The 57671-nt window shown below is 60.8% G+C and carries 46 protein-coding genes and 2 tRNA genes (2 of these 48 running past the window's edge); 37 read left to right on the forward strand and 11 right to left on the reverse strand.

From position 1 onward, the window contains the following. The 5 genes from parE to BT204_RS05295 all read left to right on the forward strand — a co-directional run. Positions 1-413, forward strand: partial view of a DNA topoisomerase IV subunit B gene (gene parE / locus BT204_RS05275; protein ID WP_003188026.1) — the final stretch only. The gene continues 1492 nt to the left of window position 1, outside the view; the window shows 413 of its 1905 coding nt (coding positions 1493-1905); its start codon lies beyond the left edge, outside the window; it ends in the stop codon at positions 411-413. Then, positions 413-1408, forward strand: coding sequence for an esterase-like activity of phytase family protein (locus BT204_RS05280; protein WP_072445880.1), 996 nt, complete (start codon positions 413-415; stop codon positions 1406-1408). Before parE ends, BT204_RS05280 begins: the two co-directional genes overlap by 1 nt. 70 nt (positions 1409-1478) lie before the next feature. Beyond that, positions 1479-3743 carry a DNA topoisomerase IV subunit A gene (parC, locus tag BT204_RS05285; protein WP_020301636.1) on the forward strand — a complete coding sequence of 755 codons (2265 nt, stop codon included), beginning with the start codon at positions 1479-1481 and terminating at the stop codon, positions 3741-3743. A gap of 173 nt (positions 3744-3916) precedes the next feature. Next, complete coding sequence (locus BT204_RS05290; RefSeq protein WP_032873461.1) at positions 3917-4630, forward strand: PqiC family protein; 714 nt, start codon at positions 3917-3919, stop codon at positions 4628-4630. 163 nt (positions 4631-4793) lie between these two features. Next, a complete protein-coding gene (locus tag BT204_RS05295; protein ID WP_072445882.1) occupies positions 4794-7364 on the forward strand; it encodes an Ig-like domain-containing protein in 2571 nt (856 codons plus the stop codon). Between the two features lie 53 nt (positions 7365-7417). On the opposite strand, the gene BT204_RS05300 is transcribed toward BT204_RS05295, so the two are convergent. Further along, positions 7418-8965 carry a HAMP domain-containing protein gene (locus BT204_RS05300; protein WP_054896258.1) on the reverse strand — a complete coding sequence of 516 codons (1548 nt, stop codon included), beginning with the start codon at positions 8963-8965 and terminating at the stop codon, positions 7418-7420. A gap of 133 nt (positions 8966-9098) precedes the next feature. Between BT204_RS05300 and serB the strand changes: the two genes are divergently transcribed. After that, a complete protein-coding gene (serB, locus tag BT204_RS05305) occupies positions 9099-10313 on the forward strand; it encodes a phosphoserine phosphatase SerB (RefSeq protein WP_003188034.1) in 1215 nt (404 codons plus the stop codon). Between the two features lie 134 nt (positions 10314-10447). On the opposite strand, the gene asd is transcribed toward serB, so the two are convergent. Genes asd through BT204_RS05320 form a run of 3 tightly spaced genes read right to left on the reverse strand, consistent with a single transcriptional unit; the run spans position 10448 to position 13732 of the window. Then, a complete protein-coding gene (gene asd / locus BT204_RS05310; RefSeq protein ID WP_054896259.1) occupies positions 10448-11308 on the reverse strand; it encodes an archaetidylserine decarboxylase in 861 nt (286 codons plus the stop codon). 15 nt (positions 11309-11323) lie between these two features. Further along, positions 11324-12139 carry a rhodanese-like domain-containing protein gene (locus BT204_RS05315; RefSeq protein WP_054918863.1) on the reverse strand — a complete coding sequence of 272 codons (816 nt, stop codon included), beginning with the start codon at positions 12137-12139 and terminating at the stop codon, positions 11324-11326. Between the two features lie 57 nt (positions 12140-12196). Then, positions 12197-13732, reverse strand: coding sequence for an HDOD domain-containing protein (locus BT204_RS05320; protein ID WP_072445884.1), 1536 nt, complete (start codon positions 13730-13732; stop codon positions 12197-12199). 166 nt (positions 13733-13898) lie between these two features. Between BT204_RS05320 and motA the strand changes: the two genes are divergently transcribed. Both motA and motB read left to right on the forward strand, forming a co-directional pair. Continuing rightward, on the forward strand, positions 13899-14750 hold the full coding sequence (motA, locus tag BT204_RS05325) for a flagellar motor stator protein MotA (RefSeq protein ID WP_003188041.1): 852 nt from the start codon (positions 13899-13901) through the stop codon (positions 14748-14750). Positions 14751-14753: 3 nt separating this feature from the next. Then, positions 14754-15773, forward strand: a complete 1020-nt coding sequence (gene motB, locus BT204_RS05330; RefSeq protein ID WP_072445886.1) for a flagellar motor protein MotB — start codon at positions 14754-14756, stop codon at positions 15771-15773. 360 nt (positions 15774-16133) lie between these two features. On the opposite strand, the gene rsgA is transcribed toward motB, so the two are convergent. Then, positions 16134-17165 carry a small ribosomal subunit biogenesis GTPase RsgA gene (rsgA, locus tag BT204_RS05335; RefSeq protein WP_003188044.1) on the reverse strand — a complete coding sequence of 344 codons (1032 nt, stop codon included), beginning with the start codon at positions 17163-17165 and terminating at the stop codon, positions 16134-16136. A gap of 108 nt (positions 17166-17273) precedes the next feature. On the opposite strand from rsgA, the gene orn reads away from it, so the two are divergent. Both orn and BT204_RS05345 read left to right on the forward strand, forming a co-directional pair. Beyond that, entirely contained in the window at positions 17274-17816 is a 543-nt protein-coding gene (gene orn, locus BT204_RS05340) for an oligoribonuclease (protein ID WP_003171343.1), read from the forward strand. Between the two features lie 182 nt (positions 17817-17998). Then, positions 17999-18616, forward strand: a complete 618-nt coding sequence (locus BT204_RS05345) for a trimeric intracellular cation channel family protein (protein WP_169918769.1) — start codon at positions 17999-18001, stop codon at positions 18614-18616. Here BT204_RS05345 and queG read toward each other — a convergent pair. Then, the gene (gene queG / locus BT204_RS05350; protein WP_034125645.1) at positions 18613-19677 is read right to left on the reverse strand and encodes a tRNA epoxyqueuosine(34) reductase QueG; all 1065 of its coding nucleotides are present in this window, start codon (positions 19675-19677) and stop codon (positions 18613-18615) included. The two genes, BT204_RS05345 and queG, sit on opposite strands and share 4 nt — an antisense overlap. Positions 19678-19740: 63 nt before the next feature. On the opposite strand from queG, the gene BT204_RS05355 reads away from it, so the two are divergent. From BT204_RS05355 to BT204_RS05410, 12 genes are all read left to right on the forward strand, one after another. Continuing rightward, the gene (locus BT204_RS05355) at positions 19741-20601 is read left to right on the forward strand and encodes an NAD(P)H-hydrate dehydratase (RefSeq protein ID WP_072445888.1); all 861 of its coding nucleotides are present in this window, start codon (positions 19741-19743) and stop codon (positions 20599-20601) included. Further along, positions 20589-21059 (forward strand): tRNA (adenosine(37)-N6)-threonylcarbamoyltransferase complex ATPase subunit type 1 TsaE, encoded by a 471-nt coding sequence (gene tsaE, locus BT204_RS05360; RefSeq protein ID WP_072445890.1) that lies wholly within the window; start codon positions 20589-20591, stop codon positions 21057-21059. Before BT204_RS05355 ends, tsaE begins: the two co-directional genes overlap by 13 nt. 15 nt (positions 21060-21074) lie before the next feature. Further along, entirely contained in the window at positions 21075-22496 is a 1422-nt protein-coding gene (locus tag BT204_RS05365) for an N-acetylmuramoyl-L-alanine amidase (RefSeq protein WP_003188054.1), read from the forward strand. A 14-nt stretch (positions 22497-22510) separates the two neighbouring features. Beyond that, on the forward strand, positions 22511-24412 hold the full coding sequence (mutL, locus tag BT204_RS05370) for a DNA mismatch repair endonuclease MutL (RefSeq protein WP_161975078.1): 1902 nt from the start codon (positions 22511-22513) through the stop codon (positions 24410-24412). Then, positions 24412-25383, forward strand: a complete 972-nt coding sequence (gene miaA, locus BT204_RS05375) for a tRNA (adenosine(37)-N6)-dimethylallyltransferase MiaA (RefSeq protein ID WP_072445892.1) — start codon at positions 24412-24414, stop codon at positions 25381-25383. Before mutL ends, miaA begins: the two co-directional genes overlap by 1 nt. 94 nt (positions 25384-25477) lie before the next feature. Next, the gene (gene hfq / locus BT204_RS05380) at positions 25478-25738 is read left to right on the forward strand and encodes an RNA chaperone Hfq (RefSeq protein WP_003188059.1); all 261 of its coding nucleotides are present in this window, start codon (positions 25478-25480) and stop codon (positions 25736-25738) included. Positions 25739-25750: 12 nt separating this feature from the next. Further along, positions 25751-27052 carry a ribosome rescue GTPase HflX gene (hflX, locus tag BT204_RS05385; RefSeq protein WP_003188061.1) on the forward strand — a complete coding sequence of 434 codons (1302 nt, stop codon included), beginning with the start codon at positions 25751-25753 and terminating at the stop codon, positions 27050-27052. A gap of 96 nt (positions 27053-27148) precedes the next feature. Continuing rightward, the gene (gene hflK / locus BT204_RS05390) at positions 27149-28324 is read left to right on the forward strand and encodes an FtsH protease activity modulator HflK (RefSeq protein WP_003188062.1); all 1176 of its coding nucleotides are present in this window, start codon (positions 27149-27151) and stop codon (positions 28322-28324) included. Further along, positions 28324-29190, forward strand: coding sequence for a protease modulator HflC (gene hflC / locus BT204_RS05395; RefSeq protein ID WP_003188064.1), 867 nt, complete (start codon positions 28324-28326; stop codon positions 29188-29190). Before hflK ends, hflC begins: the two co-directional genes overlap by 1 nt. Before the next feature lie 293 nt (positions 29191-29483). After that, on the forward strand, positions 29484-30671 hold the full coding sequence (locus tag BT204_RS05400; protein ID WP_034125649.1) for an ATP phosphoribosyltransferase regulatory subunit: 1188 nt from the start codon (positions 29484-29486) through the stop codon (positions 30669-30671). A gap of 54 nt (positions 30672-30725) precedes the next feature. Next, positions 30726-32015 carry an adenylosuccinate synthase gene (locus BT204_RS05405; protein WP_014716669.1) on the forward strand — a complete coding sequence of 430 codons (1290 nt, stop codon included), beginning with the start codon at positions 30726-30728 and terminating at the stop codon, positions 32013-32015. Positions 32016-32154: 139 nt separating this feature from the next. Next, positions 32155-34089, forward strand: a complete 1935-nt coding sequence (locus BT204_RS05410; protein WP_072445894.1) for a methyl-accepting chemotaxis protein — start codon at positions 32155-32157, stop codon at positions 34087-34089. Between the two features lie 108 nt (positions 34090-34197). Here BT204_RS05410 and BT204_RS05415 read toward each other — a convergent pair whose 3' ends face one another. The 4 genes from BT204_RS05415 to BT204_RS05430 form a co-directional block, all read right to left on the reverse strand. After that, positions 34198-35751, reverse strand: coding sequence for an ABC transporter permease (locus BT204_RS05415; RefSeq protein ID WP_054896268.1), 1554 nt, complete (start codon positions 35749-35751; stop codon positions 34198-34200). Beyond that, on the reverse strand, positions 35751-36776 hold the full coding sequence (locus BT204_RS05420; protein WP_034125652.1) for an extracellular solute-binding protein: 1026 nt from the start codon (positions 36774-36776) through the stop codon (positions 35751-35753). Before BT204_RS05420 ends, BT204_RS05415 begins: the two co-directional genes overlap by 1 nt. Before the next feature lie 144 nt (positions 36777-36920). Then, positions 36921-37007, reverse strand: a tRNA-Leu gene (locus BT204_RS05425). A 154-nt stretch (positions 37008-37161) separates the two neighbouring features. After that, a tRNA-Leu gene (locus BT204_RS05430) sits at positions 37162-37248 on the reverse strand. A gap of 224 nt (positions 37249-37472) precedes the next feature. Between BT204_RS05430 and rnr the strand changes: the two genes are divergently transcribed. The 15 genes from rnr (at position 37473) to BT204_RS05505 (ending at position 57358) form a co-directional block, all read left to right on the forward strand. Further along, positions 37473-40100: a ribonuclease R gene (rnr, locus tag BT204_RS05435; RefSeq protein ID WP_054896269.1), complete on the forward strand. Its 2628-nt coding sequence runs from the start codon at positions 37473-37475 to the stop codon at positions 40098-40100. Next, on the forward strand, positions 40097-40858 hold the full coding sequence (gene rlmB, locus BT204_RS05440; RefSeq protein WP_003188074.1) for a 23S rRNA (guanosine(2251)-2'-O)-methyltransferase RlmB: 762 nt from the start codon (positions 40097-40099) through the stop codon (positions 40856-40858). The genes rnr and rlmB overlap by 4 nt, the downstream gene beginning before the upstream one ends. Positions 40859-41182: 324 nt before the next feature. Further along, positions 41183-41605, forward strand: coding sequence for a 30S ribosomal protein S6 (rpsF, locus tag BT204_RS05445; RefSeq protein ID WP_003236224.1), 423 nt, complete (start codon positions 41183-41185; stop codon positions 41603-41605). 28 nt (positions 41606-41633) lie between these two features. Further along, positions 41634-41864 carry a 30S ribosomal protein S18 gene (gene rpsR, locus BT204_RS05450; RefSeq protein ID WP_002551829.1) on the forward strand — a complete coding sequence of 77 codons (231 nt, stop codon included), beginning with the start codon at positions 41634-41636 and terminating at the stop codon, positions 41862-41864. Between the two features lie 36 nt (positions 41865-41900). Then, entirely contained in the window at positions 41901-42794 is an 894-nt protein-coding gene (locus BT204_RS05455) for a YybS family protein (protein WP_014716675.1), read from the forward strand. An 18-nt stretch (positions 42795-42812) separates the two neighbouring features. Then, positions 42813-43259, forward strand: coding sequence for a 50S ribosomal protein L9 (gene rplI / locus BT204_RS05460; protein ID WP_003171376.1), 447 nt, complete (start codon positions 42813-42815; stop codon positions 43257-43259). Between the two features lie 110 nt (positions 43260-43369). Next, on the forward strand, positions 43370-44767 hold the full coding sequence (gene dnaB, locus BT204_RS05465) for a replicative DNA helicase (protein WP_003188079.1): 1398 nt from the start codon (positions 43370-43372) through the stop codon (positions 44765-44767). A gap of 124 nt (positions 44768-44891) precedes the next feature. Beyond that, positions 44892-47195: a YgiQ family radical SAM protein gene (locus BT204_RS05470; RefSeq protein ID WP_003188080.1), complete on the forward strand. Its 2304-nt coding sequence runs from the start codon at positions 44892-44894 to the stop codon at positions 47193-47195. Between the two features lie 202 nt (positions 47196-47397). Continuing rightward, the gene (locus BT204_RS05475; protein WP_014716676.1) at positions 47398-48330 is read left to right on the forward strand and encodes an Ssp4 family T6SS effector; all 933 of its coding nucleotides are present in this window, start codon (positions 47398-47400) and stop codon (positions 48328-48330) included. After that, positions 48327-48776 carry a hypothetical protein gene (locus tag BT204_RS05480; protein WP_072445896.1) on the forward strand — a complete coding sequence of 150 codons (450 nt, stop codon included), beginning with the start codon at positions 48327-48329 and terminating at the stop codon, positions 48774-48776. The genes BT204_RS05475 and BT204_RS05480 overlap by 4 nt, the downstream gene beginning before the upstream one ends. A gap of 167 nt (positions 48777-48943) precedes the next feature. Next, positions 48944-49864 carry an Ssp4 family T6SS effector gene (locus BT204_RS05485; protein WP_034125657.1) on the forward strand — a complete coding sequence of 307 codons (921 nt, stop codon included), beginning with the start codon at positions 48944-48946 and terminating at the stop codon, positions 49862-49864. Continuing rightward, entirely contained in the window at positions 49861-50310 is a 450-nt protein-coding gene (locus tag BT204_RS05490) for a hypothetical protein (RefSeq protein ID WP_034125658.1), read from the forward strand. Before BT204_RS05485 ends, BT204_RS05490 begins: the two co-directional genes overlap by 4 nt. 187 nt (positions 50311-50497) lie before the next feature. Then, the gene (locus BT204_RS05495; protein WP_072445898.1) at positions 50498-53788 is read left to right on the forward strand and encodes a transglutaminase family protein; all 3291 of its coding nucleotides are present in this window, start codon (positions 50498-50500) and stop codon (positions 53786-53788) included. Positions 53789-53981: 193 nt separating this feature from the next. Then, the gene (locus BT204_RS05500; protein WP_054896365.1) at positions 53982-56468 is read left to right on the forward strand and encodes a circularly permuted type 2 ATP-grasp protein; all 2487 of its coding nucleotides are present in this window, start codon (positions 53982-53984) and stop codon (positions 56466-56468) included. After that, positions 56468-57358: a transglutaminase family protein gene (locus BT204_RS05505; protein ID WP_072445900.1), complete on the forward strand. Its 891-nt coding sequence runs from the start codon at positions 56468-56470 to the stop codon at positions 57356-57358. Before BT204_RS05500 ends, BT204_RS05505 begins: the two co-directional genes overlap by 1 nt. 131 nt (positions 57359-57489) lie before the next feature. On the opposite strand, the gene BT204_RS05510 is transcribed toward BT204_RS05505, so the two are convergent. Further along, positions 57490-57671: the 3' portion of a hypothetical protein gene (locus BT204_RS05510; protein ID WP_034125662.1), read on the reverse strand. It continues 1 nt past the right edge of the window; only the last 182 of its 183 coding nucleotides appear in the window; only part of the start codon is in view: it crosses the right edge, with 2 bases visible at positions 57670-57671; its stop codon occupies positions 57490-57492.

Genomic DNA, 57671 nt, shown 5'->3' on the forward strand with positions numbered 1-57671 from the left:
ACGGCCTGCACATCGCTACCTTGCTGTGCGCGTTGTTTGTGCAGCACTTCCGCCCATTAGTGGATGCCGGTCACGTCTACGTCGCCATGCCGCCGCTGTACCGCATCGACCTGGGCAAGGAAATTTTCTACGCTCTGGACGAAGCCGAGCGCGATGGCATCCTCGACCGCCTGGTGGCCGAGAAGAAACGCGGCAAGCCACAGGTCACGCGATTCAAGGGCCTGGGTGAGATGAACCCGCCGCAACTGCGCGAAACCACCATGGACCCGAACACCCGGCGCCTGGTGCAGTTGACCCTGGAAGACTTCGCCGCCACCTCGGAAATGATGGACATGCTGCTGGCGAAGAAACGCGCTGGCGACCGCAAGACCTGGCTTGAATCCAAAGGCAACCTGGCCGAGGTTCTGGGCTGATGCGCACAGGCTTCGCCCTGGCGATCCTGATGTTGAGCGGGCTGGCGGTCACCCAGGTGGCCGCAGCCAGCGTGGCAGAGCTCAAGCTGGTCTCGGAACACCCGGTTGACGGCATGCGCGGCGGGAACCTGTCGGGCCTGGCGTTGTGTGGCAACGAGCTGTGGACGGTTTCGGACCGCGATGACGACCAGATCTACCGCCTGGACACCCGTGCGCCGACGTGGAGCGCGCAAGCGCTGAAGATCGACGTGCCGCCCGTGCCCGAGTCCGGCCTGCCTTGGGGCTTGCGTTCGCGCACCAAGGCCGCTTCGTTCATACGTGGTGGTGACCTGGACTTTGAAGGCATCAGCTGTGATGCCGCAGGCAACCGTTACATTGTCAGCGAAGCCCATGCCGCGGTGTTGCAGGTGCCCGCGACGGGCGCGCCGGAGTGGTTGAAAATCGCGCCGGGCATGGTGCGTGAAGCCAGGGCTAGTGGCATGTTGCTGCACTTTAATGCCTTGTTCGAAGGCCTGGCGGTAAACCCTGAAGGCAATCAGATCTGGCTGGCTGCCGAGCGTGAACGCCGTGGCCTGGTCTCGATCAAGCGTGGGCAGAGCGTATGGGATTGCGATGGTCGTTGTGTATTGTTGAGCGAGGCCGGCCAGGAAGTGCAGCCGGCGCAGTTCCCCAACGCCAAGGCCGTGTCCAAGGACTTTGCCGACTTGTCGCTGTTCAACGGCAAGCTGTTTACCCTGGAGCGTAATGCGTTTCAGATCTGCCGGCGCGACCCGCTCACGGCCAAGGTTGAGCTGTGCTGGTCGTTTGCCGACGAAACCCTGACGCCACAGCGACGTTACCCACAGTCGTATGGCCTGGCTGAGGCCCTGTTGGTGGATGCCGACGGTGCCTGGGTCGGGATCGATAACAATTTCGGCCCGCGTGACGATGGTGAAAAACGTCCGATGGTCTATCGTTTTGCCGCTCCGGATGGCGGCTGGAGTGCCCAGCCATGAGTCGAGATTTTTTTGAATTGAATCAGCGCAGCGGCAGTTCCGCTGCGCCTTACCCCATGATGAGGCCCGCATGAGTGACATCCTCGCAGACAGCTTAGATGGCGTAGAACGCCGGTCGCTGGCTGAATTCACCGAAAATGCCTACCTCAATTACTCCATGTACGTGATCATGGACCGTGCCTTGCCGCATATCGGCGACGGCCTGAAGCCCGTGCAACGGCGCATCATCTACGCCATGAGTGAGTTGGGCCTGGACGCCGATTCCAAGCACAAGAAGTCGGCGCGTACCGTCGGTGACGTGCTCGGTAAGTTCCACCCCCACGGCGATTCGGCGTGCTATGAAGCGATGGTGCTGATGGCCCAGCCGTTCAGCTACCGCTATACCCTGGTGGACGGCCAGGGTAACTGGGGGGCACCGGATGACCCCAAATCCTTCGCCGCCATGCGTTACACCGAGGCGCGGTTGTCGCGTTATTCCGAAGTGCTGCTCAGCGAGCTGGGCCAGGGCACTGCCGACTGGGGGCCGAACTTTGACGGCACCCTTGACGAACCCCTGGTGTTGCCGGCGCGTTTGCCGAATATCCTGCTCAATGGCACCACCGGTATCGCGGTCGGCATGGCCACCGACGTGCCGCCGCACAACCTGCGCGAAGTCGCCACCGCCTGCGTGCGCTTGCTCGATGAGCCCAAGGCTACGGTCGAGCAGCTCTGCGAGCATATCCAGGGCCCGGATTACCCGACCGAAGCAGAGATCATCACGCCGCGCGCCGACCTGCTGAAGATGTACGAAACGGGCAAGGGCTCGGTGCGTATGCGTGCCGTGTACCACATTGAGGACGGCGACATTATTGTGACGGCGCTTCCGCACCAGGTATCGGGTGCCAAGGTGCTGGAGCAGATCGCCGCGTTGATGCAGGCCAAGCCGTCGAAATTACCGCAAGTGGCCGACCTGCGTGACGAGTCCGACCATGAGAACCCGTGCCGTATCGTGATCATCCCGACCAACAGCCGGGTGGATCATGAAGTGTTGATGCAGCATTTGTTTGCCAGCACCGACCTGGAGTCCAGCTATCGGGTCAACGTCAATATCATCGGCCTGGACGGCAAGCCGCAGTTGAAGAACCTGCGCAATCTGCTGGTGGAATGGCTGGAGTTCCGTGTACAAACCGTGCGCCGCCGCCTGCAATTCCGCCTCGACAAGGTTGAGCGCCGCTTGCATCTGTTGGACGGTTTGCTGATCGCCTACCTCAACCTGGATGAAGTGATCCATATCATCCGTACCGCCGAGCATCCGAAGGCCGAGCTGATCGCGCGTTTCGAGCTGAGCGAAATCCAGGCGGACTACATCCTCGACACCCGCTTGCGCCAGTTGGCACGCCTGGAAGAAATGAAGCTGCGCGACGAGCAGGATGCACTGCTCAAGGAGCAAGCCAAGCTGCAAGCCCTGCTGGGCAGCGAAGCCAAGCTCAAGAAACTGGTGCGTAGCGAACTGATCAAAGACGCCGAAACCTATGGCGATGACCGTCGCTCGCCTATCGTCGAGCGCGCTGAAGCCAAGGCCCTGACCGAAACCGAACTGTTGCCCAACGAGAAAATTACCGTCGTTCTGTCGGAAAAGGGTTGGGTTCGCTCCGCCAAAGGGCATGATATTGACGCCACCGGCCTTTCGTACAAAGCCGGTGATGGCTTCAAGACCGCTGCCGCCGGGCGTTCCAATCAGTTTGCGGTGTTTATCGACTCGACCGGGCGCAGTTATTCGGTGCCGGCCCATACCCTGCCGTCTGCACGGGGGCAGGGCGAGCCGTTGACCGGGCGCCTCACGCCGCCGCCGGGGGCGAATTTCGAGTGCGTGCTGTTGCCGGACGATGATTCGCTGTATGTCATCGCCTCCGACGCCGGTTACGGTTTCGTGGTCAAGGGTGAAGACCTGCAGGCCAAGAACAAGGCGGGCAAGGCGCTGTTGAGCCTGCCGAACAATGCCAAGGTGATCCTGCCAAGGCCGGTGGAGGATCGTGAAAGCAACTGGCTGGCGTCGGTGACCACCGAAGGGCGCTTGCTGGTGTTCAAGATCAGCGACTTGCCGCAGTTGGGCAAGGGTAAAGGCAACAAGATCATCGGGATACCCGGTGACCGGGTGGCCAGTCGCGAGGAGTATGTGACTGACATCGCCGTGGTCCCGGAAGGCTCTACCCTGGTGCTCCAGGCCGGCAAGCGCACGTTGTCATTGCGCCCTGACGACCTTGAACACTACAAGGGTGAGCGTGGCCGGCGAGGTAACAAACTGCCACGAGGCTTCCAGCGAGTGGATGCCTTGCTGGTCGAAACGCCGGTTTAAGCGGTACTAGAGGCCTCGATCTACGATTTAACGCGTAGATCGATGCTTTCGCGCTGGAGTCATGGCGCATATTCACGGATGATATGGCCTTTCCAGCGCCGGCGTGGCCGAGCGTGTTCAGGTTATTTTTAGTATTACATTGTGGTTCGCCTTGTGGCAGCCACTTGGATGGGATGATGACTGCTCCACGCCTTCCTCTATTTTTGATGCTCGCTGGCCTTTTGGGGTTGGCGGGTTGCAGCACACATCAACCGGTGTCGCTGTACCAGCTGGACAGCGGAAGTCCGGCTCAGCCAGCCCAAACCGCTGGCATGGCAGTATTGCTGGGGCCGGTAGTCGTTGCCGATTACCTGCAACGCGAAACCCTGCTTCAACGTCAGAACGACGGCAGCCTGCAAGGTTCCACAGATGGTCGTTGGGCCGGTAGCCTGTCGTCGGATATCAACCAGTTGATGTTGCGTCAGGTCGCCGGCCAGTTAGACAGCCAGCGAGTAGTCCTGGCGCCGGGACCCTCCGGGTTCACCCCGGATGTACAGGTGTTGCTGACCATTACGCGGCTGGATTCCGGCAAGTCGCAACCGGCGATCCTGGATGCACAGTGGCGCCTGATCGACCGTCGCGGGCAGGTGCGGGACAACCGCATTGTGCACCTGCAGGAAGAACACGCCGGCACCACTGCGTCCCAGGTCCAGGCCCAGGGTGTGCTGTTGCAGCACTTGGCACAGCAGTTGTCGGTGGCGCTCAAACCACTGGCCAACCAGCCGCCGATTGCCGAAGCGCAGCCGCGTAAACAGGCCCCCGCCCAGGCCAAGCCTGCGGCCCCGGAAAAGCCGAAGATGCCGATGGCCACGCCGATTCGTACGGATCTGGAAGTGTTCAGGTTCTGATCTGAAATTTATTTTTGAAAAAGCCCGCCAAGCCCGCGGGCTTTTTCATGCCTGCTGTAAAACGCCAGCGCCTAATTCTGCGTACCTGTTAATTCTGACAGTATCCAGCTGCGCATAAGGTCTCTAGTGTGATTTCAGTCCTATCTCTTAAGGTACTGAACTCATGAAAAAAATATCGATCTTCCTCGCTTGGTTTTTTTGTAGTGCATTAAGTGTTGCTCTCATGGGCTGTAGCCATGAAGTTAATCGTGAATTTGGCGGCCTTGAAAATGATGAACTTCCGCCCGCCGAAGGTGAACTGTCAAGCTTGAGTCAGATAATCCGCCCTGTGACGGGCACCAAGAGGATGCTGGTCACGGTAACCCATTGGCAGGGAGAGCGAGTGTTGGACAGGGATCAGGTGGAGTTGCATACGCTGTCTACTGATCCTAATTCATTACGCTCTTATATTCTGGCTGCGTCCGGTGGAAAGCTGAAGTTGGAGGGGCGGGTAGTGGAGGCGACGTCTGGACCGAAGCCTGAGGGATGCTCTATGTCCACGTCTATCGCGGAGGGTCGCAAGACTGCCGAAAAGAATGGCCTTAATCCCGATGATTTCGACTATGAAATTAACATCGTTAATTGTGGCGGTGGCGCCTTGGCCTTTACCCCCGGTAGGCATGTTGGAGTGTTTGGCAAGGCAGGCTCACCGCATGTTTACAAGCACGAGCTTGGTCATAATTTAGGCTTTCGTCATGGGGGAAGCCTCATAGGCTGCCCCCGCAATGGCGCGTCTGTGAGTGCGCCTGTTGATTGCACTTACGTTGAGTATGGAGACACTGGTGACTCAGTGTCAGGTGGTGGCACGCTTTATCCTGCGGTCAGCCGCCGCTATGTCGGCTGGCTGGATGATGGCCAGGCGACGACTATCACGCGCACCGGCCTTTACAGTTTGAAGGTGTTGGGACGCGAAGGCCCGCAGCTGTACCTGATCAAGATCCCTGAAACCCATTCGCCCGGTGGGGCCTACTACCCGTTGTTGTCGCTCGAATACAGGAAACCTACGGTCTTTGATAACTTTCCGGAGAATGACAACCGGGTCAATGGCGTGTGGATGCGTTATGCGAGGGAGCAAGGCGTGCAGAATGTGCAGATTGATGCCACGCCAGAGACGCCAAGAACCAACGATCCTACCTTACTTACGGGGCAGACATTTGAGGACTCTTCCGGCAAGGTTAAAGTGCTTGTGTGCAGCGCCGGGCCGGACGAGGCGATAGTCGCGGTCGCGCTTGATGGGGCGGGTTTTCCTTACTGTACAACCACGGTCCCCGCTCCCGTCATTGCGGTCCCTCTCGAGGGGGCCAGCACCGGTAAACAGCCAGTATTTGCCGGCACTGCCTGGCCTGGCGCACGTATTGAAATAGTAAATGCTTCCAAGCCCGAGGAAGTCGTGGGCACAGCCATTGCTGATGGCAACGGCAACTGGTCGGTGTACTCGCTGTCAGTGCATGATGTTGGCAGTTATTCTTATACTGCCCGACAAACTTTTGGGGGAAGAACCTCGGTGTTATCTGGCAATCGCAGCTTCAAGGTGGCTGAACTGAGCGTGCCTGCGGCAATAATCGAGACCCCCGCCCAAAATGTCGAAGTTGGCCGCCTGCCGCAAGTGTCAGGTACCGGTGTTCCTGGTGCTACTGTGGTGTTGCTTAAATCCAACGATCCTTACAATCCGCTGGCCACTACTAGGGTCGATGGCTATGGCCGCTGGTCAGTGCGCATAGAGCGCCCTCTACCGATAAGTCCACCCGCCTTTACCATGACCGGCTATCAAACCCTTGATGGAAAACGTTCGGGTTGGCTGGCGAACAGGACACTCAAGGTTGTTGATGTACCTGACCCGGCGATTATCCAAACGCCGGCCCAAAGCGTCAGAACGGGCCGCCGGCCTTTTGTGACAGGTACGGGTGTAGCAGGTGCTACTGTTGTGTTGATGCAGTCGTACAAACCTGAAAATATTTTAGCCACTACTACCGTCGATGGTTATGGGCGATGGGCCACGCAGGTTGATAATCCGCTGCCGATAAGCCCACCAGCTTTTACCATGACTGGATATCAGTCGATTGAGGGGAAAAGATCCGGTTGGTTGGCCAATAGAACTATCCAGGTTGTCGATGCTCCCGATCTGGCGATTATCGAAACCCCTGCACAAGGTGTGAAAACAGGACGTCGGCCAGTTGTGTCAGGTAGTGGTATTGCGGGCGCGACCGTCGTGTTGCTCAAATCGGGTGACCCGTATAACGCCTTGGCGACCACCACTGTCGATGGCTATGGACGCTGGTCGGTGCAGGTTGATCAGCCTCTGCCGGTCACAAACTCCTTTGTCATGACGGGCTATCAGCAGCTTGACGGTAAAATCGCCCGCTGGTTGGCGAATAGGACCTTCCAGGTAGTGCAGGTTCCCGATGCTCCGGTTATCGAAACCCCTGCCGAAAACCAGACCGTTGGCCGCCAGCCTCTTGTAAAAGGCACTGGCGTTGTGGGGGCCGTGGTTGAGTTGAATCAGGAGAACAGGCCCGGAATTCCACTTGGGTACGCGGTTGTCGATGGTTTTGGACAATGGTCTGTCCAGATAGAAAGGCCGCTACCCGTCGGGTCCAACTTTAAAATGAGTGGGTATCAGCTTTTGGACCAGGTCAGGTCAGGCTGGATTCCACGCCGAACCATTAATGTCGTGGATAGCAAGAAAATCAAATAGTACTCGAAAGCCCGCAGGTGTTCGTTCTCTGCGGGCTTGTGATCATCAATGCATTAGTCTTGGAGTCGACCCTTGTTGCGGGTCTCATGCATCCGCGCCAATTGCCGCTCCAGCATCGATGGATACGGCTCCATCAAGCGCTCCACACAGCTGGCCCCTTCAGGGCTGGCAATCGGGCGGATACGTGCGCGTTGGCGGATCAACGTGTCCTCACTGATCTTGCGCTCCACCAACAGCAGGTTACGGCTGTGCTGGGACAAGGCCAGGGCATCCTGGGCGATTTCGGTGAGTAGCAGGTCGATCTGGCTAATGCCAAACAGATCGTCACCCACGGTTAGACCCAACTGCAGTTGCAGGGTAATGCCGCTGTCGGCCACTTCGATCTGCAGGGCATGGCCCAGGGCGCGCAACAGCTCGCCGCAGCAGATGGCATTGGTCAGGTAGTCCTCGCCGCTGTCTTCACTGTGGAACAGCATCAGCGTGCTGCCATCGTTCAGGGTGTGCAGTTCGCTCTGGTAGAGCGAAGCGGCCTGGTCGAGGCAGTCGCGGTAGCGTTCGAGCAGTTCGGTCAGGCGGGCACGGGGCAGGCGGCGCAGTTGCTCCTGGGCGCCCAGTTGCACGGCGAGTACGGCACTGTGCTGTGGCTCGGCGTTCTTGACCGCAACGGGTTTGGGCGCAGCGACTGGGGCGGCTGCCGAGGTGTCGCGCAGGTCGGCGAACGGGTCTTCGTCGTCCAGTTCGTCTTCCTCGGCCTTGATCACATGGCGCGGCGCAGGCTTGAGGCCGGCCACCGGGGCGCTTTCGTCGAAGCCTGGGTCGCGCAGGTCGCGCACTTCAAACTCAGGCTCGTCGGCGTAGTCCTCGGCGTCGTCGTACTCAGGCTCGGGCTCGACTTCAGGCGCTTTTGGCTCCGGGGCAAAGCTGGCGTGGAGCTGGCGCGCGAGGTCGCCGATTTCGTCCTGGCGATCAGTGGCCGGGGTGTGTTCGTCGATATCCCGCAGCCAGATGCGCAGTTGCATCAACGGCGTGGAGATATGCCGGCCCAGGCGCAGGCTCAAGGCCAGGGCCAAGGCCAGTAGGATCGCGCTCAGAATGCCCATGCTTTGCAGGCTGATGGTCATCGGCTGCTGGAACTGTTGCATATCAAGGCTGATACGCAGTTGGCCGGCCTTCACGTCCTGGAACGTAATATTACTCTGATACAGGCCTTCGGCCTCACCGAGCAGACCGTTTTTCGGGCGTTGCCCGGCCTCGGCCATGATCCGGTTGTCCACGCTATAGATAGCGGCGTGGGCCACGAGCGGGTTCTTGGTCAGGTTGTTGAGCAACACGTTGAGGCTGAGGATGTCGTTGGATACCAGCAACTCAGTCGCCGAAGTGGCAGTCTGGGTTGTCAGGCTCGCGCCCAGGGCGTCAGCTTGCTCGTGCATGGCCTGCTTGAACTGCAAACCCATCACGCAGGCGTAGATCACCAGGGCCAGAGCGACCAGGATCACGTTATGGCTGGCGATGCGCAATGCAATCGGTACACGGCGATGGCGCAGTGCCCGGAAGATCAGCAGGAAGAAGTTATCGGTTTTTACTGGCGTGGGCCGGTTCACTTGCGCTCGGCTCTTGGTCCGTGAAGTTGACGCGCAGTATAGCGACAGGCCCATGGCCGGCAAAGCGCTGGCTGTGCCCGATGGTCACTGAAAGTGGGTAGAATGCGGTTTTTTTCCAGCCTGGGGGTGCGCTTTGCGCGAAATTGTCCTGATCAACATCACGGGTGAAGACCGGCCGGGTCTCACCGCAGCCATTACCGGCGTCCTGGCCCAGGGTGGTGTGAACATTCTCGACATCGGCCAGGCGGTGATCCACGACACCTTGTCGTTCGGCATCCTGGTGGAGATCCCCAGCACCGAACAGGCCTCCTCGGTACTCAAGGACATCCTGTTTACGGCGTATAAGCTCGATCAACAGGTACGTTTCACCCCGGTGTCCGAAGCTGACTACCAGCACTGGGTCGAAGGCCAGGGTAAAAAGCGCCATATCGTCACCCTGTTGACCCGCAAGGTAACGGCTGAGCAGTTGCAGCGCGTCAGTTCGATCACCGCGCAATACGGATTGAATATCGACCATATCGACCGTCTGTCGGGTCGCATGCCCTTGGACACTCCGGCTGACAAAGGCAAGGGCTGCATCGAGTTCTCCGTGCGCGGTGAACCGGCTGATGCGCAAGCGCTACGCGCTGATTTCCTGAGCGTGGCCCAGGAACTGAATGTCGATATCGCCTTCCAGGAAGACTCCCTGTTCCGTCGCAACCGCCGCTTGGCGGTGTTCGACATGGACTCCACCTTGATCGAAGCCGAAGTCATCGACGAGCTGGCCAAGGCGGCCGGTGTGGGCGAGCAAGTCTCGGAGATTACCGAGCGCGCGATGGCCGGCGAGCTGGATTTTCGTGCCAGCTTCAAGGAGCGTCTGGCGCTGCTCAAAGGCTTGGACGTTGGCGTGCTGGATTCGATCGGCGCGTCGCTGCGCCTGACTGAAGGCGCCGAAACCCTGTTCGCCGAACTCAAGCGCCTGGGCTACAAGACCGCCATCCTGTCCGGCGGCTTCACTTACTTTGCCAAGCAGTTGCAGGCCAAGCTGGGCATTGACTATGTATTCGCCAACGAGCTGGAAGTGGTGGATGGCAAAGTGACTGGCGTCGCGGTGGAGCCGATTGTCGACGCCCAGCGCAAGGCCGACCTGCTCAAGGAATTGGCCCATAAGGAAGGCTTGCGCCTGGAGCAGACCATTGCGGTCGGCGACGGCGCCAATGACTTGCCGATGCTGGCGATTGCCGGGTTGGGCGTGGCCTTTCGCGCCAAACCGTTGGTCAAGCAGTCAGCCAAGCAGGCGATTTCGACCTTGGGGTTGGATGGCGTGTTGTATCTGCTGGGCTTGCGTGACCGCGACGGTCAGCTATAAGCCGATCTCACTGTCACTGATCGTTCCCACGCTCCGCGTGGGAGCGCCTCCAGTGACGCTCTGCGTCACGCTTTGGGCGCAGAGCGCCTCGGGCTGCATTCCCACGCGGAGCGTGGGAACGATCAACTGCAATATCAGGCTTTAGCAGCGGCGATGCCCTGGCCCATCTGCACCGGCGTACCCGCTGCCAGTTCTTCAGCCCACTTCACCTGGTCCGGCCCGAACAACACGATGGCGGTCGATCCCAGTTTGAAGCGACCCAGTTCCGCACCTTTCTCCAGATGAATCGGCGCGCGGGCCGCTTCGTCGTAGCGGAAGGTTTTCAGCTCGCGTTTCGGCGGCGTCACCAAACCGGCCCACACGGTTTCAATCGACGCAACGATCATCGCACCTACCAACACCACGGCCATCGGGCCGCGTTCGGTGTCGAACAAGCAAACAACGCGTTCGTTACGGGCGAACAGTTCCGGCACGTTTTCGGCGGTGGTCTGGTTGACCGAGAAAATCCGCCCTGGCACATACACCATCTCGCGCAGGGTACCGGCCAGTGGCATGTGCACCCGGTGGTAGTCCTTGGGCGACAGGTAAATAGTCGCGAAGTCCCCGCCCATGAACGGCGCAGCCATTGCCGCATCGCCACCGAGCAGTTCCAGCACGCTGAAGCTGTGGCCCTTGGCCTGGAAGATACGACCATGTTCGATCGGGCCTAGCTGGCTGACCGCGCCATCGGCAGGGCTCAGCACTGCGCCTGGGGTTGGATCTAACGGACGGGCGCCGTCTTTCAGCGCGCGGGTGAAGAAGGCGTTGAAGTGCTCGTAGGCGGTCAGGTCTTCCACCAGGGCCTGGGACATGTCCACCTGGTAGCGCTTGGCGAACCAGGCAGTGAAGGCGTTCTTGAACCAGCGCACGCGGCACTCGGCGATACAGCCGGCCAGGCGCGACAGCAAGTGATGCGGCAGCAAGTACTGGCTGAGGATAAACAACTGCTTTTTCATAACTGTCCTTAAACCTTAAATCTCAACGGGGGTGTCGGGGTGGTTGCCCCATTCGCCCCAGGAACCGGCATAACCTTTGACTCGCGGATAACCGAGCGCCTTGGCCACCAGGTAGGTGAAGCCAGAGCGGTGGTGAGTCTGGCAGTGGGTGATGATTTCTTTGTCTTTGGTCAGCCCGAGGTCTTCGAGGATTTGCGGCATGTCACGGCGGATACGCAGGCTGCGCGCCTTGTCCATGCCGGCGGTCCATTCGAAGTTCACCGCGCCGGGAATGTGGCCGCCCTTGGCTGCGAGCACTTTCTCGCCGGAATACTCCAGCGGGCCACGAGCGTCCCAGATCCCCAGGTCGGCCGCGCCGAGGCGGCTTTGCAGGTATTCGCGGGTGGCTGTGGGGCCGTCGTGCAGCGTAAGGCTGACCGGGCCGCCGGCTGCTGGGGGCGCATCGGTGGAAAGCGGGTGCCCTTCCTCCAGCCAAGCCAGCAGGCCACCGTCGAGGTAGTGATATTTCTGGTGGCCGATCACGTCGAGCATCCAGATAAAACGCCCGGCCCAACCGCCGCCTTCGTCGTCATAGACCACATAGGTGGCGTCCGGGGTGTGGCCCAGTTCGCCGAACAGTTTTTCCAGGTCGGCCTTGCTTGGTAGCAGGCCGGGTGCCGGTGGCTGTCCCAGTTGGGTGCGCTTGGGGTCAACGAAGTGCGCGCCGGGGATATGCCCTTCGGCGTAGCGGGCGACACTGGTGAGGTCTACCAGTATCAAGTGCTTAGAATCGAGGCGACCCAACAGGTCGGCGGATTCGATCACCAGCGGCAAGCCAGAGAAGTCAGGCATGTGAGGTCTCCTGGGCACAAATGTTGGCGATAAAGGCCGGTGATTGTAGCGCAAGCATCAGGCGCTGCGGTTGGTAAAGCTGTGCAGGGCTTTCTCGATGCATTGGGCGGTTTTGCCGAACGCCTGCACGGTGGTTTCCGAGAACGGCCCGCCGCCCTGGTCCGCCACGATCAGCATGACCACGCGACCGTTGCAGCTCAGTGAGCGCAACAGCAAGTGCTCGCCAATAAATAGACGACGCAGGATTGGTGGCAGCAATGCGGAAAACTGCGCATGGTTGTCGGGGTTCAGGCGTACCTGGGCGGACTTTTCCAGCAGGCGTTGCAGCAGTGTGCTATTGACCACATCCAGGCTCAGGTGAGCCGCTTCCTTGGGCAGGCCGTCGGCCTGATGTACACGCAAGGTGCTCAAGGCGCGATCTGCCATGAATATCAGTACCCGCTGCATGCCACTGGCGACCAGGGCTTCCTTGGCGCAAGTGGTCAGGTGCATGGCGTTGGCAAAGCGGCTCGGCTCCACCAGCAACTCGGTGCAACGCGTGCGCCACACGGCCAAGGCTTCGGCAGTGGGCGGTGGTGCCGGCAGCAAGCCGCGATGGACTTTCTGTACGTGCCACGGCCAGATCAGCGACAGCGCCGGGTGCCAGAGGTCGGGCATCAAGGTGGTACGAGCACTGGTCACCGCTTGTTGGTGGGCTTGCTGTTGCACATCGCTCAACGGCGTTTGCAGGTACAGCGCCGTCAGGTATTGCCAGCGCTCAGTGTGCGGGCAGGTCCAGGATTCCTGGGCCGACATCGCCAGGCCGTTGGCCAGCAATACGGTGTTGGCCGGCTGGTTCAGCCAGCGTCGCAGGTTGGGCTCGGCATCGAGCAATTGCTGGTGGCGCAGGGCGTCGTCTTGACGGGCAATGTGCAGCGCCTTGACCAGCAGGCGTTGCTCGGCCAACAGCAACTTGTAGCCCTGTGAAACCCAGATCGGCAGGTGCCAGGCTTCGGTCAAGCCCAGGCACAGGTCAAGCAAACGCACGCCGAACAGCTGTTGCTCGACCTGGCGCGCCGATTGGCCTTTATGGATCACCCGTAACTCCCATTCCTCCAGGAGCTTGGGGTAGGCGACGGCCATCGGCCACAGTGGCGACAGAAACAGCAGGCTGCCCCAGTGGATGTCCTGCCACAGCCGCGCGAGGCGACTGCCGAACAAACCGTTGGCTTGCTGGGATGCGTGCTGGCTGATCAGCAACAGCTGACGCAAGGCCACGGGGATTTCCCGGGCGGGTACCGAAGGCAGGCGCGCCAACAACTCTTCGGCACGTTTGAGGCCAAGACGGTTAAGTGCGACTTCAAGGTTTTCTGCAGGTTCGGTCAGGCTGCCGTGGGCGTGGCTGTTGGCTTCGCGCATCACACTCAGCACCAGGGCCGGACTGTTTTGCATCAACTCAGCAATATCTCGCAATGAACTGCGGCTATCGCGAATGGCTTTGCACACGCGTTCATGGCTGGCCTGCGGCACGGGCAGCAGCACGTCGTCCAGGCACTTGATCCAAGCGGCGAGGGTAGTGGGGCGGTTTGTTGGGACTGTCGTTTCAATTGCCATGATTGGGGCGCGATCATCACTTGCGTTCAACACGCCCGGAACGGGCCGAATTGGCTTTTCGCCTTAACGGGCTATAGTCTGGCGCAGTTTTGCCGATAAGTAGAACAAGAGTTTTCTGCTGCACCCCATATGTCCATGAACCCGACGGCGCAAGTACCCCTCTCCTATGGCTAAAATTATCGGCATCATTGTCGTCATCGCAAGTGTGCTCGGAGGGTACGTCCTCTCCCACGGTAAAATCGCCGCACTGATCCAGCCTTTCGAAGTGCTGATTATCGGCGGTGCCGCGTTCGGCGCATTTTTGCAGGCCAACCCAGGCTATATGACCATGCACGTGGTCAAGAAGTCCCTGGGCATGTTCAGTTCGCGCTTCTCCCACACGTTTTATCTTGAAGTGCTGGGGCTGATCTACGAGATCCTCAACAAAAGCCGCCGTGAAGGCATGATGGCGATCGAAGGCGATATCGAAGACGCTGCGGCCAGCCCGATTTTTGCCAAGTACCCGGCCGTGCTCAAAGACGAGCGCATGACCGCGTATATCTGTGATTACCTGCGCATCATGTCCTCCGGCAACATGGCGCCTCACGAGCTGGAAGGCCTGTTCGACATGGAGTTGTTCAGCCTCAAGGAAGAGCTGGAGCATCCTTCCCACGCCGTGACCGGCATTGCCGACGGTATGCCCGGTTTTGGTATTGTCGCGGCGGTACTGGGGATCGTGGTGACCATGGCGTCCCTGGGCGAGGGCGATCAGGCGGCCATCGGCATGCACGTAGGTGCGGCGCTGGTCGGCACCTTCTTCGGTATTCTCGCCGCCTATGGTTTCTTCGGCCCGCTCGCCACCTCCCTGGCCCACGATGCCAAGGAAGAGATCAACCTCTACGAAGCGATCAAGGCGTGCCTGGTGGCATCGGCGTCGGGCATGCCGCCGTCGTTGGCCGTGGAGTTCGGGCGCAAGGTGCTGTACCCGAAACATCGCCCAAGCTTCTCCGAGCTGGAACAAGCGGTTCGCGGTCGCTAAGCCATGGAAAACAACCAGCCGATCATCATCAAGCGCGTCAAGCGCTTCGCTGCGGGGCACCATGGCGGCGCCTGGAAAATCGCCTTCGCCGACTTTGCCACGGCGATGATGGCGTTTTTCCTGGTGTTGTGGCTGATGTCCACCGCTACGCCAGAACAGAAAATCGCCATCGCCGGCTACTTCAAGGACCCGATTGGCTTTTCGGAAAGCGGTACGCCGTTTGTCATTGACCTGGGCGGCTCGCCGGAACTGGCGCCCGAGCGCACCATCAACCCGGAAGTGCAAACTGAATCGCCTCAGGAAAAAATCCCGATCGAGCGCGACACTGTCGAATCCATGGCCGAGCAGGTCGAACAGGAGCGACTGGAACTGTTGCTGCAGGAATTGCAGAACAAGGTTGAAGAAAACCCACAGTTGCTGAAGTTCAAGGACCAGATTTCCTTCGAGATCACCCCCGAGGGGCTGCGCATCCAGATTACCGATGCCGCCAACCGGCCGATGTTCGACTCGGGCAGTGCGCGCTTGAAGCCGTACTTTGAAGACATCCTGCTGGCCATGGCTGACACCATCAAGGCGGTGCCCAACAAGATCAGCATCAGCGGGCACACCGACGCCAAGCCCTACGCGGGCCAGGGTGATTTCGGCAACTGGGAACTCTCGGCCAACCGCGCCAATGCTGCCCGGCGTGCGCTAGTGGCCGGCAGCTACCCGGACCCGCAAGTGGCGCGGGTGGTGGGCTTTGCCTCCTCGCAGCTGTTTGATCCCAAAGACCCGTACAACCCGGTCAACCGCCGTATCGACATCGTGGTGCTGACCAAAAAAGCCCAGCGTGCGATTGAAGGCGATCAACCGCCACCACCGGCACCAACCCAGGGCGACGGTGCACCTGGCGAAGTGCCGACCGATCCGAACGCGCTGCCGCCGGAGCAGGAGCCGCTGCCGGCCCATGAGCTGCGCCAGAAGCTGAACCTGTTTGATGATGGGGGCGTCAAGGATCCTACGGCGCCTGCACCGGGGTCCTAAGCTCCAGATACAACAAGGCCGCGATAATCGCGGCCTTGTTGTATCTGCGCTGTCATAGATATCTACACAATTTTGGGGCGACGCTGGGCCTGTGGCGAGGGAGCTTGCTCCCGTGACGGCCTGACAGCCGGCGCCTATCTACCTGACGCCCTCAATCCAAATGTGGGAGCTGGCTTGCCTGCGATGGCGATTTGCCGATGTACATATCCATTCCTGCGGTAACGGCCACCGATACCGATGCTGCATTGTAGGAGCGAGCTTGCTCGCGAAAAACGTCAACGATAACGCGTGTATCCAGGATGCCCGCGTTGCGCTTGAGGTCTTCGCGAGCAAGCTCGCTCCTACAGAGGTGGGGGCTGCTTAGTAGCTGCTCTCGGGCAAGCTCGCAATAATCGACCGATAGCTGTTCATCCGCTGCTGCTGCACGCGCCCATCTTCCAGTGCCTTGAGCAGCGCACAACCCGGCTCGCGGTCGTGTTTGCAGTCGCGGAAGCGGCAGGTGCCGATCAGGTCGTTGAACTCAATAAAGCCGGCTTCCACATCGCTACGGCTGACGTGGCCCAAGCCGAACTCACGAATACCCGGGGAGTCAATCAACTCGCCGCCGCCCGGGAAGTGGAACAGCCGTGCGGTGGTGGTGGTGTGGGTGCCCTGGCCGGACAGCTCCGACAGCGGGCCCACGCGGGTTTCGACTTCCGGCAACAGGCTGTTGACCAGCGACGACTTGCCCACGCCAGACTGGCCGACGAACACGCTGATCCGCCCGTCCAACTGCTGTTGCAGCTGTTCCATGCCGTTGCCGTGGTGAGCCGACACTTCCAGCACCGGGTAGCCCAGGGTGCGGTAGACCGCCAGCAATGCGTTGAGCGCCGGGGCGTTCTGCTCGTCGATCAGGTCGAATTTGTTCAGCAGCAGCAACGGGCGGATGCCAGCATGCTCAGCCGCGACCAGGTAACGGTCGATCAGGTTGGCATGGGGCTCGGGCAGTGGCGCGAACACGATCACGATCATGTCGACGTTGGCCGCCACCGGCTTGAGCTGCCCACGGCTGTCGGGGCGGCGCAGTTCGGTGCTGCGCGGCAACTGGGCGACGATGACGCCGATGCCCTGGTTGCCGGCACGCCACACCACCTTGTCGCCGGTGACCAGCGCGGGCAGGTTGGCGCGCAGGTGGCAACGGAACACCTGGCCTGCGAGTTCGCCTTCGAGCGCCTCGACTTCGACCTGCACACCAAAGTGCGCGATCACCAGGCCCGTTTGTTCGGGGCCCAGGTCGCCGCCCTCGAGCGCTTCCACGGCGGAGGATTCACGTTTGGCGGCGCGGGCGGCGCGTTCACCTTGAATCTTTTCGATGCGCCAGTTTTGGCGACGGTTGAGCTGGCGTTTGGCCATTGGTGTTCCGTGTCGATAATGCAAAAGTTGGGTAAAACGGTCGCGAGTCTAGCACGCCCCCGCCTGCTAAACTGCCCGGCTACGCCAAGGTGCCAAGAGAATCAAGCCATGCAAAACCCACAGAACCTGATTTGGATCGATCTGGAAATGACCGGTCTGAACCCCGACACTGACGTCATCATCGAGATGGCGACCATTGTCACCGACAGCAACCTCAACACCTTGGCCGAAGGCCCGGTGATCGCCATCCACCACAGCGACGCCGTACTCGCCACCATGGACGAGTGGAACACCCGCACCCACGGTAACTCCGGGCTGACCCAGCGCGTGCGCGACAGCCGCATCAGCATGGCCGAAGCCGAGGCCGAAACTATCGCCTTCCTGGAAAAATGGGTGCCCAAGGGCAAGTCGCCAATCTGCGGCAATAGCATCTGCCAGGATCGCCGCTTCCTTTATACGCACATGAAGGGGCTGGAAAGTTACTTCCACTACCGCAACCTGGACGTGTCGACCTTGAAGGAACTGGCTGCGCGTTGGGCGCCGGAAGTCAAAGACAGCTTCCATAAAGGCAGCACGCACCTGGCGCTGGACGATATTCGTGAGTCGATTGCCGAGTTGCAGCATTACCGCAAGCATTTCATCAAGGCTTGATTCTGCGGCGCCAGTGAGTGCGCTATCGCAGGCAAGCCAGCTCCCACATTTGACTGCATTCGCAAATTCAAAGTGTGGGAGCTGGCTTGCCTGCGATACAGGCGACGCGGTTCATCGCCAAGCGCCCCCTTTTGGTGCCCTCGGCAAATGATTAGACTGCCGGCCTCTCTGTCAGGATCGCCATCATGTTGCTGATGCTCTACCTCGTCGCCATCACCGCCGAAGCCATGACTGGCGCCCTGTCCGCGGGTCGGCGTGGCATGGACTGGTTTGGCGTGGTGCTGATCGCTTGCGTGACAGCCCTGGGCGGCGGTTCGGTGCGCGATGTGTTGCTCGGCCACTACCCGCTGACCTGGGTCAAACACCCGGAATACTTGGTGCTGACCTCTGTTGCAGCATTGGTGACGATCTTTATCGCGCCCTTGATGCGCCACCTGCGCTCGCTGTTCCTGGCGCTGGATGCGGTGGGGTTGGTGGCCTTCACCCTGATCGGCTGCATGACCGCCCTGGAAATGGGCCACGGCATGTTGGTGGCGTCGGTCAGCGGGGTCATCACCGGGGTATTCGGCGGCATCCTGCGGGATATCTTCTGTAACGACATCCCGCTGATCTTCCGCCGCGAGCTGTATGCCAGCGTGTCGTTCCTGGCTGCCTGGTTCTACTTGCTGTGCCTGTACCTGAAGCTGCCCAGCGAGCAAGCGATTCTGCTGACGCTGTTCAGTGGCTTCCTGTTACGCCTGCTGGCGATCCGGTTTCACTGGGAAATGCCCAAGTTCGTCTACAACGACGATGTGCACTAGCGGGCCGCGTGTTGCTCCAGCGCCCATTCCACGTGTTCGCGTACCAACTCCGACGGGTAGTCCCGCCGCGCCTTGAGTGCTTCCAATACCGGAATGCTGGAGGGCGCATTGCCCAGGCCCACCGCCAGATTGCGTAACCAGCGCTCATAACCGGCACGGCGCAGGGGCGAGCCCTCGGTGCTGCTGAGGAATTTATCCTCGTCCCACATAAACAATTCGGCCAGTTCTGCGTTATCCAGATTGTGCCGTGGCTTGAAATCGCTTTCGGCGGTAGGTCGAGCGAAACGATTCCACGGGCAAACGATCTGACAGTCATCGCAGCCAAATACCCGGTTACCAATCAGTGGGCGCAGGTCTTCGGGGATAGCGCTCTTGAGTTCGATGGTCAGGTACGAAATGCAGCGTCGCGCGTCCAGCACGTAAGGGCCAACGAAGGCGTTGGTGGGACAGATGTCCAGGCACGCCGTGCAGCGGCCGCAGTGTTCTGTGGCGTGGGGTGGGTCTACCGGCAACGGTAGATCGACAAACAGTTCGCTCAGGAAGAAATAACTGCCGGCCTTGCGGTTGAGAACCAGGGTGTTTTTACCGATCCAGCCCAGGCCCGCTTGCTCGGCAATGGCTTTTTCCAGGACGGGCGCGCTGTCGACGAAGGCGCGAAAGCCGAACGGCCCGATCTGCGCCTGGATGCGGTCGGCCAGTTGCTGCACGCGCTTGCGGATCAGCTTGTGGTAATCGCGGCCCAGGGCGTAGCGCGAGATGTAGGCTTTTTCTGGTTGGGCCAGCAATTGCGCCATCTGGGTGTCGCCAGGTAGGTAGTCCATGCGCAGTGAAACCACGCGCAGGGTGCCGGGCACCAGCTCTTCGGGGTGGGAGCGTTTGCTGCCGTGGGCGCCCATGTACTCCATCTCGCCGTGGTAACCCGCGTCGAGCCAGCGTTGCAGGTGCTGTTCATGCTCAGCCAGGTCGAGGCCGCTGATGCCCACTTGTTGAAAGCCCAGCTCGCGACCCCAGTCTTTGATCGATTGGGCGAGAGCGGGCAGATCGGAGGTAATAGCAGGCATGAGACAGGGGAAACCACAGGTTAGATGCGTATAATTCTGCCAGACATCGGAGCTTGAAGACGCATGCCTCAGACAAAACACCCAATTACCGACGTTCAGCTGTTGTTGCCCGGCCATTTACCGCAACTGGCTGCGCGTTCCCCGGACGCCCATAAGGGCCAGTTCGGCCACCTGTTGGTCATCGGTGGTGACCGTGGCTTTGGCGGCGCAGCGTTGCTGAGCAGCGAAAGTGCCTTGCGCAGCGGCGCCGGCATGGTCTCGCTGGCGACGCGGCCGGAACACGTGCCGGCCGCTCTGGCTCGGCTGCCGGAGGTCATGGCCGTCGGCGTAAGCTCGGCCAACCAGTTGATGGGCCTGCTGGAAAAAACCTCGGTGATCGTCATTGGCCCAGGCATGGGCGATGCCGCCTGGGGCAAGAGTCTGTTGTCGGTCGCGGCCAATGCCAGCGTGCCGCAGGTGTGGGATGCCGACGCGCTCAATCAACTGGCCACTGGCAGCGTCGAGCTGCCGGCCAACTGTGTGATTACCCCTCATCCGGGCGAAGCTGCGCGTTTGTTGGGGCTATCGACAGCCGAGGTTCAGGCAGATCGCCTTAAGGTGGCGCGCGCGTTGAGCCACAAATTCAATGCAGTGGCTATCCTCAAGGGTGCTGGCAGTTTGATTGCCAGCCCGGATGGACGGTTTGCCCGTTGTGATCAAGGCCACCCGGCAATGGCGGCGGCGGGGCTCGGTGATGTCTTGGCCGGCCTGGTCGGGGCACTATTGGCTCAGGGTATGCCCGCGTACGAAGCGAGCTGCCTGGCCGTGTGGTTGCACGCGACCGCCGGAGACCGCCAGGGTAGTTTTGGTCGCGGCTTGGCTGCCAGCGACCTGATCCCCGCCATTCGTCAATTGCTGGAGGAGCAGTCGCCGTGCCTGAAGTAATTCTTTTCCTGGCAGATGAAGAGGCCATGGTCGCGTTGGGCCAGCGTATTTCGCAGGTCACGCAAGGGGCCGGGTTGATCTTTCTCGAGGGTGACCTGGGCGCAGGCAAAACCACACTGTCCCGAGGGATTATTCGCGGCCTTGGCCATACCGGCGCGGTAAAAAGCCCGACCTTCACGTTGGTCGAGCCCTACGAGATCGGCGACGTGCGTGCTTTCCACTTCGACCTCTATCGCCTGGTCGATCCGGAAGAGTTGGAGTTCATGGGCATCCGTGATTACTTCGAGGATGATGCGCTGTGCCTGATCGAGTGGCCAAATAAAGGCACAGGCTTTTTGCCAAAGCCGGACCTGACCATTACCATTACGCCGCATGAGCACGGACGTCAGCTGAAGTTGTTGCCCCAGAGCCCACGCGCTGAGTCGTGGTGTGCTGCTCTGGCATTGGAATTCAAATAATTGGTGGGGTTAGGTATGCGCTTTCGCGCGTTGGTTGCTGTCGTGGGGGTGTTGCTTGCGGCAATGACTGTCAATGCTCTGGCTGCTTCACAGGTGAAAAGTGTTCGCCTGTGGCGAGCGCCGGATAACACGCGACTGGTGTTCGACCTGTCTGGCCCGGTCCAGCACAGCGTCTTTACCTTGACGGCGCCTGATCGCCTGGTGATCGATATCAACGGTGCCAGCCTGGCCGCGCCGCTGAAAGTCTCCACCGCCAACACGCCCATCACCGCCATGCGCTCTGCCCAGCGTACGCCGACCGACCTGCGTGTGGTCATTGACCTGAAAAAGGCCGTGACCCCCAAAAGCTTCTCCCTGGCCCCCAACGCCCAGTACGGCAACCGCCTGGTGGTCGACCTGTTCGACAACCCCGCCGACGCCGCACCGCCGCCTGCGCCAACGCCAAGCGTGGCGACGGTGCCTGCGGTGCCGGTCAACCCTTCGCAACCCCAGGTCAAGCTGCCACCGCCGCCGCCTGCACCGGCAGGCAAGCGCGACATTATCGTGGTGATCGACGCCGGCCACGGTGGCGAAGACCCTGGGGCTTCCGGCTCACGCGGCCAGCATGAGAAAGACGTGGTGCTCGCCATCGCGCGTGAACTGCAGCGCCAGGTCAACGGCATGAAAGGCTACCGCGCCGAGCTGACCCGTACCGGTGACTACTTCATTCCGTTGCGTGGCCGTACCGAAATTGCCCGTAAGAAGGGCGCTGACCTGTTCGTGTCCATTCACGCCGACGCCGCGCCTTCAACCGCTGCCTTTGGCGCCTCGGTATTTGCCCTGTCGGATCGCGGCGCTACCTCCGAGACTGCGCGCTGGCTGGCCGACAGTGAAAACCGTTCCGACTTGATCGGCGGGGCCGGCAACGTGTCCCTTGATGACAAGGACAAGATGCTTGCCGGGGTGCTGCTCGACCTGTCGATGACGGCCTCGCTGACTTCCAGCCTTAACGTCGGGCAGAAAGTGCTGAGTAATATCGGTCGCGTGACGTCGCTGCATAAACAGCGTGTGGAACAAGCCGGGTTCATGGTGTTGAAGTCGCCGGACATCCCGTCGATCCTGGTGGAAACCGGGTTTATCTCCAACGCCAACGAAGCGTCGAAACTGGCCAGCGCCAGCCACCAGCAAGCGCTGGCGCGCTCGATCAGCGCCGGTGTGCGCCAGTTTTTCCAGCAAAACCCGCCGCCGGGCACCTATATCGCCTGGTTGCGCGACTCCGGCAAAATCGCCCAGGGCCCGCGTGACCATCGTGTCCAACCCGGTGATACCGTGGCCATGCTGGCGGTCCGTTTCCAGGTCACGCCTGCAGCCTTGCGCAGCGCCAATAACCTGAAAACCGACGAGTTGAAGATTGGCCAGGTGTTGACCATCCCCGGCACCTCATTGGCGGCGCAGTGATGAGCGAATCCACCTTGAACAGCGGCTCGCGCATTGAATTGCTCAGCCCGCGCCTTGCCAACCAGATCGCCGCGGGTGAGGTGGTTGAACGCCCGGCGTCGGTAATCAAGGAGTTGCTGGAAAACAGCATCGACTCCGGTGCCAAACGCATTGATGTCGATGTGGAGCAGGGCGGCGTCAAGCTGCTGCGGGTACGTGACGATGGCAGCGGCATCTCTTCGGATGACCTGCCCCTGGCCCTGGCCCGTCACGCCACCAGCAAGATCCGCGACCTGGAAGACCTGGAGCGGGTCATGAGCCTGGGCTTTCGAGGCGAGGCCCTGGCCTCCATCAGCTCCGTGGCCCGCCTGACCCTGACCTCCCGCACCCGTAGCGCCGAGCAAGCCTGGCAGGTGGAAACCGAAGGCCGCGACATGGCGCCTCGGGTCCAGCCTGCGGCGCATCCGGTGGGCACCTCGGTGGAAGTGCGCGACCTGTTCTTCAATACCCCGGCGCGGCGCAAATTCCTCAAGGCCGAAAAAACCGAATTCGATCACCTGCAAGAAGTCATCAAGCGCCTGGCCTTGGCGCGTTTCGATGTGGCGTTTCACCTGCGCCACAATGGCAAGACCATCCTCAGCCTGCACGAAGCCAACGACGACGCCGCGCGTGCTCGGCGGGTGGCAGCGGTGTGTGGCAGCGGGTTCCTGGAACAGGCGCTGCCGATTGAGATCGAGCGCAATGGCTTGAGGTTGTGGGGCTGGGTCGGGTTGCCGACGTTCTCTCGAAGCCAGGCCGACTTGCAGTATTTCTTTGTGAACGGCCGGGCGGTCCGCGACAAACTGGTGGCCCATGCGGTACGCCAGGCTTATCGCGATGTGCTGTTCAACGGGCGGCACCCGACCTTTGTACTGTTCTTTGAGGTTGACCCTTCGGTGGTCGACGTCAACGTGCACCCAACCAAGCACGAAGTACGTTTCCGTGATGGGCGCATGGTGCATGACTTCCTGTATGGCACGCTGCACCGTGCCCTGGGTGATGTGCGCCCGGATGATCAATTGTCGGCGCCGATCGTCACCGCGGTGGTGCGCCCGAGCGGTCCCGAGGCCGGCGAGTTCGGGCCGCAAGGTGAAATGAGCCTGGCGGCCAACCTGCTGCAATCGCCCCAGGCGCAGCCAGCCTACACGGCGCCGAATTCGGGTGCCGGTGCGGGTTATCAGTACCAATACACACCGCGCCCGCAATCGACGGCGCCGGTGGCCGAAGCCCAGGCGGCGTACCGTGAGTTTTTCGCGCCGTTGCCGGGTGCCGAGCCGGGTGCTGCTGTGGCGTTGCCCGAAGGCGGCGGTGATATTCCGCCGCTGGGCTATGCCCTGGCGCAGCTCAAAGGCATTTATATCCTCGCCGAAAACGCCCATGGCCTGGTGCTGGTGGACATGCACGCTGCCCATGAACGGATCATGTACGAGCGCCTGAAGATCGCCATGGCCAGCGAAGGCCTCAGCGGCCAGCCGCTGCTGGTGCCCGAATCCCTGGCGGTGAGCCAGCGTGAAGCCGACTGCGCAGAAGAACATCACGGTGTGTTCCAGAAGCTTGGCTTCGAGCTGCAACGCCTGGGCCCGGAAACCCTGGCGATCCGCCAGATTCCCGCGCTGCTCAAGCAGGCCGAGGCCAACCGCCTGGTGGCCGACGTACTGGCAGACCTGATGGAGTACGGCACCAGTGACCGTATCCAGGCGCATATCAACGAATTGCTCGGCACCATGGCCTGCCACGGCGCCATCCGCGCCAACCGCCGCCTGGCCCTGCCGGAAATGAACGGCCTGCTGCGCGACATGGAAAACACCGAGCGCAGCGGCCAATGCAACCATGGCCGACCGACCTGGACCCAGATGGGCCTGGATGATTTGGACAAACTGTTCTTGCGCGGCCGCTGATGAGTGCCTTGCCCCCCGCCATTTTCCTGATGGGCCCCACGGCCGCCGGCAAGACCGACCTGGCCATCGAGCTGACCAAGGTGCTGCCCTGCGAGTTGATCAGCGTCGACTCTGCCCTGGTTTACCGGGACATGGATATCGGTACGGCCAAGCCGTCGAAGGCGCTGTTGGCCCAGTATCCGCACAAGTTGATCGACATCATCGATCCGGCGCAGAGCTATTCGGCGGCGGATTTTCGCACCGACGCCCTGGCGGCCATGGCCGAGATCACCGCGCGCGGCAATATCCCGCTGCTGGTGGGCGGCACCATGCTCTATTACAAGGCGTTGCAGGAAGGCTTGGCCGATATGCCGCCTGCCGATGCCCAGGTGCGCGCCGAACTTGAAGATGAGGCTGCGCGCCTTGGCTGGCAGGCCCTTCACGACCAGTTGGCGGCGGTAGACCCGGTGTCTGCGGCACGTATTCACCCCAATGACCCCCAGCGGCTCACACGCGCCCTGGAAGTCTGGCGCGTCAGTGGCCAGACCATGACTGAACATCGCCTGAAACAAACTGCGCAAAGTACTGATGCAGGCGCATCTGGACAGTCACAATTGCCCTATACTGTGGCGAATCTGGCCATCGCTCCGGCAAACCGCCAGGTGTTGCATGAACGAATTGCACAAAGATTCACAATAATGTTGGAACAGGGGTTTGTGGACGAGGTCGTAGCATTGCGTTCAAGAGGCGACCTGCATGCAGGGCTGCCTTCGATACGTGCTGTAGGCTACCGCCAAGTCTGGGATCATCTGGATGGCAAGCTGACGTCCGCCGAAATGCAAGAGCGCGGCATCATTGCCACGCGCCAATTGGCGAAGCGCCAGTTCACCTGGCTGCGCAGCTGGAGCGATTTGCACTGGTTGGACAGCCTGGACAGCGACAATCTGTCACGCGCCTTGAAATACTTGGGAACGGTCTCCATATTGAGCTGAGTCCTTGCAATTGCCGTCTATCCTTGGGGGTGTGACGGCCATAAGCTATCTATTTTCCGATTTTTTATTATTGATCCTTAAAGGAGTGCGGCACATGTCAAAAGGGCATTCGCTACAAGACCCTTACTTGAATACTTTACGTAAAGAGAAAGTTGGGGTTTCCATCTATCTGGTCAACGGCATCAAGCTGCAAGGTACGATCGAGTCGTTCGACCAATTCGTTATCCTGCTGAAAAACACCGTCAGCCAGATGGTTTACAAGCACGCTATCTCGACAGTCGTTCCAGTTCGTCCAATCCGTCTGCCTAGCGCAGCAGGTGATGAACAGGGTGACGCTGAGCCAGGTAACGCCTGATAGGAGTCTCCTTTGTTCTTTGAGCGCCACGGTGGTGGTGAGCGAGTAATCCTCGTTCACTTGGATGGACAGGACCCTGAGGCGCGCGAAGATCCGCAGGAGTTTCAGGAGTTGGCAAATTCGGCCGGCGCCGAGACCGTTGCGTTTTTTAACGTACCGCGTCATCGGCCAACCGCCAAATACCTGATTGGCAGCGGCAAGGTCGAGGAACTGCGCGACCTGGTTCATGCCGAAGAAGCCGATCTGGTGATCTTCAATCACACCCTCACTCCCAGTCAGGAACGTAACCTCGAACGTGTTTTCGAGTGTCGCGTGATCGACCGTACCGGTCTGATTCTCGATATTTTCGCCCAGCGCGCCCGCACCCATGAAGGCAAGCTCCAGGTTGAACTGGCCCAGCTTGACCACATGAGCACCCGCCTGGTTCGCGGCTGGACTCACCTTGAGCGTCAGGGTGGCGGTATCGGTATGCGTGGCCCGGGTGAAACCCAGTTGGAAACCGACCGGCGTCTGCTGCGGGTTCGCCTGCGCCAGATCAAGGGCCGCCTGGAAAAAGTGCGCAGCCAGCGCGAGCAGTCGCGACGTGGCCGTTCCCGTGCGGATATCCCGACCGTGTCCCTGGTGGGGTACACCAACGCCGGCAAGTCCACGTTGTTCAATAACGTGACCAAGTCGGATGTGTACGCGGCCGACCAACTGTTCGCCACCCTCGACCCGACCCTGCGGCGTCTGGACATCGACGACCTGGGGCCGATTGTGCTGGCCGATACTGTGGGTTTCATTCGTCACCTGCCCCACAAGCTCGTCGAGGCATTTCGGTCTACGCTCGAAGAGTCGAGCAATTCCGACCTGCTGTTGCACGTGATCGATGCGGCCGAACCGGATCGCATGTTGCAGATTGAACAGGTCATGGTGGTGCTGGGCGAGATTGGTGCCCAGGACTTGCCGATCCTCGAGGTCTATAACAAACTCGATTTGCTTGAAGGCGTTGAGCCACAGATCCAGCGCGACGAGAACGGCAAGCCCCAGCGGGTCTGGTTATCGGCGCGAGATGGCAGTGGCTTGGAGTTGCTGGAACAAGCCATTGCCGAATTGCTCGGCAGCGATTTGTTCGTCGGCACCTTGCGCTTGCCGCAGCGTTTTGCTCGACTGCGTGCACAGTTTTTCGAGTTGGGCGCGGTACAGAAAGAAGAACACGACGAAGAAGGTGTCAGCTTGCTGGCCGTTCGATTGCCACGCTCGGAACTCAATCGGCTGGTCAGCCGAGAGGGTGTTGTACCGGCAGAGTTCATCGAACAACACACTTTGCAATAAAAGCCTGAGAAAGCGGTTGTGCCGCAGTAGCAGGCATTCTGTAGCATTGGTCGGCGCGCCGTGGGTGCGTCTTTGCTTTATCAGATGGAGAGCGCTATGGCTTGGAATGAGCCGGGTGGCAACTCGAATAATCAGGATCCTTGGGGTGGTAAGCGCCGCAATAATGGCGACCGCAAGGGGCCACCGGATCTCGACGAGGCCTTCCGAAAGCTGCAGGAAAGCCTGAATGGGTTGTTCGGTGGTGGAAAAAAACGTGGTGGTGACGACGGCGGTCGCACAAGCAAGGGCGGTGGCTATGGCCTGCTGGGCCTGGGTCTTGTCGTGCTCGCGGCCGTATGGCTGTACAGCGCGGTCTACGTGGTGGACGAGCAGGAGCAAGCCGTGGTGCTGCGCTTCGGCAAGTACTACGAGACTGTCGGGCCAGGCCTGAACATCTATTTCCCGCCGATCGACAAGAAGTACATGGAGAACGTGACGCGTGAGCGTGCGTACACCAAGCAGGGCCAGATGCTGACCGAAGACGAGAACATCGTCGAAGTGCCGCTGACCGTGCAGTACAAGATCAGCAACCTGCAAGACTTCGTGCTGAACGTTGATCAGCCGGAAATCAGCCTGCAACACGCAACCGAAAGTGCCCTGCGCCACGTGGTGGGTTCCACCGCCATGGACCAGGTGCTCACCGAAGGTCGTGAGTTGATGGCCAGCGAAATCAAGGAGCGTCTGCAACGCTTCCTCGACACTTACCGCACCGGTATCACCGTTACCCAGGTGAACGTACAGAGCGCAGCGGCACCGCGTGAAGTGCAGGAAGCCTTTGACGACGTGATCCGTGCACGTGAAGACGAGCAGCGTTCGCGCAACCAGGCTGAAACCTATGCCAACGGCGTTGTGCCGGAAGCCCGTGGTCAGGCCCAGCGCATCCTTGAAGATGCCAACGGTTACCGCGATGAAGTGGTCTCCCGCGCCAAGGGTGAGGCAGATCGTTTCACCAAGCTGGTCGCCGAGTACCGCAAGGCTCCTGAAGTGACCCGCGAGCGTCTGTACCTGGACACCATGCAGGAAGTCTTCAGCAACACCAGCAAGGTTCTCGTGACCGGCAGCAAAGGTGGGCAGAACAACCTGCTGTACCTGCCGCTGGACAAGATGATCGAAGGTGGTCGTAGCGGCGCCAGTGCACCGTCCACCGGTTCGAATGCCGCTGCCAACGAAGCGAGCGCCCGTGCGGCCGCTGACTTGCTGCAACAGCAAACACGTACCAGGGAGAGCCGTTGATGAGCAATAAATCGCTGACCGCCCTGATTGTGGGCGTCGTCGTGGTCATCGCTGCCTGGAACTGCTTCTACATCGTCGCTCAGACCGAGCGTGCGGTGCTGCTGCAATTCGGTCGCGTGGTCCAGGCGGATGTCCAGCCGGGCCTGCATGTGAAAGTCCCCTACGTCAACCAGGTGCGCAAGTTCGACGCCCGCCTGATGACCCTGGATGCACCGACACAGCGCTTCCTGACCCTGGAAAAGAAAGCCGTGATGGTTGACGCCTACGCCAAGTGGCGCGTCAAGGATGCCGAGCGCTTCTACACTGCGACTTCCGGCCTCAAGCAGATTGCCGACGAGCGTTTGTCCCGTCGTCTGGAATCGGGCCTGCGTGACCAGTTTGGTAAGCGCACCCTGCACGAGGTGGTATCCGGTGAACGTGATGCGCTGATGGCTGACATCACCCGTTCGCTGAACACCATGGCGGAAAAAGAGCTGGGTATTGAAGTGGTCGACGTTCGCGTCAAGGCCATTGACCTGCCCAAGGAAGTGAACCGCAGCGTGTTCGAGCGTATGAGCACCGAGCGTGAGCGTGAAGCGCGTGAGCACCGCGCCAAGGGTAACGAGTTGGCTGAAGGTATCCGTGCCGATGCCGACCGTCAGCGTCGTGTACTGCTGGCAGAAGCCTATCGTGAGTCTGAAGAGGCTCGTGGTGACGGCGATGCTCAAGCCGCGGCGATCTACGCCAAGGCCTACGGCCAGGACCAGGAGTTCTACGCGTTCTACCGTAGCCTGCGCGCTTACCGTGAAAGCTTCGCGAACAAAACCGACGTACTGGTGTTGGACCCAAGCAGCGACTTCTTCCGCTACCTGGAAAAGTCCAAGTAACCAGCCCGTGATTCTGTAAGGCGCACTCCGTCGGGCGGCTAAAATGCCTGGCGGGGTGATCCTTTCAGAAAACGGGTGTATGATGCGGCAGCCGGGAAATTCCCGGCTTTTTTGCGTCTGCATGTTTGATTCGGCAGGCGTGACAGGTTTTTCGAGGAAAGTGCCCGACGAGGCCGTTTGCAGGCCGTTCGTCACGTCGCTCTTGCGCGTGGTTTATGCAAGGGGCGGGTATTTTCTGCTTCACTCAAGGCTCGGCCGAGGGCTGGCCGCCCGGATCAAAGGGGAATGGCGTAATGGCAACGGTAGACCGCTGGCTGCTGCCAGATGGCATCGAAGAAGTACTGCCACCAGAAGCTGCGCGCATTGAAGTAGCGCGTCGCCAGGTGTTGGATCTGTTCCAGAGCTGGGGTTACGAGTTTGTCGTGACTCCCCATATCGAGTACCTGGAATCCCTGCTGACCGGCGCGGGCCAGGACCTGGATCTGCGCACCTTCAAGGTCATCGACCCGCAATCGGGCCGGCAAATGGGGTTCCGTGCCGACATCACGCCACAAGTGGCGCGCATCGATGCGCACACCCTGCGTCGTGAAGGCCCGAGCCGCCTGTGCTACGCCGGCAGCGTACTGCATGCCCAGCCGCGCGCCTTGTCGTCTTCCCGTAGCCCGATCCAGTTGGGCGCCGAGTTGTACGGCGACGCCAGCCCGAGCAGCGATGTGGAAGTGATCAGCCTGATGCTGGCCATGCTGCAACTGGCGGATGTGCCGGACGTGCACATGGACCTGGGCCACGTCGGTATCTACCGTGGCCTGGCGCGTGCTGCCGGGTTGTCCGGTGAAGTGGAGCAACAGTTGTTCGATGCCCTGCAGCGCAAGGCGATCGATGAAGTGATCGCTCTCACCGAGGGTGTGCCTGCTGAGCTGGCTGGCATGCTGCGGGCGCTGGTAAATCTGTGCGGCGGCCGTGAAGTGCTGGTGGCTGCGCGTGAGCGCCTGGCCAATGCGCCGGCACCGGTATTGGCGGCACTGGATGATGTGCTGGCAATTGCCGAGCGCCTGTCAGCACGGTTCCCGGAGCTGCCGCTGTATTTTGATCTGGGTGAATTGCGCGGCTACCACTACCACACCGGTGTGGTGTTCGCGGTATTCGTCCCGGGTGTTGGCCAGGCCATCGCCCAAGGTGGTCGCTATGACGATATCGGCGCCGACTTCGGTCGTGCGCGTCCGGCCACTGGTTTTTCCACCGATTTGAAAACCCTGGTGACCCTGGGGCGTGCTGAGGTCGAGCTGCCGTCTGGTGGCATCTGGATGCCCGACAGTACGGACGCAGCGCTCTGGCAGCAGGTTTGCCAGTTACGCCGTGAGGGTCAGCGTGTAGTCCAGGCCTTGCCTGGGCAGCCATTGGCCGCCGCCCGTGAAGCGGACTGCGACCGGCAATTGATTCAGCAGAACGGGCTTTGGCAAGTATCGCCACTGGCTTCTTGAGTTTTCCTGCCGGCCATCGCCGGCACCAAGTTTGCGCGAATGAGGACAAGTGTTATGGGTAAGAATGTCGTAGTCCTGGGCACCCAATGGGGTGATGAGGGCAAAGGCAAGATCGTTGATCTGCTGACCGAACATGCTGCCGCCGTAGTGCGCTACCAAGGTGGCCACAACGCTGGCCACACCCTGGTCATCGATGGCGAAAAAACTGTCTTGCACCTGATCCCGTCGGGTGTCCTGCGCGAAGGCGTGCAGTGCCTGATCGGCAACGGCGTGGTGGTTGCACCTGACGCTCTGCTGCGCGAGATCACCAAGCTGGAGGAGAAAGGCGTACCGGTGCGCGAGCGCCTGCGTATCAGCCCGTCCTGCCCGCTGATCCTGTCCTTCCACGTTGCGCTGGACCAGGCCCGTGAAAAGGCGCGTGGCGAGCTGAAGATCGGCACCACCGGTCGCGGCATCGGCCCGGCCTACGAAGACAAGGTTGCACGTCGTGGCCTGCGTGTGGGCGACCTGCTCAACATGCCGCGCTTTGAAGACAAGCTGCGTGAACTGGTGGATTACCACAACTTCATGCTGGTCGGTTACTACAAAGAGCCAGCCATCGAGTTTGAAAAGACCCTGGCCGAGTGCAAGGAATACGCTGAGCTGCTCAAGCCGCTGATGCTGGACGTGACGGCCGAGCTGCACGACCTGCGTCGCGCTGGCAAGGACATCATGTTCGAAGGTGCCCAGGGTTCGTTGCTGGACATCGACCACGGTACCTACCCGTACGTGACCAGCTCCAACACCACCGCTGGCGGCGTTGCGACCGGTTCTGGCGTTGGCCCGATGTTCCTGGACTACATCCTGGGTATCACCAAGGCCTACACCACTCGCGTAGGTTCGGGCCCGTTCCCGACTGAGCTGTTCGACGACGTCGGCGCGCACCTGGCCAAGCAAGGCCACGAATTCGGCGCCACCACTGGCCGTGCTCGTCGTTGCGGCTGGTTCGATGCCGTTATCCTGCGTCGCGCTATCGATGTGAACAGCATCTCGGGCATCTGCCTGACCAAGCTGGACGTACTCGACGGTCTGGAAGCCATCAACATCTGCGTCGGCTACAAAGACGCCCAAGGCAACGATGTTGCCCCGACTGACGCTGACAGCTACGTGGGCCTGCAGCCTGTGTACGAAGAAGTGCCAGGCTGGACCGAATCGACCGTGGGCGCCAAGACCCTGGAAGAGCTGCCAGCCAACGCCCGCGCCTACATCAAGCGTGTGGAAGAGCTGATCGGTGCGCCGATCGACATTATTTCGACGGGCCCGGACCGCAACGAGACCATCGTTCTGCGTCACCCGTTCGCGTAATAAGCTGTTGATGTGAAAAGCAAAGGGCTCCTTCGGGAGCCCTTTGTCGTTTCTGCCTGGCAAGCGGCACGACCCTTGCTGTGTTTCCCTCTTTCGAGGTGCTATCAAATTAGTGGCACCCGTGGTGGAGGGATTTCCAGTGTCTGCCGTTCTCTCGTTGTTACAAAGCCGTCTGTTGCGGCCGGTGTTCGTTACCCTTGGTATCGCTCTTTTGGTGCAAGTGCTGGTGGCCGTCGCGCTTACGCGGAGCACGGTGACGGCGCTGGAAGCCGATTTGGGCAATCGCCTGGGCATAGATAGCCAGAAGTTGTCTGGTGAACTGGCCCAGGCTGGCAAGGAAGTCACGTCCAGCCTGGACAGCCTGTCCGCCAGCACGCGCCAGCGACTGACAACTGGGCTTTCCACGCGCTTGCAGGAAGAGCAAAAGCAGTTGCGTGCGACGCTGGAAAAAGACCTGCAGGACTCCGCCAATGACATGGCGCAACTGCTGGCCTCGGTCGCGCCCCGTGCCATGTGGGACAGTGACGTGCCGACCCTTTCAGAGTTTGCCCGCCGGGCCCAGCGCAACCCCAATGTGCTGTTCGTGGTGTATGACGACGCCGCAGGCGAGCACCTGACGCGTTATCTGAACCGTGAGAACCCGATCAACCAGGCGTTGCTGGCAAAAGGCGCGGGTGAGCGTGCTCTGGATAAGGTACTGGACGCGGCCAAGACTGACCCTTCCGTGTACTACGTTGAAGCCTCCATCAGCCCCAACGGTGTGGAAATCGGCAAGGTGCGCATGGGCGTGTCGACCGCTGCGGTTGAGGCCGACCTGCAAGCCTTGGATAAGCGCTTTGCCGCGCTGATCGCCAGCGGTGATCAACTGGTGGGTGACAGCCTCAAGGGAGCCGCCGCTGACAGCGCCAACGCCATGGGCGCCCGGCTGCAATCGGCGCAAGCCACTGCCACGCAAATGACGGCCAATACCGCCAGCGCCGTGCAAGACGCGGCGGGCACCCTGCGCTGGCGCATCGGCATGGGGCTGGCACTGGTGGGGCTTGGGGTATTGCTGCTGATCGCCATTGTGCTGGGGCGACGCGTGGTCAATCGCCTGAAGTTGCTGATTGCCGCGATGGATGATCTGGCGGCCGGCGAGGGCGACCTCACCAAGCGCGTGCAGATCAACAGCAAGGATGAAATCGGCGATATGGCCTCGGCGGTCAATCGCTTTGTGGATAAGTTGCAGCCCATCGTGCGGGAGGCAGGCGACGTGGCCCAGCGTACTGGCGTGGAAATCGGCGCCATGACGTTGCGCAATGCTGGCGCCGATGCGGCGGCGGGCTTGCAGCGTGATGAAGTGGCCGAGAGTTTGCGCGCTTTGTCGCAAATGGCCGATGAGGCCCAGGCCGAAAGCCACGCCATGCAGGCGGCCCTGCAGCAGGTGGTGGATATTCGCCAGGCCACGGATGAGAACTCACGGACCTCGGCCGAAGTTGGCAGCTTGATCGAGGCGTTGGCGGGGCAGGTGCAGGCCGGTTCCCAGGTAATCGAACGGCTCGCGCAGCAAAGCGAACAGATTGAAGTGGTGTTGACCGTGATTCACGGCATCGCCGAGCAAACCAACCTGCTCGCTCTCAACGCGGCCATCGAGGCGGCACGGGCTGGCGAGACTGGGCGCGGCTTTGCGGTGGTGGCCGATGAAGTGCGTGCGCTGGCGAGCAAGACTCAAAGCTCCACTGGCGACATCCAGGCGCATATCGTGGCATTGCAGCAGGGCGCACGTGAGGCGGTGGAAACCATCGGCAAGGCGGGGCGCCAGGCCAGTGAGGGCTTGCTGGTGCTGCGCGACAGCGTGCGCTTGCAGCAGACGGTGCAGGCTTCTGTGGAGCAGGTGCATGCGGCGATTGGCCTGGCGACGCGTGCGGCTGAGCATCAGGCCCAGGGCGCGCATGCGGTGCGTGGGCGCGTGGAGGTGATCCATGCCCAGGCGGAGCGTGCGGCGCAAGCGGTGGTGGAGACGACGGCCAGTGGGAAGGTGCTGGATGGGTTGGCGGCGCAGTTGAAGGCGAGCTTGGGGCAGTTCAGGGCGTGAGGTTGTCTGGACGGGCTTCATCGCAGGCAAGCCAGCTCCCACATTCAACTGCATTCCAAAGTTGGAGCGCGGTCAACTGTGGGAGCTGGCTTGCCTGCGATAGCTGTTTCAGCGGCTCAAATACATCCGCGTCGTAAGTAGATACACCGGCAACCCCGACACCAGAATCAACAACGCTGCATACGGCGCCGCCGCCGCAAATTCCACATTCGAGGTATGCGCCCAGACGGCCGTTGCCAAGGTATTCAGCCCGGTCGGGCTCAGCAGCAATGTCGCCGTCAATTCCTTCATCGCATCCAGGAACACCAAGGCAAACGCCGCCCCCAGCGCCGGAAAGATAATTGGCAACGTCACCCGGCAAAACGCACTGAAGGACGATGCGCCTAACGTGCGCGCAGCCTCTTCCAACTGTGGCGCCGCCTTGTTCAGCGCTGTACGAATCGGCGCCTGGGCCAATGGCAAAAACAGCAGCGCATAAGCAATCAGCAGCAATGCCGAGGTCTGGTACAGCGCCGGCACGTAATGCAGGGCGAAATACACCAGGGTCAACGCAATCACCAGGCCGGGCAGGGCATGCAGTAAGTACGGCAAGCGTTCGGCCCATAGCGCCAGTTGCCCTTTGTAGCGCACCACCAGCAAACCAACCGGTACTGCCAGTACCAGGCACAGTGCGGCGCCGCCCAGCGAGAGCGCCAGGGAAGACAGCAGCGCCTCACCGATCTCGGCCATCGGAAACGCTGCCGACGAACCGACTGCCAACCAATACCCGAGCATTCCCAGTGGGATGCCGCTGCCGATGATCGCTAGCGCCAGGCAATACACCTGGCCCAATGGCGTCCACTTGCCCAGTCGAACCTGCTCGGCGTGCCGCGCCGCGCCCTGGCCGATGCGCACGTGCCGGCCTTTTCCGCGTACGCGCAGTTCCAGCCATAGCAGGGTCAGGCACATCGCCAGCAGCACTGCCGAGAGCATTGCCGCATTGGCATTGCTGAATTCCAGTTCGAACTGCTGGTAGATCGCGGTGGTGAAGGTCTGCAGGCCAATGATCGACAGCGCGCCGAATTCCACCAGCATGTGCAGTGCGATCAATAGTGAGCCGGCCAGCAGCGATGGCCACAGCAGCGGCAAGGTGATGCGAAAGAACACGCCCCAGCGGTTGAGCCCCAGCGTGCGGGCCGATTCTTCCAGGGAGGGGTCAAGATTGCGTAGCGTTGCCGCCACCGGCAGAAATACCAGCGGGTATTTGGACAGGCTCATCACCAGGATCGCGCCGCCAAGCCCCTCGAACTGGGCGCTCAGCGACACCCAGGTAAAACTGCTGACGAACGCCGGCACCGCAAACGGCAGGCACAGGATCACACCCCAGATGCGCCGCCCTGGCAGGTTGCTGCGTTCCAGCAGCCAGGCCAGGGACAGGCCGATCACGCCGCAGGTCAGGGTCACGCCGACCATCAGCGCCAGGGTGTTGCGCAGCAGTCCGAACACATAAGGCCGCCACAGTAGATGCACCGCCTCCGTCCAGCCCGCCTGCCAGGCTTTGAGCCCGACGTAGGCGAGCGGCAACAGGCTCAGGCCAACCAGCAACAGCACAGGTAGCAGCAGCCAGATCGACGGGCGTTTGCGACGGGGGGTGAACCCCGCGACGGAAAGCGATGGGTTCATCAGTTCAAGCCAACGTCACGTTCCAGTTCCAGGGCTTCTTCGGCGTTGCCCAGGTCTGCGGGGGTGACTTTCGGCGGCTGCAACTCGCTGAATGGCTTGAGGCCGCGGTTCGATTCCATGCCCTTGCGCAGCGGGTACTCGGCCGACGTGTTGGTGATCACGCGCTGGCCTTCTTCGCTGGCCATGAATGCCAGCAATTGCTGAGCTTCTTTGGGATGCTTGCTGGATTTGAGTGCGGCAGCGGAGGATACGGTGATCAGGCCGCCAGCATCACCATCGGTGAAGTAGTGCAGTTGGGAATCCAGATTGGTTTTTTCCTTTTTCAGGGCAAACCAGTAGTAGTTATTCACCAGCACGGTGGCCACTTCGCCTTTTTCCACGGCCTTGAGGGCGACCATATTGTTGCTGTACACCTTGCCGAAGGCGCGCAGGCCGGTCAGCCATTCTTCTGCGGCTTCGCGACCGTGCAGCTTGATGATCGCCACGGCTTGCTCCTGAAACGCGCCGCTGGTGGGGACGAAGCCGACTTTGCCTTGCCACTCGGGGCCGGCAAAATCCAGTACCGACTTGGGCAGGTCTTTTTCGGCAATCAGTTTGGGGTTGAAGGCTACGACGCGGGTGCGTGCGGTCACGCCCATCCAGTCGCCGTTTTTGCCCACGTAATCCTTGGGCAGGACATCGAGGGTGCTGGCATCGATTTTTGCCAACAGGCCTTGCTCGCCGAGTTTGTTGAGGGGCGGTGATTCTTCGGTGTAGATGACGTCGGCAGGGGAGCGCTCACCTTCTTCGACGACCTGGCTGGCCAGCTGGTTGCTGCTACCTTTGCGCACGTTGACGTGGATGCCGGTCTTGGCTTCGAAGGCCTTGGCGAGTTCATCGCCGACTTCTTTGTGTTGGCCGTTGTATAAGGTCAGGGAGACCTTGTCGGCAGAGTGGGCGGCGGGCGAGAGCAGGGTCAGGCTGAGTAGAGTGAGGGTCAGGCCGCGCAGAAGGGATGTCTTGAGTCGGTTGTCACGGATCATCATCCGAAGTGTTCCTCGCTTATATGCAACAAATCATTGCAAGGATAAACGATAAATCTTCTCAAGTGCGGATGAGGGGGAAATCATGGGGGAAGTTTTCAAACCTCGGAAACGAAAAAACCCGCTTTCGCGGGTTTGATCTGAATTTGGTGCCCAGGAGAAGACTCGAACTTCCACGACCTTGCGATCACCAGCACCTGAAGCTGGCGTGTCTACCAATTTCACCACCTGGGCATTATCTAACAACGTTGCCGCTGTTGATGGGGCGAACTATACGGCGGGGCTTTTGATCTGTAAACCCCTGATTCGAAAAATATAAATCAATTTTTCCGTTAAAAATCAGAGGCCTGAAACGAAAAAACCCGCTTTCGCGGGTTTGATCTGAATTTGGTGCCCAGGAGAAGACTCGAACTTCCACGACCTTGCGATCACCAGCACCTGAAGCTGGCGTGTCTACCAATTTCACCACCTGGGCAGCATCAACAACGTTGCCGTCGTCGATGGCGCGCACTATACGGAGCGATATTTGAGCTGTAAACCCCTGCCATGAAAAAAGCCTGGAAAATTTCGCCAGTGGTCGTGCAAGGTGCGCGCCGGGGGTCGCAAAGGGCTTTTAAACGCTTGTTGATACCTGAAATTTCCCGTTTCAATACGCGTATGCCAAACTAACCCGCATATAGACAAGGTGAAAACTCTCTAATGGCCGATTGGCAGTCCCTCGATCCCGAGGCCGCTCGTGAAGCGGAAAAATATGAAAACCCTATTCCTAGCCGCGAACTGATCCTGGCGCACCTCGCCGATCGTGGTTCGCCTGCTAGCCGTGAGCAACTGGTTGAAGAATTCGGTCTGACCACCGAAGACCAGCTCGAAGCCCTGCGCCGCCGTCTGCGTGCGATGGAGCGCGATGCTCAATTGATCTACACCCGTCGTGGCACTTACGCGCCGGTCGACAAGCTGGACCTGATCCTGGGTCGCATTGCCGGCCACCGTGACGGCTTCGGCTTCCTGATCCCGGACGATGGCAGCGACGACTTGTTCATGAGCCCGGCGCAAATGCGTCTGGTGTTCGATGGCGACCGTGCCCTGGCGCGGGTTTCTGGCCTCGACCGCCGTGGTCGTCGTGAAGGCGTGATCGTCGAAGTGGTGTCCCGCGCCCACGAATCCATCGTCGGCCGTTACTTCGAAGAAGGCGGCATCGGCTTCGTTGTGCCGGATAACCCGAAGGTCCAGCAGGAAGTGCTGATCACCCCGGGCCGTAATGGCGCCGCCAAGGTCGGCCAGTTCGTCGAGGTGAAAATCACTCACTGGCCAACGGCGCGCTTCCAGCCCCAGGGCGATATCGTTGAAGTGGTCGGCAACTACATGGCGCCGGGCATGGAAATCGACGTTGCCTTGCGCACCTACGATATCCCTCACGTCTGGCCTGAGGCCGTGCTCAAGGAAGCCGCCAAGCTCAAGCCGGAAGTCGAAGAGAAAGACAAAGAAAAACGCATCGACCTGCGTCATCTGCCGTTTGTCACGATTGACGGTGAAGATGCCCGCGACTTCGACGATGCGGTCTACTGCGAAGCCAAGCCTGGCAAGCTGCGCCTGTTCTCCGGCGGCTGGAAGTTGTACGTCGCGATTGCCGACGTGTCCAGCTACGTGAAGATCGGTTCGGCCCTGGATAACGAAGCCCAGGTGCGCGGCAACTCCGTGTACTTCCCAGAGCGCGTGATCCCGATGCTGCCCGAGCAGCTGTCCAACGGCCTGTGCTCCCTGAACCCGAAAGTCGACCGTTTGGCCATGGTGTGCGAGATGACCATCTCCAAAACCGGCGAAATGACCGACTACCAGTTCTACGAAGCGGTGATCCACTCCCAGGCACGCCTGACCTACAACAAGGTCAGCACCATCCTGGAAACGCCGAAGACCAGCGAAGCCAAGGCCCTGCGTACCGAGTACGCTGGCGTGGTGCCACACCTCAAGCAGCTGTACTCGCTGTACAAGGTGTTGCTGGGTGCCCGTCATACCCGTGGCGCGATCGATTTCGAAACCCAGGAAACCCGCATTGTCTTCGGCTCCGAGCGCAAGATTGCGGCGATCACCCCGACCACCCGTAACGACGCGCACAAGCTGATCGAGGAGTGCATGCTGGCGGCCAACGTGGCCACTGCCGAGTTCCTCAAGAAGCACGAAATTCCTGCGTTGTACCGTGTGCACGACGGCCCGCCGCCGGAGCGCCTGGAAAAACTTCGCGCCTTCCTCGGCGAACTCGGCCTGTCCCTGCACAAAGGCAAGGACGGCCCGACGCCGAAGGATTACCAGGCCCTGCTGGCCAGCATCAAGGACCGTCCGGATTACCACGTGATCCAGACCGTGATGCTGCGCTCGCTGAGCCAGGCGGTGTACAGCGCCGATAACCAGGGCCACTTCGGCCTGAATTACGAGGCGTACACCCACTTCACTTCGCCAATTCGCCGTTACCCGGACTTGCTCACGCACCGGGCGATCCGCAGCGTGATCCATTCCAAGCAGAACACCCCGCACGTCAAGCGCGCCGGTGCCATGACCATTCCGAAAGCACGGATCTACCCGTACGACGAAGCGGCCCTGGAACAACTGGGCGAGCAGTGCTCCATGAGCGAACGCCGCGCCGACGAAGCCACCCGCGACGTGGTGAACTGGCTCAAGTGCGAGTTCATGAAGGATCGCGTGGGCGAGTCGTTCCCGGGTGTCATCACCGCCGTGACCGGCTTTGGCCTGTTCGTCGAGCTGACCGACATCTACGTCGAGGGCCTGGTGCACGTCACCGCCTTGCCGGGTGATTACTACCACTTCGATCCTGTGCATCACCGCCTGGCGGGCGAGCGCACCGGTCGCAGCTTCCGCTTGGGCGATACCGTTGAAGTGCAGGTCATGCGTGTCGATCTCGACGAGCGCAAGATCGACTTCGGCATGCCTGACAAACCGGCAGAGCCTGCGGGTCGTAAAAAACGTGGTGAAACCACAGCGCCTGCGTCCAAAGGCAAAGCGGCCACCCCAAAAACCACGGCCGAGCCTGCACCTGCCAAGGCTGGTCGTCGTTCTTCCGCCAAGGACAAGGCCCCTGAAGCCTACCGCCCAAGCGACGCGGCGGCGAAAAACGCCGAGCTGCGCAAGAGCCGCGAGTTGAAGCAACAGTTGCTCAACGAAGCCAAAAGCGGTGGTAAAGCGGCGTCTGGGGGAAAGTCCCACGGGGCGGAAAAGCCGTCGAGCAAGCCAAGTAAACACCGTAAAGGCCCGCCAAAAGCGGGTTCGGCTCCCGCAAAAAGCGGCGGGTCGCGCAAACCTAAGGCCAAGTCATGAGTCTGGAAAAAATCTACGGCGTGCACGCCGTAGAAGCACTGCTGCGTCACCATCCCAAGCGCGTCAAGCAGGTGTGGTTGGCCGAAGGTCGCAGCGAGCCGCGCGTACAGGCGCTGGTCGAGTTGGCCACGCAGAATAAGGTTGCCATCGGCCAGGCCGAGCGTCGTGAAATGGACGTGTGGGTCGAAGGCGTTCACCAAGGTGTGGTGGCTGACGTCAGTCCGAGCCAGGTGTGGGGCGAGGCGATGCTCGACGAGCTGCTCGACCGTACCGAAGGTGCACCGTTGCTCTTGGTGCTGGACGGCGTGACCGACCCGCACAACCTCGGCGCCTGCCTGCGTTCGGCGGATGCTGCCGGTGCGCTGGCAGTGATCGTGCCCAAGGACAAGTCCGCGACCCTGACGCCGGTGGTGCGCAAGGTCGCCTGCGGTGCGGCGGAAGTGATTCCGCTGGTGGCCGTGACCAACCTGGCGCGTACCCTGGAGAAGCTCCAGCAGCGCGGCCTGTGGGTCGTGGGCACGGCGGGGGAGGCTGAGGTCAGCATTTATGACCAGGACCTTACCGGCCCTACCATCCTGATCATGGGCGCCGAAGGCAAAGGCATGCGCCGCCTGACCCGTGAGCATTGCGATTATCTGGTGCACCTGCCGATGGCCGGTAGTGTCAGCAGCCTCAATGTGTCGGTGGCGACGGGCGTGTGCCTATTTGAAGCCCAGCGTCAGCGTGGTGCCAAGGCTAAGGCCAAGCCCAAGAAGTAATCACCATGTGGGGCTTGCCCCAATCCTGATGTAGGAGCGAGCTTGCTCGCGAAAAACGTCAACGATAACGCGGGCTTCCTGAATGAGCGCGGTGTCTGTGAGTTTTTCGCGAGCAAGCTCGCTCCTACATTTGTGTTTGTGGTGCTTGGGGTTGTTCAAATAATCACCAATTGCCTTGCGCCGCTTCTCCCCCTTCTCTACAATTGCGCCCCTTGCCTTCCTGGCAGGCACCGATGTGCCTCCCTTGCGGCAAGATCCATAAGTGTCATTCACTCCTTGTCTGACCGTTTTTGAGCGGCAGGCTACAACCCGTAAGGAGCATTCATGCGTCATTACGAAATCATCTTTTTGGTCCACCCGGATCAAAGCGAGCAAGTCGGCGGCATGGTTGAGCGTTACACCAAGCTGATCGAAGAAGACGGCGGCAAAATCCACCGTCTGGAAGATTGGGGCCGTCGTCAACTGGCCTACGCAATCAACAATGTTCACAAGGCTCACTACGTGATGCTGAACGTTGAGTGCACTGGCAAGGCCCTGGCCGAGCTGGAAGACAACTTCCGCTACAACGATGCTGTGATCCGTAACCTGGTCATCCGTCGCGAAGAAGCCGTTACTGGCCAATCCGAGATGCTCAAGGCTGAAGAAAACCGCAGTGAGCGCCGTGAGCGTCGCGACCGTCCTGAGCACGAAGGCGCTGATAGCGCTGATAGTGATGACAGCGACAACAGCGATAACGCTGACGAGTAATCCACGGACCTTTTAAGGAGCCTATCAAATGGCACGTTTCTTCCGTCGTCGTAAATTCTGCCGCTTCACCGCTGAAGACGTGAAAGAGATCGATTACAAAGATCTCAACACTCTGAAAGCCTACGTATCCGAGACCGGCAAAATCGTTCCAAGCCGTATCACCGGTACCAAAGCACGTTATCAGCGTCAGCTGGCCACCGCTATCAAGCGCGCCCGCTTCCTGGCCCTGCTGGCCTACACCGACAGCCACGGCCGCTGAGACCGGGCAGTCGACAAGTAGTAAGGGATTGAATGCATGCGCGCCTTAGCTGAGTTCATCATGCGCGGTCGCGTGCAGGCCACTCTGGTAGTGGCTGGATGTGCGGCATTGCCGTTGCTTTATTGGTTGGGTGCTGCCGCAGGTTGCCTTGTGCTACTGCGGCGCGGTTTGAAGGACGCCCTTGGCGTTCTTGCCCTGGGTTTGTTGCCGGCCTTGATCTGGTGGCTGCAAATGGGTGATCCACGGGTACTTCTGGTACTGCTGGGGTCATCGAGCCTTGCGTTGGTTTTGCGCGCAAGTGAGTCCTGGGTCCGCACGCTGCTGGTCAGCGTGGCATTGGGGTTGGTGTACTCAGTGATGCTTGGCGCGGCTTTCCGCCCGCAGATCGAGGCGCTGGCGCAGGAGATCGTCAAGATCCTGCCGTTGGCCCTCGGGGATCTCTACCAGCATTTGTCGGTAGATGAGCGAGCGCGGTTTGCGTCACTGATTGCCCCGGTCCTGACCGGCCTGATTGCGGCTTTGTTGCAGGTCGTCAGCGTGCTGAGCCTGATTCTTGGGCGTTATTGGCAGGCGTTGTTGTACAACCCGGGTGGTTTTGGTCGCGAGTTTCGCAGTATCAGAATCCCAGCGGGGCCGGCGATGTTGCTGCTGGCGTGCATGGTTGTCGGGCCGAACTTCGGCCCACAGATGGCCTTGCTGGCGCCGATTTGCAGCGTACCGCTGGTGTTTGCCGGGCTGGCCCTGATTCATGGGCTGGTTGCGCGAAAGCGCCTGGCCAGGTTCTGGCTGGTGGGGTTGTACGTCACGCTGTTGCTGTTCATGCAGCTGATCTATCCGTTACTCGTGGTCTTGGCCATTGTTGACAGCCTGATTGATTTTCGCGGTCGTCTGGCGTCGAAAGACGCCGATAACGCGAACGGTGAAGGTTAAAAGTTAGAGGATTTTCACATGCAACTGATCCTTCTGGAAAAAGTCGCCAACCTGGGCAACCTGGGCGACAAAGTGAACGTTAAGGCCGGCTACGGTCGTAACTACCTGCTGCCATACGGCAAAGCCACCGCTGCAACCGCTGCCAACCTGGCTGCGTTTGAAGAGCGTCGTGCTGAGCTGGAAAAAGCCGCAGCAGACAAAAAAGCGTCGGCCGAAACTCGCGCTGCCCAACTGGCTGAGCTGGAAGTGACTATCACTGCCACCGCTGGTGACGAAGGCAAGCTGTTCGGTTCGATCGGCACCCACGACATCGCTGATGCACTGACCGCCTCCGGCGTTGAAGTGCAGAAGAGCGAAGTTCGTCTGCCGAACGGCACCATCCGCAACGTAGGCGAATTCGACGTAGCCGTGCACCTGCACGCCGAAGTTGAAGCCACCGTACGCGTTGTCGTGGTAGCAGCTTAAGTCGCACCTAACTGACTGGCACCTCGCGTGCCAGCCGGTTAACATCGGGCACGATCCTGTTTACAGGTCGTGCCTTTTGTTTTTCTACACACCCCAAATTCCAAGTGGCCATGAACGAAATCTCCGCTCCTGAGCAATACGATCTGCAAACCGCTGCCCTGAAGGTGCCGCCGCATTCCATCGAGGCCGAACAGGCCGTGCTCGGTGGCTTGATGCTGGACAACAACGCCTGGGAACGCGTGCTGGATCAAGTCTCGGACGGTGACTTCTACCGACATGACCACCGCCTGATCTTCCGCGCCATCGCCAAGCTGGCCGACCAGAACTCACCGATCGACGTGGTAACCCTGGCCGAGCAGTTGGACAAGGAAGGCCAGACCTCCCAAGTGGGTGGTCTGGGCTACCTCGGTGAGCTGGCAAAAAACACGCCGTCCGTCGCCAACATCAAGGCCTATGCCCAGATCGTCCGCGAGCGCGCCACGTTGCGCCAGTTGATCGGCATCAGCACCGAAATCGCCGACAGCGCCTTCAACCCCGAAGGCCGCACCGCTGCCGAGATCCTTGACGAAGCCGAGCGCCAGATCTTCCAGATCGCCGAGGCCCGCCCGAAAACCGGCGGCCCGGTCAGCGTCAACGACCTGCTGACCAAAGCCATCGACCGCATCGACACCCTGTTCAACACCGATGCCGCGATTACCGGTATTTCCACCGGTTACACCGACCTCGACGAAAAGACCAGCGGCCTGCAGCCGTCCGACTTGATCATCGTCGCCGGTCGTCCGTCCATGGGTAAGACCACCTTCGCGATGAACCTGGTGGAAAACGCCGTGTTACGCAGCGACAAGGCGGTGCTGGTGTACTCCCTCGAGATGCCAGGCGAATCGTTGATCATGCGTATGCTCTCGTCGCTTGGCCGTATCGACCAGACCAAGGTGCGTTCCGGCCAGCTTGAAGACGACGACTGGCCGCGCCTGACCTCAGCGGTCAACCTGCTCAACGACCGCAAGCTATTCATTGATGACACTGCGGGTATCAGCCCGTCCGAAATGCGCGCGCGTACCCGGCGCCTGGTGCGTGAGCATGGCGACATCGCCCTGATCATGATCGACTACCTGCAGTTGATGCAGATCCCCGGTTCCAGTGGCGACAACCGTACCAACGAGATTTCTGAAATCTCTCGTTCCTTGAAGGCCCTGGCCAAGGAATTCAACTGCCCGGTGGTGGCGTTGTCCCAGCTCAACCGTTCCCTGGAACAACGTCCCAACAAGCGTCCGGTGAACTCCGACTTGCGGGAATCCGGAGCGATCGAGCAGGACGCCGACGTGATCATGTTCGTGTACCGCGACGAGGTGTACCACCCCGAGACGGAACACAAGGGCATTGCCGAAATCATCATCGGCAAGCAGCGGAACGGCCCGATCGGGTTTATCCGGTTGGCGTTCATCGGCAAGTACACGCGTTTCGAGAACCTGGCGCCGGGTAGCTACAACTTCGACGACGACGAGTAGTTTCAAGCGCCTGTAAGGGCCTCATCGCAGGCAAGCCACAATTCCGACTACTACCGTCGGAATTGGTCAAAATTTGTGCTATATTCCGCGCCCGCGATTTTTCATCTTCACACCGGTCACCGTCATGCAAACAGCCAAGCCGTTATTTGACTATCCCAAGTACTGGGCCGAATGTTTCGGTCCTGCGCCATTCCTGCCGATGAGCAGGGAGGAGATGGATCAGCTTGGCTGGGATTCGTGCGACATCATCATCGTCACCGGTGATGCCTATGTTGACCACCCCTCGTTCGGCATGGCGATCATCGGCCGGCTGCTGGAGTCCCAGGGCTTTCGCGTCGGGATCATCGCGCAACCGAACTGGCAGTCCAAAGACGACTTCATGAAGCTCGGCGAGCCGAACCTGTTCTTCGGCGTCGCGGCCGGCAACATGGACTCGATGATCAACCGCTACACCGCCGACAAGAAAATCCGCTCCGACGACGCCTATACCCCTGGCGGCATGGCCGGCAAACGTCCCGACCGTGCAAGCCTGGTGTACAGCCAGCGTTGCAAGGAAGCCTACAAGAACGTGCCGATCGTGCTTGGCGGCATCGAAGCTTCCCTGCGTCGTATCGCCCACTACGACTACTGGCAGGACCGCGTGCGCAACTCGATCCTGATCGACGCCACCGCCGATATCCTGCTGTACGGCAACGCCGAGCGGGCCATCGTCGAAGTTGCCCAGCGTTTGTCGTGGGGCCACAAGATCGAAGACATCACCGATGTGCGCGGTACCGCGTTCATCCGCCGTGATACGCCAGCCGGTTGGTACGAAGTGGATTCCACGCGCATCGACCGTCCGGGCAAGATCGACAAGATCATCAACCCGTACGTGAACACCCAGGACACCCAGGCCTGCGCCATCGAGCAGGAAAAGGGGCCGGTGGATGATCCGGAAGAAGCCAAGGTTGTGCAGATCCTGGCCAGCCCGCGCATGACCCGTGACAAGACCGTGATCCGCCTGCCATCGGTGGAAAAAGTCCGCGGCGACGCGGTGCTCTATGCCCACGCCAACCGCGTGTTGCACCTGGAAACCAACCCAGGCAACGCCCGCGCCCTGGTGCAGAAGCACGGTGAAGTGGACGTATGGTTCAACCCGCCGCCCATTCCGATGACTACCGAAGAAATGGACTACGTGTTCGGCATGCCTTATGCCCGCGTACCGCACCCGGCGTATGGCAAGGAGAAGATCCCGGCCTACGACATGATCCGTTTCTCGGTGAATATCATGCGTGGCTGCTTCGGCGGCTGCACCTTCTGCTCGATCACCGAGCACGAAGGCCGCATCATCCAGAACCGTTCCGAAGAGTCGATCATTCGCGAGATCGAAGAGATCCGCGACAAAGTGCCGGGCTTCACCGGCGTGATCTCCGACCTCGGCGGCCCGACGGCGAACATGTACCGCATCGCCTGCAAGAGCCCGGAAATCGAATCCGCGTGCCGCAAGCCGTCGTGCGTGTTCCCTGGCATCTGCCCTAACCTGAACACCGACCACTCGTCGTTGATCCAGCTGTACCGCAGCGCCCGTGCGTTGCCGGGTGTGAAGAAGATCCTGATCGCTTCCGGCCTGCGCTACGACCTGGCCGTCGAGTCGCCGGAATACGTCAAAGAGCTGGTCACCCACCACGTCGGTGGTTACCTCAAGATCGCCCCGGAACACACCGAGGAAGGTCCGCTCAACCAGATGATGAAGCCGGGCATTGGCAGCTATGACAAGTTCAAGCGCATGTTCGAGAAGTACACCAAGGAAGCGGGCAAGGAGCAGTACCTGATCCCGTACTTCATCGCCGCCCACCCGGGCACCACCGATGAAGACATGATGAACCTGGCCCTGTGGCTCAAGGGCAATGGCTTCCGTGCCGACCAGGTGCAGGCGTTCTACCCGTCGCCGATGGCCACCGCCACCGCGATGTACCACTCGGGCAAAAACCCGCTGCGCAAGGTCACCTACAAGAGCGACGCGGTGACCATCGTCAAGAGCGAGGAGCAGCGCCGCCTGCACAAGGCGTTCCTGCGTTACCACGACCCGAAGGGCTGGCCGATGCTGCGTGAAGCATTGACCCGCATGGGCCGTGCCGACCTGATCGGGTCGGGCAAGGACCAGTTGATCCCGCTGCACCAGCCGTCCACCGACAGCTACCAGAGCGCCCGGCGCAAGAACTCGACGCCGGCCGGCAGCCATAAGGTCGCCAAGGAAACCACCACCAAGATCCTCACCCAGCACACCGGCCTGCCACCCCGTGGCAGCGACGGCAGCAACCCGTGGGACAAGCGCGAGCAAGCCAAGGCTGCGGCCCAGGCGCGCAATAAGCAGGCGGCCAAAGAGCGCAGCGATGCGGCCAAGGGCAAGGGCGGCAAGCCTACGCGCAAGCCGGTTGTACCGCGGTGATCGACGTCTGAAATGCAAAACGCCAGCCTCGTGCTAGCGTTTTGCTTTCTGGTCGGTGGTGAGTCTGTTTGGTAAGGTGGCGCCCATTAGATTGCTATCGCAGGCAAGCCAGCTCCCACAAGAGAATGTATTTCAAGCGTGGGAGCTGGCTTGCCTGCGATGAGGCCGGTCTGGGCACTCTCGATTTCAAGGAAGAACACTTATGGGCAACCCCTTGCTCAACATCGGCATGGACTCCAACCGCTCCCAATTCATGGCGCGCCAGCGCATTGAGAGCCAGATCAACCTGCCGCGGCTGTTCGCCGTCATTGACGCCGACCCCAGCATCGTCGGCGCTGGCGTGGTGTACATCGACGCCGACTTCAACGTGATCACCCTGCGCGAATTCAAGCCCATCTGCAGCATCAAACCCAAGCGCGTCATTTTGCGCGAGGCGCAGAAGTACATCTCGCCGGCGCAGTTTGTCGAGCAGGTGAAGACCGACCCCCGTGAAGGGCGCCTCCAGAAGGAGGCCTTTGACATGGGGCTTTCCTGTGGGGCGGCGGTGATCGGCTGGATCGTGGTGTTCAGTGGCAGCGTCGCCGTACCGTTCACCGCCGGTGCCAGTGCTTTTGTGGTGGGTATCGGTGTCACGGCTGCGCTGGCCAGCAGCGCTCAGTGCGGGTTTGGCGTGGCCCGGACCTATAACGAGATCCTTGACCCAGATGCCAACGACCGCATGGACGACGCCCAGTGGTATGGCGCGGTGTCACCGATTCTCGATGCCGCGTCGTTGGTCGGGATCGGAACGGGAGCTTTCACCACATTAAGGCTGCTCAAGGCCAAAAAAGCCGCTGCGTTGGGCAAGAGCTGGTATGAATTGCTCAAGGGCTTGAATCGCCAGGAGCGCAAGAAGTTGACCCAGGAATTGCTCAGTCTCAAAGACCCAAGCCTGACCCCCAAGTTGCTCAAGTTGCAGCAGCGCGCCGGCACGTTGCCCAAGCGCTACAGCTCCACGGAAATTCGTCATGCCACGCTCACCCAGCTCAAGGACGCCTTGGGCGGCATGTTGGGTATCTGGGGCAGCTATCGAACCGGTCACGTTGGCTCGGCGTCGACGCTTGCCATTGGCCTGTATGAGGAACTGACGGAATGAAGGGGTTTCCCGATAGGCGCAGTTTCCTTGCGCGTTATTTTCCGGTGTTCATGGGCACCATCTTCATGGCGATTTTCTCTGGTTCGGTGGCTGTGTCCACGGCGGGCGTAACCTATTTGCGCGGGGTTGAACCGGCGCTCAAGGCCAACTACTCCGGGGCTGCAATCCTGATGCTGGTAGCGGTGCTGGTGTTTGGCAATGTGATGATTGCACGCGGATTCCCCTGGGCGACCCGGCTGGTGGCGAGCTACTTGGTGTGTTGCCTGCTGTTCGTTTTGCCGATGATTCAATACGGCCTCAATACCCTGGTGTACGGTTCGGCGGTGCTGTTTCCGCTGCTGGGTTTGTTGCTGCTCAACAGCAAGCGCCATCGTGAAATGCGTCAGCGATTACTCGAAATACGTCACCTGCGTCGGGCGGCGATTGCGCAACGCAAGACCCGTTGATTAGATAGGTTTATTGGCGGTAGGTGGCCTGTTTGTTAGGGGGGGCGCTCATCAGATTGCTATCGCAGGCAAGCCAGCTCCCACAGGGGAATGCATTTCAAGTGTGGGCGCTGGCTTGCCTGCGATGAGGCCGGTCTGGGCACTTTCAATTTCAAGGAAGAACACTTATGGGCAGCTCCTTGTTCAACATCGGCATGGATTCCAACCGCTCTCAATTTATGGCGCGCCAGCGTATCGAGAGCCTGATCAACCTGCCACGGCTGTTCGCCGCCATCGATGCAGACCCCGCCATTGTCGGTGCAGGTGTTGTGTATATCGATGCCGATTTCAACGTTGTCACCCTGCGCGAATTTCAGCCCATCTGCAGCATCGCACCCAAGCGTTTGATCCTGCGTGAGGCGCAGAAGTACATCGCGCCAACGCAATTCGCTCAGCAGGTGCAAGACAATCCGCGTGAGTCCCGCTTGGTGGGCGAAGCGGTCAATACCACGCTATCGTGTGCCGGCGCGGTTATCGGTTGGATCGTGGTGCTCAGTGGTTCCGTCGCAGTTCCGTTTTCGGCGGGGGCCAGTTCGGTGGTCGTGGCGCTCGGCTATACGGCCGCGGCAGCCAGTTCTGTGCAGTGCTTTGCCAGCGGCTATCGCACCGTCAATGAGATCCGCAACCCCGCGCGCAATGATCAGCTCGACAGTGAGGAGTGGTACCAATACACCATGATTGCCTTGGATGCGGCGTCGTTGGTTGGGGTGGGTTCATCGGCATTGGCAACGGTCAAGCTGGTGCGGCTGAATAAGGCCTCTACCGGGAAAAGTGTGAGAGAGGTGCTCAGGGGCCTGAATCGACAGGAGCGCGCCAAGTTGACCAAAGAGCTGCTGAGCATCAACGACCCACGCTTGACGTCCAAGATGATCAAGTTAAAGCAGTTGTCGGGCGAGTTGCCTAAGCGGTTCACGCCCACCGAGGTCAAGCATGCAACGGTCACGCAGATCAAGGACGCGTTGGGCGCAGCCATCGGTTTTACCGGTAGTGCGGTGTCAGGGAACGTACGCACAATTGCCATAGGTCTGTATGAGGAGGCCGAACAATGAACGAGCTGCCTAGCATTCGCAGTTTTCTGTCGACGTATTTCCCCGTCTTTATGGGGGCGATATTCGTCTGCATTTTCACCCTCGTGTTTGCGGTTCCGGTGTTCTTCGATAGCTATATGCCAAGCCTGTCCATGGCAGATAATGCCAAATACTCCTTCCTGGCGGGTATCGCACTCACGCTAGTCATTGTGCACTGCAATTTCATGATCGCACGCGGGCGTCCCCAATGGATTTGGCCGCTAGTGTTGCTGCTGGGGGTATGCTTTCTGGGTGTATTGCCAACACTCAATGATCAACCGAACGGGGTGGTATATGCCTTGAGCCTGGTGTTTCCATTAATTGGGCTATTGCTGTTCAACAGCAAACGCCACCGTGAAATGCGCCAGAAACTGGTCGAAGTCCGCTGCCTGCGCCAGGCCATGATTGCCCAACACAAACACCATTGATTGGGTAGATTCACCACCTGCCCTCAGCCCGGCGCTACAAATGTGTGCAGCGCCTGCACCATAGCCACAACGTTGGCGCCGTTTTGGTGCTGTACTGCACCGGGCCTGACGTTTTAGTGCAATGACTGCTGCTGTGGCATAAGTCTTGCGCGCGTTGTGCTTATGCCCTGGCTCGCAGGAGGCCGCCGTGTCGATTCATGTCGCGTTGCACCACGTTACGCATTACCGCTACGACCGTGCTGTCGAACTCGGCCCACAGATCGTTCGGCTACGCCCGGCAGCCCATAGTCGTACGCGAATACTGTCCTACGCGCTGAAGGTGTTGCCCGAGCAGCATTTCATCAACTGGCAGCAAGACCCCCAGGGCAATTATCTGGCGCGCCTGGTGTTCCCGGAAAAGACTGACGAGTTGCGCATTGAGGTCGACCTGGTCGCCGAGATGGCGGTGTTCAATCCGTTCGATTTTTTCCTCGAGCCGTACGCCGAAAAAATCCCGTTCAGCTACGCCGCCGATGAGCAGCGCGAGCTGGCGCCGTACTTGGAAACCCTGCCGCTGACGCCAAGGTTTGCCGCTTACCTGGCCGGTATCGATCGCACGCCGCTGCCTGCTGTGGATTTCCTGGTCGGCCTCAACCAGCGCCTGGCCGCCGATATCGGTTACCTGATTCGCATGGAGCCGGGCGTGCAAACTCCGGAATTTACCCTGGAAAATGCATCCGGCTCCTGCCGCGACTCGGCCTGGTTGTTGGTGCAATTGCTGCGCAATCTCGGGTTGGCGGCGCGATTTGTCTCTGGTTACCTGATACAGCTCACCGCTGACGTCAAAGCCCTCGACGGCCCGTCCGGTACCGAGGTGGACTTCACCGACCTGCACGCCTGGTGCGAAGTGTATCTGCCCGGCGCTGGCTGGATTGGCCTGGATGCCACGTCCGGGTTGTTCGCCGGTGAAGGGCATATCCCCTTGGCCTGCAGCCCCGATCCATCGTCTGCCGCGCCCATCAGTGGGTTGGTTGAGCCGTGCGAATGCGAGTTCACCCATGAGATGTCGGTGGAACGGATCTGGGAAGCGCCACGGGTGACCAAGCCCTACACCGAAGAACAATGGTTGGCGATCCAGGCCCTGGGCCGGCAGATCGACGGCGACCTGCTCAAGGACGACGTACGCCTGACCATGGGCGGCGAGCCGACCTTCGTCTCTATCGACGACCCAGACGGCGCCGAATGGAACACCGCAGCCCTGGGCCCGGACAAGCGTCGCCTGTCGGCCGAGCTGTTCCAGCGCCTGCGCCAGCACTATGCGCCCAAGGGCCTGGTGCATTTCGGCCAAGGCAAGTGGTACCCCGGCGAGCAACTGCCGCGCTGGTCGCTCAATTGCTACTGGCGCCGCGACGGCGTGCCGATCTGGCACAACAGCGCACTGATCGCCGATGAGCAAGAAGACTACGGCGCCGATGGGGTGATGGCCGGGCGTTTCCTGGCCAGCGTCGCCGAGCGCCTGAAACTGCCGGCGCGCTTTGTGTTCCCGGCGTTCGAGGACAATTTCTACTACCTGTGGCGCGAAGGGGCGCTGCCCCAGAACGTCACCGCCCAGGACCCGCGCCTGAGCGACGACCTGGAGCGTGAGCGCCTGCGCAAAGTGTTCAGCCAGGGCCTGGATAAAGTCATCGGCCAGGTGCTGCCGCTGGCACGTACTGCGGCCAATGACCGCTGGCAGAGTGGGCGTTGGTACCTGCGCGACAACCATTGCCGGTTGGTGCCGGGTGATTCGCCGCTGGGTTACCGGCTGCCCTTGGCTTCCCAGCCCTGGGTGACGGCGGCTGAGTATCCGTTCATACACCCCACCGACCCGAACCAGGACCAGCCCGAGCTTCCCACTGCGGCGCAATTGCGCAGCCATGGCGAGCCGGCCCCGGACGACGAGCGTGTGCCCAAGGTCGACGAGTCCGCCGACTGGCTGACCCGTACCGCGCTGTGCGCCGAAGCACGGGAAGGCCGCCTGTACCTGTTTATGCCGCCGCTGGAGCGCATCGAGGATTACCTGGAGCTGGTGACTGCCATTGAGGCCACCGCCGAAGAGCTGCATTGCCCGGTACTGCTGGAGGGCTACGAGCCGCCAGCGGATACGCGCCTGAGCAATTTCCGGGTCACGCCAGATCCCGGTGTCATCGAGGTCAACGTACAGCCGTCCGCCACCTGGGACGAGTTGGTAGAACGCACCGAATTCCTCTACGAAGAGGCCCGGCAAACCCGCCTGACCACCGAGAAGTTCATGATCGATGGGCGCCATACCGGCACCGGTGGCGGTAACCACTTCGTACTGGGCGGTGCGACGCCCAAGGATTCGCCCTTCCTGCGCCGACCGGACCTGCTGCGCAGCCTGATCAGCTACTGGCATAACCACCCGTCGTTGTCCTATTTGTTCTCCGGCCTGTTTATCGGCCCCACCTCCCAGGCACCCCGGGTGGATGAGGCGCGCAACGATGCGCTGTATGAACTGGAAATCGCCTTCGCGCAGATGCCGGCACAGGGCGAGGACTGCCCGCCATGGTTGGTGGATCGCCTGTTGCGCAACCTGCTGATCGACGTGACGGGTAATACCCATCGCGCCGAATTCTGTATCGACAAACTTTACTCACCCGACGGCGCCACTGGCCGCCTGGGGCTGCTGGAACTGCGCGCCTTTGAAATGCCCCCCCATGCGCGCATGAGCCTGACCCAGCAGTTGTTGCTGCGGGCGCTGGTCGCGCGGTTCTGGCGCGAGCCCTATGCGCCGCCGAAGCTGGCGCGCTGGGGCACTGAACTGCATGACCGTTTCCTGTTGCCGCACTTTATCGAGCAGGACTTTGCCGACGTGATCGTCGAGCTGAACGCGGCCGGCTACCCGCTGCGTGCCGAATGGTTCGCGGCGCATCTGGAGTTTCGTTTCCCCAAGGTGGGCGACTACGCCGTCAGCGGTATCGAACTGGAACTGCGCCAGGCCTTGGAACTCTGGCACGTGCTGGGCGAGGAGGGCGCAGTGGGTGGCACGGTGCGGTATGTGGATTCGTCCCTGGAGCGCCTGCAAGTGAAGTTGAGCGGGTTGCCACCGCAACGCTACCTGCTGACCTGCAATGGCGTGCCGGTGCCGCTGCAACCAACCGGCCGCGTCGGCGAGTTCGTGGCGGGCGTGCGTTACCGCGCCTGGCAACCGGCCAACTGCCTGCAACCGACCATCCCCGTGCATGCGCCGCTGGTATTTGACCTGCTCGACACCTGGATGCAGCGTTCGTTGGGTGGCTGCCAATATCATGTGGCGCACCCGGGCGGGCGCAATTACGACAGCCTGCCGGTGAATGCCAATGAGGCGGAGAGCCGGCGCATGGCGCGGTTTTTCCGCTTGGGGCATAGCCCGGGCAAGCTGCCAGTGCCGACTGTAACGGTAAACGATGAGTTGCCAATGACCCTGGATTTGCGGCGCTTCACAAAAAATAAGGAATGAACATGATCCTAGTGTGGGAGGGCTTTTGTGGCGAGGGAGCTTGCTCCCGCTGGGGTGCGAAGCGCCCCCAATTGCAGGCGACTGCTGCGCAGTCGAACGGGAGCAAGCTCCCTCGCCACAACAAGCCAGCTCCCACATTGGATCGTAGTGAATTTGAGTTAACCTGACTTCCCTTGCCTCTGCCGAGCGTTCCATGTCCGACTTGCTCGACCGTTACCCGCTCACCGCGGGCACCTATCACGAACTGCTGGACGCCAGCGGCGCGGTGCGTGCCCATTGGCGACGCTTGTTCGATCACCTGCAACGCAGCACGCCCGCACAACTGGCCCAGCGCCAGGCGTTGTTGACGCGTCAGATCCAGGAAAACGGCGTCACCTATAACGTCTACGCCGACCCCAAGGGCGCCGACCGCCCCTGGGAACTGGACCTGCTGCCTCATGTGCTGGCGGCCGAGGAGTGGCAGCAACTGTCGGCCGGCATCGCCCAGCGTGCGCGCCTGCTCAATGCGGTGCTGGCCGACCTGTATGGCCCGCAGCGCCTGATCAAGGAAGGCTTGCTGCCGGCCGAACTGGTGTTCGGGCATAACAATTTTCTGTGGCCGTGCCAGGGCATCCAGCCGCCCGACGGTGCGTTCCTGCATCTGTACGCGGTCGACCTGGCGCGCACGCCGGACGGCCGCTGGTGGGTCACCGCCGACCGTACCCAAGCCCCATCGGGCGCCGGCTACGCCCTGGAAAACCGCACCATCGTGTCCCGCGCCTTCCCGGACCTGTACCGGGATATGCAGGTGCAGCACCTCACCGGTTTCTTTCGCACGCTGCAGGAAACCCTGGCGCGCCAGGCCCCTGGCGATGATCAGCCGCCGCTGATCGTGCTGCTCACGCCGGGGCGTTTCAACGAAAGCTATTTCGAACACCTGTACCTGGCGCGCCAGCTCGGGTACCCCTTGGTAGAGGGCGGCGACCTCACCGTGCGCGACAGCACCGTGTTCCTGAAAACCCTTAGCGGCCTGCGCCGGGTGCACGCGATCATGCGTCGCCTTGATGATGATTTCTGCGACCCGCTGGAGCTGCGCACCGACTCCGCGCTCGGCGTGCCGGGCCTGCTCGACGCCGTACGCCAAGGCAATGTGCTGGTGGCCAATGCCTTGGGCAGCGGCGTGCTGGAGTCCCCGGGGTTGCTGGGCTTTTTGCCCAAGATCAACGAGTTTTTGTTCGGTGAAGCCTTGATCCTGCCGTCGATTGCCACCTGGTGGTGCGGCGAAGCGCCGGTGCTTGCCGAAGCCCTGGAAAAACTCCCGGAGCTGCTGATCAAGCCGGCATTTCCCTCACAAAGTTTCGCCCCGGTGTTTGGTCGCGACCTTGACGACGAACAGCGCCAGGCCCTGGCTGAACGCATGCGTGCGCGGCCCTATGCCTATGTCGCCCAAGAGCTGGCGCAACTGTCTCAGGCGCCGGTATGGCACACCGTGGATGACCACCTGCAACACCGTGCCATTGGTATGCGTGTCTACGCCGTGGCCAGTGAAGACGGTTATCGGGTACTGCCCGGCGGCCTGACTCGCGTGGCGGCCGACGCCGATGCCGAGGTGGTGTCGATGCAGCGCGGCGGGGCGAGCAAGGACACCTGGGTACTCGGCGAACGTGTGCCGGGTGGCGAGCAGTGGCGCGCCCAACGCACCATTGGCGCCTATGACCTAGTGCGCCGCGATCCCTATCTGCCCTCGCGCGTGGTGGAAAACCTGTTCTGGTTTGGTCGTTACTGCGAGCGATGCGACGACAGTGCGCGCTGGCTGCGCATTGTGCTGGCGCGGTATGTCGATGGCGACGATCCGCTGGCGTTGCAGGCCGCCGTCGAACTCGGCGAAAGCCTGCGCCTGTTGCCGGAGGAGGGCGAGCTGCCTGAGCGCCTGCTCGCCGCCTTGCTGGGTGATGACTGGCCTTCAAGTCTGCGCGCCAACCTGCAGCGTCTGCAGTGGGCGGCGTCCCAGGTGCGCGGCAAGTTGTCCAGGGAAAACTGGCAGGCCCTGGTGGAGCTGCAACGCGAAGCCATGGAACTGGAAAGCGACACTGCAGACTTTGGCGAGCTGCTCGACTTTCTCAATCGCCTGGTGATGTCCCTGGCGGCACTGTCCGGTTTTGCCCTCGACGACATGACCCGCGATGAAGGCTGGCGCTTCTTGATGATGGGCCGGCGCATCGAGCGTCTGCAATTTCTGAGCAGCAGCCTTGCGGCATTCCTGCGTGGCGTGGCGGTGTTCGATCAGGCCGGGCTGGAATGGTTGCTGGAGCTGGGCAACAGCAGTATCACCTACCGCTCGCGCTACCTGGCGGTGCCGCAGTTGATCCCGGTGCTCGACCTGCTGCTGCTCGACGAGCAGAACCCCCATGCGGTGCTGTTCCAGCTCAAGTTGGTGAGCCGCACCCTGCGCCGTCTCAATGATGATTTTGGCGTGCCCCGTGAAACCGGGCTGGTGCCTTTGGTCGAGTGCCTGGCGCGTTTTGACCTGGGCTGCCTGGAGAACGGCCTGTTTGGCGAAACCAGCGTGCGTGCCGCGCTGGACGGCCTGGCCGACCTGTTGCAAGCGGTGGCCGATGAAAGCGGGCAAGTGTCGGATCGCCTGGCGCTGCGCCATTTTGCCCACGTGGATGATGTCAGCCAGCAAACGGTGTCGGTGTAATGAGCGCGCGCTACCAGATTTTCCACGATACCCATTACCACTATGACAGCCCGGTGTCCCTGGCCCAGCAACTGGCGCACCTGTGGCCAAGGCCGTGCGCCTGGCAGAAGTGCACCTGGCAGCAGTTGGATATCAGCCCGGAACCCACCTCGCGCCGCGACGAACTGGACGTATTCGGCAACCCGATCACTCGCCTGGCGTTCGAACGGCCCCATGATGAATTGCTGGTGAACGCCGGGCTCACCGTGGAAGTGCTGGCGCGACCCGCTCTGGACTTCCAGCGGTCGCCGCCCTGGGACCACACCCGCGACAGCCTGACTTACAGCAGCCAGGCATTGAGCGCCGAACTGATCGAAGCCTGTCGTTATCGCTTCGAGTCGCCCTATGTCCATCTGAAGAAAACCTTCGTCGAGTTCTCCGAAAGCTGCTTCCCGCCCGGCGAGCCTTTACTGCTGGGCACGCAGGCATTGATGAAGAAGATCTTCAGCGAGTTTACCTTCGATGCCGAAGCCACCCAGGTCGCCACGCCGCTGGTGGAAGTGCTGGAGCGCCGTCGTGGCGTGTGCCAGGACTTCGCTCACCTGATGCTTGCCTGCCTGCGTTCCCGTGGCCTGGCGGCGCGCTATATCAGCGGCTACCTGCTGACCCAGCCACCGCCCGGCCAGCCACGGCTGATTGGCGCGGATGCTTCCCATGCGTGGGTCTCGGTGTTTTGCCCGGTATCAGGCTGGGTGGATTTTGACCCGACCAACAATGTGCAGCCGGCGCTGGAGCACATCACTCTGGCCTGGGGCCGGGATTTCTCCGATGTGTCGCCGTTGCGTGGGGTGATTCTGGGGGGAGGCAGCCACGACCCGGAGGTGCGGGTGACGGTGATGCCGCTGGAATGAAAAACGATCATTCCCACGCTCTGCGTGGGAATGCCTGCTGTGACGCTCTGCGTCACCCTTGCGCTGGCTTCAAGCCTGGTGCGGGACGCGGAGCGTCCTGGGCTGCATTCCCACGCGGAGCGTGGGAACGATCATTCAGTTGGGGCTTTCGGGGTTTCGGTCTCGTCAGGTGCCGCTTCACCTTCGGCATCCGGGTTCAGCGCGCCGGCTTCTTCCTCAGCAGCGGCTTTCTTGCGTTGCAGCTTTTCCTCTTTCTTCTGTTCCTTGGCCAAGTCTCTCTGACGTTTGGCGAAGGAGTAATTAGGTTTGGCCA

The sequence above is a fragment of the Pseudomonas sp. NFPP02 genome, assembly GCF_900119355.1.
In the GTDB taxonomy this organism is placed as follows: domain Bacteria; phylum Pseudomonadota; class Gammaproteobacteria; order Pseudomonadales; family Pseudomonadaceae; genus Aquipseudomonas; species Aquipseudomonas paracarnis.

Excerpts from the sequence above, each read along its gene's own strand:
- BT204_RS05455 (WP_014716675.1), top strand. The coding sequence starts at position 41,901 with ATGCGCGCCTTAGCTGAGTTCATCATGCGCGGTCGCGTGCAGGCCACT.
- rsgA (WP_003188044.1), bottom strand. The coding sequence starts at position 17,165 with ATGGCCAAACGCCAGCTCAACCGTCGCCAAAACTGGCGCATCGAAAAG.
- BT204_RS05490 (WP_034125658.1), top strand. The coding sequence starts at position 49,861 with ATGAACGAGCTGCCTAGCATTCGCAGTTTTCTGTCGACGTATTTCCCC.
- hflK (WP_003188062.1), top strand. The coding sequence starts at position 27,149 with ATGGCTTGGAATGAGCCGGGTGGCAACTCGAATAATCAGGATCCTTGG.
- rlmB (WP_003188074.1), top strand. The coding sequence starts at position 40,097 with ATGAGTCTGGAAAAAATCTACGGCGTGCACGCCGTAGAAGCACTGCTG.
- motA (WP_003188041.1), top strand. The coding sequence starts at position 13,899 with ATGGCTAAAATTATCGGCATCATTGTCGTCATCGCAAGTGTGCTCGGA.
- miaA (WP_072445892.1), top strand. The coding sequence starts at position 24,412 with ATGAGTGCCTTGCCCCCCGCCATTTTCCTGATGGGCCCCACGGCCGCC.
- BT204_RS05485 (WP_034125657.1), top strand. The coding sequence starts at position 48,944 with ATGGGCAGCTCCTTGTTCAACATCGGCATGGATTCCAACCGCTCTCAA.
- rplI (WP_003171376.1), top strand. The coding sequence starts at position 42,813 with ATGCAACTGATCCTTCTGGAAAAAGTCGCCAACCTGGGCAACCTGGGC.
- rpsF (WP_003236224.1), top strand. The coding sequence starts at position 41,183 with ATGCGTCATTACGAAATCATCTTTTTGGTCCACCCGGATCAAAGCGAG.
- hfq (WP_003188059.1), top strand. The coding sequence starts at position 25,478 with ATGTCAAAAGGGCATTCGCTACAAGACCCTTACTTGAATACTTTACGT.
- BT204_RS05405 (WP_014716669.1), top strand. The coding sequence starts at position 30,726 with ATGGGTAAGAATGTCGTAGTCCTGGGCACCCAATGGGGTGATGAGGGC.
- hflC (WP_003188064.1), top strand. The coding sequence starts at position 28,324 with ATGAGCAATAAATCGCTGACCGCCCTGATTGTGGGCGTCGTCGTGGTC.
- BT204_RS05320 (WP_072445884.1), bottom strand. The coding sequence starts at position 13,732 with ATGGCAATTGAAACGACAGTCCCAACAAACCGCCCCACTACCCTCGCC.
- BT204_RS05475 (WP_014716676.1), top strand. The coding sequence starts at position 47,398 with ATGGGCAACCCCTTGCTCAACATCGGCATGGACTCCAACCGCTCCCAA.
- motB (WP_072445886.1), top strand. The coding sequence starts at position 14,754 with ATGGAAAACAACCAGCCGATCATCATCAAGCGCGTCAAGCGCTTCGCT.
- queG (WP_034125645.1), bottom strand. The coding sequence starts at position 19,677 with ATGCCTGCTATTACCTCCGATCTGCCCGCTCTCGCCCAATCGATCAAA.
- rnr (WP_054896269.1), top strand. The coding sequence starts at position 37,473 with ATGGCCGATTGGCAGTCCCTCGATCCCGAGGCCGCTCGTGAAGCGGAA.
- BT204_RS05505 (WP_072445900.1), top strand. The coding sequence starts at position 56,468 with ATGAGCGCGCGCTACCAGATTTTCCACGATACCCATTACCACTATGAC.
- BT204_RS05500 (WP_054896365.1), top strand. The coding sequence starts at position 53,982 with ATGTCCGACTTGCTCGACCGTTACCCGCTCACCGCGGGCACCTATCAC.
- BT204_RS05295 (WP_072445882.1), top strand. The coding sequence starts at position 4,794 with ATGAAAAAAATATCGATCTTCCTCGCTTGGTTTTTTTGTAGTGCATTA.
- orn (WP_003171343.1), top strand. The coding sequence starts at position 17,274 with ATGCAAAACCCACAGAACCTGATTTGGATCGATCTGGAAATGACCGGT.
- rpsR (WP_002551829.1), top strand. The coding sequence starts at position 41,634 with ATGGCACGTTTCTTCCGTCGTCGTAAATTCTGCCGCTTCACCGCTGAA.
- asd (WP_054896259.1), bottom strand. The coding sequence starts at position 11,308 with ATGAAAAAGCAGTTGTTTATCCTCAGCCAGTACTTGCTGCCGCATCAC.
- BT204_RS05400 (WP_034125649.1), top strand. The coding sequence starts at position 29,484 with ATGGCAACGGTAGACCGCTGGCTGCTGCCAGATGGCATCGAAGAAGTA.
- BT204_RS05415 (WP_054896268.1), bottom strand. The coding sequence starts at position 35,751 with ATGAACCCATCGCTTTCCGTCGCGGGGTTCACCCCCCGTCGCAAACGC.
- parC (WP_020301636.1), top strand. The coding sequence starts at position 1,479 with ATGAGTGACATCCTCGCAGACAGCTTAGATGGCGTAGAACGCCGGTCG.
- dnaB (WP_003188079.1), top strand. The coding sequence starts at position 43,370 with ATGAACGAAATCTCCGCTCCTGAGCAATACGATCTGCAAACCGCTGCC.
- BT204_RS05355 (WP_072445888.1), top strand. The coding sequence starts at position 19,741 with ATGCCTCAGACAAAACACCCAATTACCGACGTTCAGCTGTTGTTGCCC.
- BT204_RS05280 (WP_072445880.1), top strand. The coding sequence starts at position 413 with ATGCGCACAGGCTTCGCCCTGGCGATCCTGATGTTGAGCGGGCTGGCG.
- BT204_RS05420 (WP_034125652.1), bottom strand. The coding sequence starts at position 36,776 with ATGATGATCCGTGACAACCGACTCAAGACATCCCTTCTGCGCGGCCTG.
- BT204_RS05480 (WP_072445896.1), top strand. The coding sequence starts at position 48,327 with ATGAAGGGGTTTCCCGATAGGCGCAGTTTCCTTGCGCGTTATTTTCCG.
- BT204_RS05290 (WP_032873461.1), top strand. The coding sequence starts at position 3,917 with ATGATGACTGCTCCACGCCTTCCTCTATTTTTGATGCTCGCTGGCCTT.
- BT204_RS05365 (WP_003188054.1), top strand. The coding sequence starts at position 21,075 with ATGCGCTTTCGCGCGTTGGTTGCTGTCGTGGGGGTGTTGCTTGCGGCA.
- BT204_RS05315 (WP_054918863.1), bottom strand. The coding sequence starts at position 12,139 with ATGCCTGACTTCTCTGGCTTGCCGCTGGTGATCGAATCCGCCGACCTG.
- BT204_RS05470 (WP_003188080.1), top strand. The coding sequence starts at position 44,892 with ATGCAAACAGCCAAGCCGTTATTTGACTATCCCAAGTACTGGGCCGAA.